Source organism: Stieleria tagensis (assembly GCF_024129865.1).
In the GTDB taxonomy this organism is placed as follows: Bacteria; Planctomycetota; Planctomycetia; order Pirellulales; family Pirellulaceae; genus Stieleria; species Stieleria tagensis.
On sequence record NZ_JAMYFE010000050.1, the window covers coordinates 1 to 50,176 of the forward strand.

A 50,176-nucleotide genomic window follows, 5' to 3' on the forward strand; every position below is an offset into this window, starting at 1 on the left:
CAATGAATCCGGCGGCAATGAGACTGGAGAGTCCTCGGAAGGTTCAAGTGATGCGGGGGACCCAATGGGTTCGCCGCGTGACGCTTCGTCACCTCAATCCTCCCATTCAGCTGCCAAACCGAATGCATCTCCCCAGTCCTCGGCAGCTGGCGATGGCGAGGGCGGCGAGATGGGACAATCGCAATCCGACGCGGCGGCTGAAACACCTCCGCCACCTGACTTGGAATACGCCAAGAAAGCCACCGATATGGTGTTGGACTATTTAGACGAGACGCGCGATCAGGTGGATCAAGATCTACTAGACGATTTGAACTGGACCGCTGCGGACTTGCAACGGTTTCGTGAGCGTTGGCAAAAGGTCCGGCAAATCGATCCGGGCACGCCAGACGCTGCTGCGGCAAACGAGATGGAAGACGCGCTGCGCAGCCTGGGTTTGCAAGCGAATCCAACGCCACGTCAAAGCACGCGCCGCGACGCCGATTCGCTGCGCAATCTGCGTGACTCCGGCAACCGCCGCCAGGCCCCCCCGGCAATCCGCGACGCCTTCGACGCCTTCCGCCGACGCCAGTAGGCCAGGTGAAACCTGGCGTCTGTTGCCAACCGAAGGACCCGCCAGGTTGCACCTGGCCTACCGCATCACGACTTCGCTGACAGTGAATCCAACAAAGACGCCGACGCCAGTAGGCCAGGTGAAACCTGGCGTCCGCTGCCAACGAAGGACTTGCCAGGTTGCACCTGGCCTACCGCATGCCGGCTTCGCTGACAGTGAATCCAACAAAGACGCCGACGCCAGTAGGCCAGGTGAAACCTGGCGTCCGCTGCCAACGAAGGACCTGCCAAGTTGCACCTGGCCTACTGCATGCCGGCTTCGCTGACAGTGAATCCAACAAAGACGCCGACGCCAGTAGGCCAGGTGAAACCTGGCGTCTGCTGCCAACCGAAGGACCCGCCAGGTTGCACCTGGCCTACTGCATCACGACTTCGCTGATAGTGGATTCAACAAAGACGCCCACACCAGTAGGCCAGGTGAAACCTGGCGTCCGCTGCCAACGAAGGACCTGCCAGGTTGCACCTGGCCTACTGCATGCCGGCTTCGGTGAGAGTGAATTCGGCAAAGACGGGAAGGTGGCTGCTGATCGCTTCGGCTTGACTGAGATTCAGATTGTCGATCCGCAAGAAGTCGTGTGGCCCACCGCGACCGAGGTACTCGCTGGTGTGGTTTCGGTCGACCAATACGTTGCAGGTTTGATGTCGGTTGAAGATGTCGGTCGTTGCGCTGCTGACCGCGGCCACTACCTCCGCACCCATGATGCGAGGAATCAAGTAAGAATCGTCGGCTTGAAACAGTCCGGCCATCACCACGTCATCTTCACCTCGACCGTCCTGTCGCACCGATGCAAACACATTGGGCAACACCGCGACTTCGGCGGCTGCCCGCGCCAAATGGATGCGTACGTTGACCACCGAGAACGTCCAGGCCTGGTTCGTCGGCGGCTGGGCGGCGCGGAACCAAGCCACCATTGGGTCGTAAGTCATACGGTTGTGAGGATCGGCGACCGTGTACGTCTGTGTTCGATCCACGTTCACACGATCGATGTTGAACAGGATAGCCAGTTGCTCTGATCGATCACTCGGACCGGTCGGCTGTCCCAGCACAAAATCGAAATGGCGACCGCCCTCATTGATCGCATCGACCAGTCGGGGCACCAAGTCGCGCTCCGCCGCAGTGATTTGTTGCAATGCGATGACATCAAACTTGCGAATGATCCGAACCAAATGGATCCGAGCATGGTCACTCGCCAATTTACTTGGCCCGAACCCACTGAGCGCCCAGGAACCGATTCGCAATGGCTGACCCCGACCGGCTGGCTGGGGCGCTGCACCGGCCGGCGGAGCGATGCCGTCGTCGACTCCTGTCGGTCGTGCGGCAAACGGTGATGGGGTTGCGAACTCGCTGCCCAAGAACGGATTGTCGCCGGAAAAACCGGGCTCCGTTGTAATAAAACTCAGTTGATCCGATGCCGCACTCGGATCGGCCAACGCGCTGGTCTTGGGATGGATCGACAGACCGTCCAGCCCTTTCACTTTGAAATTTTTGGCGAAATAGACAGCTCCGCCGATCATCGCGCAAATCACGATCAACTTAAAAATCGGAATCGATCGTCTTGAATCGTCCATCGTATGAAAAGGATACGCTCAAAGGCTCGGCCGCCGTGGCGCCCCGCATCGGCAGGATCACGCATCAAGAGGCGGAAAAAAACGTCTGTCTCGGGCGGGCGCAGCGCCACGTTTCATTCATCGGCCCAGCACCTGCCCGGGTTCCAGCCCAAGCCGATTGCCGCCCCGTAGAAGGCGAGGGGCCATCCGGACGACTGACAGAAAGCTCACAACGCGAATCTTTGTCTTGTGGCGGCCGGTCGAATACGATGGCGATTCCCACTGCACGCCCTCCCGCCCCCGTTGGTCGACAATGAATTGTTTCCGGTTCCTGATCGTAGTCGCATTTTCATCGCTTGGTACGGTCGTCACAGCTGCCAATCGCCCCAACATCCTATGGCTGTTTGCCGAAGACACCTCGCCCTGGATGGGCTGCTACGGTGACCCGATCAATCAAGGCCACACACCGAACATCGATTCATTGGCCCAGCGGGGAGTTCGCTTTTCCCGTGCCTATGTCCCCGCCCCCGTTTGCTCGGCCTGCCGTTCGGCATTGATGGGTGGCATGAATCAAATTCGATTCGGCGCCCACGAACACCGCTCCAGTCGCGGCCCGGCAAAACTGCATCTGCCGCCCTGGTTCAAACTGTTGCCGCAACTGGTCAAAGACAGTGGCTATTTCACGTTCAACTATGGCAAAGACGATTACAATTTTGTGTGGAACCCTACGGCGAATTATTCTCAACAGAAAAAGAATCGTGCAGCGATTGAATGGAGCGAATTAAAATCCAATCAACCATTCTTTGGACAGATTCAAACAGCCGGCGGGAAAAACAACACCAACAATTTTCCGCAGTCACGCAAGGTCGATCCCAGCACGGTTACCGTGCCGCCAGACTATCCGCAAAACGACCTCTACCGCGAAACCGTCGCCCAGCACTACGACGCCATTCGCAAGGATGACGATTTCATCGGTGAGGTGCTCAGCGGTTTAGAAGCATCGGGAATGGCGGACAACACGATCGTCGTGTACTTCGGCGACCATGGCGCCAACAACCTGGTCCGTCACAAACAAATGCCTACCGAAGGCGGATTGCACGTGCCGTTCATCATCGCCGGACCGGTCGACTATGTGCCCTCACCATCGGTGCGAGACGACTTGGTCAATCTACTCGATCTATCCGCCACCACGCTGGCCTGGGCCGGTGTCGATCAACCCCAGTGGTACGAAGGCCAACGACTATTTGACCCGAACGTCAAACCGCGCAGCTTTGTCGCAGCAGCCAAAGACCGATTGGACCATACCATCGATCGCGTCCGTACGATTCGGACGGATCGTTTTCGTTACACGCGGAACTACAAAACCGACCGTATCTTTCTACAACCACAGTACCGCGACGGACGACCGTTCCTACAAAACTTGCACGATCTGTATCAGTCCGGTGAACTGTCACCGAAGTTGATCGAGATCTATTTCGGCGAGCGGCCGGCCGAAGAGTTTTATGATGTGCAAACGGATCCCAGTCAGATCAACAACCTGATCGATGATCCACAGTATGCCGACCAGATCCAGCAACATCGTGAGTTGCTAGACGCCTGGCTGGCCAAACGCGATGCCGGCATCGGCGAAGAATCCGACGCAGAAATGACCTACCAAGCTAATGGTCAAAAGTGGGGCGAAGGTGTCAATCCGGAGTACGAATCCGTTCGCACTGACAGTGACGGGGACGGGTTATCCGACGATTGGGAACGCATCAATGGTCGCGATCCCAACGACGGCCGACTGATGTTTTCGTTTGATTGCGGCGGTTGGCAAACCGAAGGCTGGCAAGCCACCGATGACGCGGTCGGCAACATCGCCGGCCGACTCGGCTTCCTCGATTTCAAACTCGCCGGCGGCCAGGCGGTTCTGGTTCGCGACGGGTTAAAACTTGACCCCAAAAAAAACCAAGGCGATCTCGTGATCCGTATGTCATCAACCGACGACACAACGGTGTCACTGTCCGCAGCGAACAACCAAACGCCTGTCGGTGAAACAGAATCACAGACGGTTGCTGGGGCGGGCCAACAAATCGCGAGGTTCCCGATTCAGTGGGACCAACCGGTGACAATGTTGCGATTGCAATTTTCCGGCGCCCCTTCGACCATCGTCGAAATCGACTCGATCGAGCTGAAGTGACGGCCACGAATCACTTGTCGCCCGGGTCAATCCACGTCAAATCGTCCCAGTACCCCGTGTCGTTGGACTGCGGCTGGCCCGGGGTCGTTCGCCCGCGCTGCACGATCTGAGTGATTTGGCGTTCTAAGTCCGCAGCCCGCTGTGGATGCTGGTCCAAAACGTCGGATTGCTCGCCGGGGTCCGCGGCCAAATCATATAGCTCGCGGCCTGCTTTCCCGTGCGGCATCACCAGTTTCCAATTCCCGTCGGTGATTGCAAACCGGCCTTTGACACCATGATTGATCAACGGCAGACGCGTGTGGTCGCTGGTTGAATCCTGCAACACCGCGGCAAAACTTTGGCTATCAACTCCGGCATCGGCGGACAATTTCGCACCGACAATTTCGGCGAATGTGGCCAGCAAATCGATTTGCCCGATCGGCCGATCCCAAACGCGCCCGGGGCGGTCGATCCCGGCCGGCCAGCGAACAAAAAATGGCACCCGGTGTCCGCCTTCGTAAACCGAGCGTTTACCTTCGCGAAAAACATAATTGCTGTGGTGACCAAATTTCTTTGCACGTGCCGCCCACGAATTCTCGGGACCGTTGTCACTGGTGAAAACGATCAACGTGTTGTCGCTGAGTTTTGCGTTGTCCAAAAATTTCAGCAAGCGGCCGACGTGGTGATCGGTTTCAATCACGAACTCACCATAACCGCCGCATTCGCCTTGACCATAAAACTCCGGTAGCGGACAAACGGGATAGTGCGGCGACGTCAGCGGCAGGTACATCAAGAACGGTTGTTGACGCCGCTCGCCGCTGGCATGGTCATCGATCCAATCGATCGCACGGTCGGTGAATCGGGTCAGACATTGGTTGTCGATGAAGTCCGGCGCAACCTCCATCCCGATTTTGCCGATCGCTTGCCGCGTCGCCTGAGGCGAATCTTGGTAGGGCGGCATGATGCGGTAATCGGAGTGGCGCTGGTTGGCCTTCTTAGCGGTGAATACTGTCGGCGGGACCGCGGCATAACGGCCTTCGAACCAGGCCAGCACGCCGTAGTTCATCGATGCGGGGATGCCGAAAAATTCGTCGAACCCTTTGTCCAGCGGCATGTCCTGTGTCGGCTTGCTCCAGTCACGATCCTTGTAGTTGGTGCCCGGAAAGTCCATTCCCAAATGCCATTTGCCTACCATCGCCGTTCGATACCCGGCGTCTCTCAAAACGGAAGCGATCGTCGCTTGTGAGTCACTGATCAAACATTCGCCCTCGGCTCCCATCACGCCTTGCTTCAGACGGGTTCGCCAGGCATACCGACCAGTCAACAATCCATAGCGTGACGGCGTGCACACCGAATCCGATGAATGGGCATTGGTGAACGAGACACCCTCTGCGGCCAGTCGATCCAGATGGGGTGTTTTGAACTTGGCGTCCGGGTTCAAGCAACTCGCGTCACCGAATCCCTGGTCGTCGGTATAGATCACAATGATGTTGGGCGGCTGAGCCGGTGCAGAAACCGACCATCCAATCAAACCCCACAGAAAACACTGGCGAATCATGGCGATGATGCCCACGTCAGAAGGAAAGGGAGAAAAGCAGTCAGGAATCCGTACTGCCGCAATCATTGCAGTGACCGCGCAATAGAATCTCCGTGACTTCACCGATTTTGGAACTGCGTCGCAAACTGCCGGCGGTCAGTTTGACGTCGTCCAAGCAGGATACCGTACCACAGTCGACACACAAAAAGTGCGGGTGCCCGCTGTCATCGTCGCGGCCTTGGCTGGTCGCTTCAAATCGCCAAACGTGGTCGCCCAGTTCGGTCCGGCGCAGCAATCCGGCATCAGTCAAATCATTCAGGTTGCGGAACACAGTCGCCTTGTCAATTCCACTTTCGGTAAGCAGGTCGGCAACGGCGGCATGAGTCATCGGCGCAGCGGACCGCCGCAACAACATCAACGTCGCGGTTCGCGCCGGTGTCGCCCGCATTCCGGTTGCTCGGATTTCGGTTTGAACTGCACCGAGTGATGCGTCCATCCATTCGCCTTGAGTGCTTGGTCGGTGGAATGATCTTTGCAACAATCTATCTTGTTGCAATTCAGTTGCAAGTGCAGTGCTGTTACCCATAGCCAGCTCGATCCGACTGGCGTACCATTGCTGCCTGCCGCCGTTGGTCGCGACCAACCAAGCCGGCCAACGGGAGCGTGATTGCGTGTCATTCCCGAGCGAACCGCGCGTGCCTGGGTACCGCGGCTGATTTCACCGCAAGACTTTTGCCGCTTTGCTTATGTCACCTGCTGCCCTGCTATTTGTCTACTGCGTCTTCATCTTCGCCGCGTCCAACGCCGGCGGACGGCTGTCTGATTTGATTCAGATGACGCACCTGCGGACGCAACTGCTAATGAGTGGTGTCGGCGGTTTGATGCTGGGGATCGCGATGCTGCACTTGCTGCCGCACGCAGGCGAACTGCTGCAGTCCTCGTCGAAAACAGGAATGGGGGCACTGATCGGCGTGGTGTCGATGTTCCTGCTGATCCGGCTGTTCCACACACATGACCATGGCGGTCCGATCTCGCGATCCAGGGCGGCTGAGGCAGCGCCACAGCACGTCCATGATCATGATCATGGACATGATTGCGACGGGCATTCGCACGCCGCCCAGCAACCGTCGAAGCGATTTGGTTGGGCAGGCGTCTTTTTTGGTCTTGCGCTGCACACACTGATCGATGGCGTCGCCCTGGCCAGCAGCGTGATCGCGGATGCTTCGCATGGATCTTGGTACGGGCTGGCCGGCATCGGCACCTTCCTCGTGATCGCGCTACACATCCCCTTGGACTCGTTCGCGATCACATCGGTGATGAGCAAACAGGGCTGGTCCGCCGGGGCACAACGACTGGCCAGCATGCTGTTCTCACTGGCCTGTCCGCTGGGTGCCTTCCTGATGTACCTCGGTGCGACCACCGTCCTGGACGGCTCTGACGTCCTCGGCTGGGGCCTGGCTGTTTCGGCAGGCTTCTTTATCTGCATCGCCTTGGCCGATCTGCTGCCCGAGGTCGCGTTCCACGATCACGACCGAGTCAAGCTGACCGTCGCGCTGCTCCTAGGCGTCGTGATCGCAATCGGTATCGAAAACCTACCTGGCCACGATCACTCGCACGGCCCCGACGACCAACCCGGCCACAACCACCACTTCTAAGATCCGTCGAAACAAGAAGTGCCACAGCCCTGCCCGCGAGAATTCACCGAACTCCAAAGACTCGGGTGCGCTCCGGTCTGGCGGTGAGATGATGCCGTCGTTTTGAAGATGCGTTCTTATCGCAACCCGACGCGCCAGTTTAGAAGTTGCGTTTTTTTGGTAGCCCGACGCGTGAGCGAGGGATTTTGGGTATCAGCGGGATCCCTCGCTCACGCTTTTTGAGGCCAGCGTTTTCCTAAGCCCAGCGGGCGACACAATGACCCGCGGAAAAGCAAAACTTCAAAGCCCTTATGGCGAAGATCGCGAGCCAAGTCTCGCTTACGGTTCGCTGCCCGGGCTCTTCTTTTGCCTTAACCGGCGGGCTGGGAAAAAATCTTTCATGAACGATTGACTCGCTTGCCGACACACCGTACTATCTAGATAGCACACTCAATCACTGGCCCCCCTTTGATGGTCCAGCCATGTTTTTCTCGATCGATGTTCACAGCGACGTCGCCATCTATTTGCAACTCGTCCGCCAGGTCAAGTTTGCGATAGCGGCCGGGACGATTCGCCCAGGTCAGCTATTGCCCAGCGTCCGCTCGCTTAGCAATCAAGTCGCGCTCAACCCCAACACGGTGGCTCGCGCGTTCAACCAGCTGCAGGCCGATGGAGTGATTGAAACGCTCCGTGGTCGCGGCATGGTGGTTCGCGACGATGCCGTCCAACTGTGTCGCAGCGAACGCGAATCGGTGCTCAACGAACGCATCGGTGCGGTCTTGGCCGAGGCCTGGCATGCAGGCTTGGCCAAGAAGCAAATCAAAACCTTTGTTGACGCGCACCTGGGTCAACTGTGTGAAACCGAGCCGGCCGTCCTGGCCACCGCGCCGGTCGACGACGACGACCCTTGAGCCTGCTGACGCAGCCGCCTGCCGGTTCGTCCCACACCGCCCGAAACTGCTTTTCTACTCGATCTTTCCTCAATCACAATCAAGCCGCCATGGACCCCGTCATCACCACCGATGCACTGACCATGCATTTTCGACGATGCGACGCGCTGGTGGGCGTCGATTTGGAAATCCAGCCGGGAACGGTTTTTGCCCTCCTGGGCGAAAACGGCGCCGGCAAGACAACGATGATTCGAATCTTGACCGGATTCCAAAAACCGACCAGCGGATCCTGTACCGTTTGCGGCATCAACCCGCTGGTCGATCCTCAAGGCGTCCGGCAACGCATCGGCTACGTCTCCGACGCACCGGCCTTGTACGACTGGATGTCTGTGGCCCAGATCGGAGGGTTCACGGCATCGTTTTATGACGCGACGTTTTTACCCAGCTACGAAGCTGCGATCCGTCGCTACGAGATTCGGCCGGACCAGAAAATTCGCCACCTGTCCAAAGGCCAACGGGCCAAGGTCGCGCTGTCGCTGGCACTCGCCCATGATCCATCGCTGTTGATCATGGATGAACCGACCAGCGGGTTAGACCCCAAAGTCCGTCGCAGTTTTCTGGAGTCGATGATCGATCGGGCTGCGACCGGGCGAACCGTGTTCCTATCGAGCCACCAAATCAGCGAGGTCGAACGGGTCGCCGATACGATCGCGATCTTGCACCACGGCAAGATCCGCCTGCACGGCCCGCTGCACGAGCTACGTGAGTCAATTCACGAATTGGTCATCGACACCGACGATCCATTGCGGGCGATCGCATCGCCACCGGAACCGGCGGAGATCCTCTCGGAAGAATCGTCGGGGCGTTCGCGGCAACTGTACGTTCGCGGGTTGGAACCGGGCATGGTCCAAGCCATCCGCGACACCCCTGGCGTGACGGAGGTGCGATCGAGAGTCGCGACATTGGAAGAGATCTTTGTCGCCTGCACGACCGATCCCCAACTGGTTTAAGTCGCACCGCTACACCAACCTATCTGCTACTCATGACCATCGACGCAACCCTGCAAACAACCGCTACCACGCGTCACGAGGCATCCTCGACCGCTTGGTTCTGGTGGAAAGAGACTCGGCAACTGGCGCCCCTGGTGCTGCTGCTGATTATTGTCGCTTTGATGATTGTTTTGTTGAACATCATCACCGAAGCCCTGATTCGATCGGCGGGCATACGACTGCCAAACGAAGTCGTGATGTTGGTCTTTCCTGGTTTGTTCGCCACCGGGGCTGGGCCATTGTTGGTCGGTCAAGAAAGGATGCAGCGAACGCTACAGTGGCTCTCATTGTTGCCAATCACTGCCAAGCGACTGCTGATGACCAAGTTCCTGGTGGCCCTGGCAGGGCTGACGGCGATGTGGTGCTTTGCCGGCCTCGTGATCGTCGGTTTCGGCTTGGGCAGTCCAACGGAATCACCGTGGCAGATCGGCGGCCGCACCAGTTATTCAACCAATCCCTTCAGCTACCCGGTTTGGATCGTCCACTCCCTGTACATTTTGCTGGCCGGCTTCTACGTGGCCTGGCGGATCAAGAACCAGTTTTACTCGTTGGTCGCGCTGATCCCACTGGCATTTGCACCGATCATCATGACATCAATCACCGGTGGCATCCTGGACCGACCGCTGATGCACAGCGAACTCGATTGGATGAATCTAGGCTTTACACTGCTGGGCATTGCGGTGATTGCCCCGCTCACCTACTGGACCGCACTGCATGCACTGGGCGCCGACGCAGCCCCTGCGTTATCGAAACTGGGAAGTTCGGCACTTTCGCCGGCCCAAATCCTTGCCGATGGAACTGCCCCCAAGTTTGGCACTCGAATCGCGCCGATCATTTGGCAATCCATCCATTCGGCCAGCGGCTCACTGGCTATTTTGGCCGGCATGATCTTGATCAGTTTATTCGCAGCGATGCGATTGGCATCGATCAGGTACCTCAATGGAATTGACAATTTACTTCCGCCGCTATTGTTGGCGGCACCACTGGCGATCTGCTGGCTGGGCGTCGGGGTGTTCAAACATGACGGTTCAGCCGAACGCGTGCGTTTCCTGGCCGATCGGGGCGTGTCACCGCGACTGACCTACTTGGCCTTGCACGCGGTTCCACTCGCAATCCTGGCGGCGGCGATGATTCTGTATGGCCTATGGAATTTGGCGATACCACACAACGATGATCATTCCGCTTTTGCCGAAACGCTACCCACGCTGATCACCTTGCTGGTGTTTGCCGCGGTACTGTATTCGGTTTCCCAGTGGACCAGTCAGTTTGTACGCACGTTGATTCTATCGGTCATCCTGGCCCCGATCTTGGCGGCGATCATCGCGGGCTGGCTGTTCTTCTCCTTCACCCAACTCGGTTTTTCGCTGGGCGGTTTGGTGATCTGTGCCCTGGCCCCGGTCGCAGCAACCTTTTTCATGATGCGTCGCTATATGGATTCCCGCGACCGCCCGCTAACGTTTGTGGTCGGCGGATTGGTTGTCGCGTTGATCTTTATGCTGCCCATTGCATCCGCAGCCTGGCGGATTGGGTCGATTCCAAACATGGCGGCCAACCAACGCGCCGAATTGCTGGACGAAGCCAGAATCATCCAGCGAACCACTCGCAAACCGATCGGCGTGTCGATCCGTGGCATTGAACCATCGAACGAACGGCCGTTTGATTTTGAACGCGACCCGATCAAGGACATCGCCTATTCGCTCAACGGCTACTCGGTCGATCCGACGGAAATCATTCGACCGATTGATGCGGACCAACTGCGATCGGTACCGCCGGCGACCGTCGATTACTGGGGGCTCGATGTCTGGTATGGAAACTTTCATCGCGCTCAAATGCGATGGCAACAAGCCGACCAGGCAGATGCATTTGACACCTTCAAACCTTGGCTGACCGCTACGGCAAAATTGTTGGTTGGGCTTCGCCAAAGCACCCAACTAAGCGACCAAGAGGCTGCCGATCGAATGGAAGTTTTGCTAATCGACACGTTGGCACAGGACCAGATGAAACCGCATTCCGATGATGCGGCCGTGCGTCTGGTAAACGCCGCACTGGGAACCCCCGCTAGCCGATCTCAAGCACGCCGACGTGCCGTTTTAGCCCAGTGGTATGGGAAACTAACCAGCGAGAATGAACGAACCAATTGGCGTGCCGACTACTTGCAGCATGAACCACGCGGCCTGATCGCCTGGATCGAACCACGGCGGTATGAACAATACATCATGGCGTTGCTGGACGGCGCCACTCAATCGCAACACCGTTCTGGCGACGACCGCTGGCTACACATCGTTCATGACTTCAATCAATCCGGCGGCATCTTTTCATCCAGCCGTTATGGACAACGGATGCGGGCGATGCCAGCCATCGAAACGATGACCCTCGGACAACTGACCGGTTACGCACAGCTTTGGGGTCGAGACTGGGAATTTGCCAACCCCGATAACAGCCCCACATCCAACGACGCCGAGTGATCTGAACCATGAATGCCACTACCACCACCTCTCGCGACCGAACGCTGATCGGACTGATCGCGTTGCCCCTGTTGCTGCTCGGCATCTTGCTGATTTGCAGTATTGTTTCCTGGCAACGTCACGCAGCCCAAATCAAACCGATGCTGCTGGATTCCTTTGGTGCCGACATCATCAACACGGCCTGCCCGCTAGAAACACACTATCGATCCACGACATCCACACAGCAAACCGCCACCCTGCGTAGCATTCTGTACGCGGTCGATGCGCTCGACACGAAATATCGCAGCGTGTCGAGTTTGATTCGGACGGATGACGAAGACCCGGCGAAGGAATCTTGGTACGAGACCCGAAACGAACAACCGGTGGATCAATACGTCACGCAGTACCTGGACGAAGCGCGACCGATTGTCGATGCACTCGCCACACTTGATTTAACCGGTCCGGCGATCTGGCTGCCGAGCGATTTTGGCTATAGAAACGATTGGACCAACGATGTCTATCGGATTGAACAACTCATCGGATTGCTGCGAATTAATTTCCACGCGGCGCTCAAATCCGCTGCCAATTCAGCGGAACCAGACACCCAACCGGCCCTCTCTGCACTGCGTCTGTACGACCAATTTGTTGCTCTGCCGATCAGTACCTCGCGCGTCGGCTGGGAACAGCGCAGGCTGTCACAGGAATTTTCATTCCTACGTGCGGTTGAAATTTCGCTGCAGCACGACTTGTGGAATGAAACTGATTTGCAAACGATCAGCGACTCGGTGGGCAAGCAAATCAATGACCAATCGCGATGGCAACAAACCATCGAATCCGAACAACTGGCGCGCGCGCCCTGGCTGGACGATGCCAAGCTGGAACAAGAATACGACTCGACAACCTATGTCGAAACCATTGCGCCCAGCCGCCGCGTCGAGTGGTTGACCCAATACAATCGACTGGAGCAGATGGGTGGCATCGGAACGCCACGGGCGATCAATACAGCCCTCAAAATACAAACCGAATACTGGGACGAAAGAGGGCGAGGAATCGACGCGGCCCTCCAGTTCCCGCTTTACAGCAACGAGGTCAGCATGAGCCGGATGGATGGCTCCAAAGCTTGGCTGGCCAAGTTGTTCGCCAAAGTTGCCAATGAGCGGCGACACGCGCGCACCGCCGTTGCCATCGCGTTGTACAAATCCAAATTTGGCTCCTTCCCCGATACGCTCGACGAACTCTCCAAAGTCGGATTGGCGGTCGATGATCGCCAGGACCTAAATCACAACACCTTCGAATACGTCGTTGACGACGACGCAGCACGACTGGGAAACGCCGCTCATGAATTTCCGTTACAAATTCACACCAACATTGAAATCTACGACACCCCAGCACATACACTGACGTCCATCTTGGAACAGTACCGCATGACCACCATTCGTTAGCCGCCGCTTGGAAATGGAATCGGACCTCAATCCCTATCAACCGATTCCGACTGCCGCCGCCCGACCGCTCGAATCCGGTGAACTGTCGTTTGCGGGTCAAATCAGCGAGACCGACTACATCGCGTTGCTACCGCAGCAGCGGTTACTCAGGGGGCTGGTCATGATCCTGCTGGTGTTGCTGGCGCCGGTCACGTTGATGACCGCTGGGGTATGCGTCTATATGGTCGCGACATTGCAAAGCGGCCACGAAACCGTCATTGCGTTTGCGATGTTGCTGTTTCTGCTAACCCTGTCCTACGTTGCGATTCGCATTTTAGGACCAGGCTATCGTGCCCGTCGACAACTGAAACGTCATCCGGATTTGCTGGGTCCTGCACAAGGCCGATTCGCTAGCGACGGATTGGTGTTCGATGACGGCGATTGCACCCATTGGTTTGCCGCAAACTGGCACCTCGGGATTTTGGTTCACAATTCCGGCATCCGTGTCCCGATCGACACCAATCCGTATCGCTACCTGGCTCTGTCCGAGCGACTGTTTGATCACTTTGATGCCCCTGCCGCACGTCGTCAAATCGAAGCATGGAAAACTCAAGCCGACACGACCAACGGCTGGTCGCAGTGGCCGCTCACCGGGGACGACGCGTCGGATCAAGTTCGATTTGCTGGCAGCATTAGCACTCGCCAGTCGCTGCAAACCGCCGACCTAAAAAGCAAAGCGGTAATGGAAACGCTTGCCGTCGCGGCCGGCGTCGCAGGTACCGCGTTGGCCTGGCACTCCGACCACACGGAAATCATGATTCTGTGCGCCGCATACACGCTGTTCACGATCGTGTCTTCGATTCGAATTTGGCGGATGTACTTCGTCGGACATCACGATATCACGTGGGACCAGTCGGGCTGGATCAGCGATACCGAATTGGCGTGGCGAACGGAATTCCAAGGCGCGAAAATCCCGCTGCGGGAATTCGAGCGTACCGAAATCAGCGAGCAGGCTCTGGTGATGACATCCCGGCGTGGTGTTACCTTCCTGATTTTGCGCGAGCACGTCGAAAGCGATGACCAATGGCAACGTATTTCACAGCAGTTTGCCACGGAAAGACTGCCGTAGTGACATCATGCTGATTGGCCTATCATGATCGGTTGGAAGACACCGACACCCCGTGGCCGGATCACAATCGCGCGTGAAGAATCGAATCCTTCGCTATTACCGTGGATTTTCCTTTGTCGGGTTAGCCGTCGCCGCCTTGTTGTTTGCTGCGTCGGTCACACCCTCTCTGCTGCCGCGACACTATGTAACCCAGGGTCTGCTGTCCGGATTTGCACTGGCCGTTGGCTATGGTCTGGGTGTGGTGATGGTTTGGTGTTACCAGTTCTTTGAACTGCCCTCGCCGAGTCGCGGCGTGGAATATTTCTCGAAACGTATCACAACGGTACTGGTCGCGGCCACGTTCCTGGTCTGTTTGCGGAACATGACGTTTTGGCAAAACTCGATCCGCAAATTGATGGAGATGCCCGACCTGGAAACAGCCTATCCGTTTCGGGCGGCTCTGATTGCGATCGTGTTCGGTGCGGTATTGATCGCAGCGGCGCGCACCCTGATCGCTTGTGGCATGTTCCTTTTTCGACGCATCAACCGCTACGTGCCGCCCCGTGTCGCCGTGGCAACCAGTGGGCTTTTGGTCGGATTCATAACGCTGTTCTTGGTCAATGGTGTCGTGGCCCGGGGCCTGTTGGCACTGGCCGATTCGGTCTCGTTGCGGGCCGATGAACTGATCGAAGAAGGCATGGAAATGCCCACCGACCCCTTGGCCTGTGGCAGTGAGGAATCGTTGGTCCAGTGGGATTCGATCGGCCGTCAGGGAAAAAAATTTCTAACCGACGGTCCCACCTCACAGTCCATCGCAGAATTATGGGGTGCAATAAAAACCAGCCAACCACCCGAGCAACAACCGATTCGTGTTTATGTCGGCATGCGTTCACGCGACAGCGAACAGGAGCGTGCCGAATTGGCGCTGCAGGAACTCAAACGCGTGGGTGCCTTTGACCGGTCCGTTCTGATCGTTGCCACCCCAACAGGAACCGGTTGGTTGGATCCCAGTGCGGTCGACACATTGGAATACTTGCATGCCGGCGACACGGCAATTGTGGCCACCCAATATTCCTACTTGCCCAGTTGGATCACGATCCTGGTCGACCCGCAGCGCTCGATTCGATCGGCGCGTCATCTGTTCCGCGAGGTCTACGATCATTGGACGACACTTCCCAAAGACTCCCGACCACGACTGTATTTGTTCGGACTCAGTCTGGGGGCACTCGGATCAGAGCAATCCGCTGACATTTACACGATTCTAGAAGACCCGATACAGGGCGCCGTTTGGAGCGGGCCGCCGTTTCCAAGTTCGCAGTGGGCGAACATGACAGAATCGCGGCAGGCGGGGTCACCGGCTTGGTTGCCCAAATTCCAAGACGGGCGGTTGCTGCGTTTCACAGGCCGATTGAATTCATTGGATGTCGATCGGCCGTGGGGCAAAATTCGCAATGTTTATCTGCAACATGCCAGCGACCCGATGGTTTTCTTTCGATCCGATCTGTGGCGGCGTCAACCGGAATGGTTGACCGATCGGCGCGGCCCGGATGTGTCACCCTATCTGGTCTGGTACCCGATCGTGACGGCCTTGCAAATTGCATTTGATTTGCCGATGGCAACCACTGTCCCGCTAGGCTACGGCCACAATTACTCGCCACAAGGCTATCTGAACGCCTGGATCGCAGTCACGGATCCTGATGCATGGGACAGCGCGGACAACCAGCAACTGATCGACACGGTGATGAAACGATTCGCCGAGAGTGACGACTAGCACCGTCGATAGATGGTTCGAAATGCTGCTGCTACACTGACAGGTGCCACTTTCAACGCACGCTCTACGCATGGCCAATTCACGACTTTGATGCCGGACCAATCACGACCAGCACGGATTGATTTTCACCAGGGGACCGTTCGTCTGTTCGGGATGAGTGATGAATTTGTGCAGCGTGTCCTCACTGACCTGGAATTGGTATGGGACCCCCGCGAAGCCTGTTTTCGCTGCGACGCAATGTTCGCCGGTGCAATCCGGCAACGCTTGAACGATTCACTCGCTGGCACATTGGAATGGCAAGTTGGACGCGACGCAGGGCAAACGCAGACGTCACTGACAATCAACGACCATCGTCGCATCAAACTTCGGCGTGACCAGATCGATGCGGTCGAGGCCTTTGAACAGGGCGGCGGTAATGGATTGCTGGTGATGCCCACTGGAACAGGCAAGACGGTGGTTGCGATTGAATTGATGATCCGCAATCGATGCAGCACTCTGATCGTCGTCCCGGTCCGCGACCTGATGTACCAGTGGCACAGTAAGATCCTGGAGGCCACCGGAATTGATGCCGGCCTGATCGGCGACGGAGTGCATCGTGTCAGTCCGATCAGTGTGACAACCTACGACAGTGCCGCGATCCACATGCCGCGGATCGGCGACCGCTTCCAGATGATCATCTTTGATGAAGTCCACCATCTTGCCGGCCCCTGGCGCAGTGATGCCGCCAGAATGTCGATCGCCGACCGCCGACTAGGATTGACCGCCACCCTGCCCAGCGACGACCAACGTCTGGCGGTCTTGCAACAGCTGGTCGGACCGACGCTCTATCGACAATCGATCAGTGAAGCGTCGGGGAAATCGCTGGCCGATTACAGCGTGCAGCGGATCGCAGTTCAGTTGAGCGAGCAGGAACGTCAGCGATATCGTGAACTCTCACAACAAATCCAAAAGTTCGTCTTCGATCAAAAGGAGATCGACCCGCGTTTCAAATGGGACGACACCTACAAGTTATCGGGCATGGTGCGTGAAGATTCCCAGCGAGCCACCGATGCGACCCGAGCGATGCGAGCCTTCCAGGCCAAACGTCGCGTCGAAGAACAAGCCGAATCCAAACTGCGAATCCTGGAAGACCTGTTCCGGCTACACACCGGCCAAAGTGTGATCGTGTTTACCGGTTCCAATGTGATGGCCAGAAAAATCTCGACACGATTTTTGGTCCCGTGTTTGCTATCGCATTGCGGCAAACGCGAACGCCAGGAATGGCTACAGGGCTTTGCCGAAGGGCGTTATCCGGTCTTGGTTGCCAATCGAGTGCTGGACGAAGGTGTTGATTTGCCGGAGGTCAAAACGGCGATCGTGCTGGGCGGATTATCCAGCCAGCGGCAAGCCATTCAGCGTCTCGGCCGGGTGCTGCGAAAGGGCAGCGGCGGCCAACGCGCCACGCTTTATGAAGTGGTTGTCGATGACACCAACGAAGTCCAACGCAGTCGTGATCGGCGCCGCAACGCTGCCTACCAAATCAAGCGATGATCCGCAGCGAACACAGCATCGTGGAATACGACTTTCGTAGCGGAACGGTGATCGCAGATCGCTTGCTGCGCGGACGCGACAGCTGCTACATCGACGTCGCACGCCGCCTACTGCAGGTCTATGGCCACAGCCTGGGCGAAATCCGCCAAACGGTGCATGCGAGAGCCGAGGCCTGTTTTTCCGGATTGCCGGGCTGTCCCCCACGCCGTGTCGCTGCGTTTTGCAAATTGCTGGATGACCAAGCGACCTACGACAGCGATCCCAAAGCCGCCGTGGCGCTCCGCCGACGGGTCTTTGAATTGGCCGCTCCATTGCATCCGATCGTGCAGACGCCCGAGGGCATTTTTGACAACGAACTGCATGCAGCCAGGACCCGCATCGCAGCCCAAATCGGCATCCCATGGGCTCAGATTGAATCCACATTGTTCAATGATGTGATCGAACTGCAGCCGTTAACCGCGTTTGAGTCTGAACTGACACCCCCGTCGCTACTCTCGCTATACAACGTCGCTCAAACCCAAGCCGCGCTCTATCGTGCGACCTCTGTTTGCATCGATGCCACGTCCGACTTCAAAACCATTTTGAAACACGCAAAACTCGCTGGACTGATGCATCGCATCACCCGGCTGAAACGACCGGCGGACGGGTTCCGATTCGAACTCGACGGCGCCCAGTCATCGCTGCGTGAAACAAGCCGCTATGGCGTGCGATTTGCCGCCCTGCTGCCCAAGCTTTTGGCCTGCGAGGGATGGAGAATGAAAGCCCAAATCATCGGACCCAACCGCCGCATGATGCGCATGGAACTCTCACCCAGCGACGGATTACACAGTGTATTGGATCCCCCTGATGCATTTGATTCCGGCCTGGAACACGATGTCGATGCGGCCTGGAAATCAGCACCGGTCGATGGTTGGAAATGGGGACATGAAGCGGAATTGTTATACCAAGGCCAAACCGTGATGACGCCCGACTTCTCGTTGCGCAACGATACCCGCAACATTCTGGTTTATGTCGAAGTCGTCGGCTTCTGGACCCCCGAATACCTGGCCGAAAAATGTTTGCGTCTCAAGCAATTCACACAACAATCCACAGCCTCGTCCGACCATCAGATGCAAACCAAATGGTTGCTGATCATTCCCAAAAAGCTACCGACCAGTGGACAGACACAGCTAGCCGATCTGGGAATCCCGATCATCCGATTTGACAAAAAAAGTCGAGGCGCGGATTGGATCCAAGCCGTCCTGTAGCCGCACCACGATCACTGTCCCGCGAATCGCAGCAGCACCCATGGCTCGGCTGGCAACCAAGTTGCCGGCGTCAGGGTTTCGATCACCACCGCATCGCTCGGTTGCTCGCCAGCCAACGCCAATTGATAACGACCGGTCGATCGGCCGCGCAGTAGTTCGCGGCGCTGCCTGATCGAAAGCTGACCGAGCGTTTTATTTTCCTTGCGTAATAGACTCGCCAATTCGGGTCGATACTGGTACGTCCCACGAAACGGCATCCCAATGTCAATTTCTGACACATCCACGCCAGAACCACGCAGCCTTTGGGCGACATCCCAAACCGCTTCAAATCGAGCTCGGGTGTCGTGCGTTGTGACCAGTGAATAAGTCGCCATCAAAAGCAATCCAACAGCAAACGTGGGAACATGAATCCCCCACTGATGCTGATTCGCCCCTGTAACTCGCACAGCAACCTGTGTGGCCAGAACGACCAAACAGAGCGACATCAGCGGTGCCAGATAGCGTCCAAATAAGTTCCAAATCAGCAACAACAGCAGCAACTGTCCCATCGCTGCGACAAACCCAACGGCGCAGATCGTTGGAGTTCCGCCGCTGAAACAAAGACTCACTGGTTGACGCAATTCGTCGCGTGACACCAGCGCCCAATTCAGCAGGCAGATCGTTGACAGCGATGCCAACGGGATGACCACAAGATCAAACAGATTGCTCTGCAATGGTCCCCAATCAATCGTCACCGGCAACAACGATTGGCGCAGTCCCATCACCTGGGGAAAATCACCCACCAATTCATCGACGGCGCTGATCCCCCAATACAGTCGCGCCGTTGCCAATGGTGGCAGCAACAATAACGCCGCAGCAAGCCCCACTGCGGACAACAACACCGGCGCACAAGCCCGCCAGGACGCTTGTTCTGAACGCTGCACGCGACCGACCCACCACGCCAACGCCAGTGGCGACAGATAGAACGCAATCGTCAACGCAATACGAATCACTTTCATCAACACGATCTTGGGATGCGTCAACTGACCCAAACCCAACATCTGTTTTTCGAATCCCAACGGGACACCATGCCATTGTGTGATCCAGATCCAAAAACAAATGACCGGGACGGCAAACGCAAACAACACGACCGATCCGCGCCGCCAACTCAATCGCCCCTTCAGCATCAGGGGCACAAACAGGACCAGACAGGCCAACGCCGGAATCACAGCGGTCTGCCGCACCAGATAACAGCCGGCTGTGAAAACCCCCATTGCAATCAGTTGCCCAATCACTGCACCACCGCGGGGCGATTGCAAATCCACACCCTCAACATCCTGCCGGATCAACAACGGCAACCGCGGAACGACCGTCGCCAGAAACAACAACATCACCGAACAACCAATGATGTCTGTCAAAAAAGTATAGCTGCACCACAAAATCATTGGATTCAACAGATAGAGCGTTGCAATGCCAGTGGCAATGGTGGGCGTCGCATCAGCGATTCGAGCGATACGGTACAGTGACAACGCACCAACCCATGCCATCACCATGGTTGAAATCCGCAGCACGACGTGATGGTTTCCAAACAGAATTGCAAACAATTTGCCCCACGTCAGATGCCCGATCAATGTCATCGAGGGAAAATCTGAAATCGTCAGCCGACCGTCTTGGCCCCAATCAAACACCGAAATCGAATAGTCCCAATCATCACTCAGCAGTGCGTCACCGCTCGGTGGCATCACCCACAGCATGACCGCGGTGTACAAAGTCATGACGGCAATCAATCGCAGCGACAGGTAGGACCGAACACCTTTCATACCGGTCACCAGCCCACTAGATCGAACGAACCCGACGGACTTCACCGCTACGAAACGATCGACGCTGACCATCGATGAACAATTCCAACGAACCGTCGTCGCTGATCCCGCAGCATACGCCGTGAATGAGCTGATCATTCTGTTTCAACGATAGACTCTTTCCACTCAGCACACAGCGCGACCGATACTCCGCCAAGACCTCATGGGGACGCTGCGAAAGACTGGTGATCGATTCGACCAGCGACTCGATCACGGCGACCAACACATCGGCCGGCTGTACCGCGCGCGATGTCAATTCGACTAACGAGATGGGATGGGCTGATTGATCCGTACCATCCAACTGTGGCGTCTGACTGAGATTCAGACCGATCCCGATCACGGTCCGCTCCGGGATCGCTGCGGCGGTTTCGATCAAGATGCCGCCTAATTTCCGCGGCACCCATTCAGAACCACCAGGCGACATCACCAGCGCACAGATATCGTTCGGCCATTTCAACCCGACTCGGCAAGGTGCGCAAACGTATTCAATGGCTCGGGCCACGGCGACACCGACACCCGGCGACAGAAATGCCCAACCCGGTAGCGTCATTTCCGTTGTCGTGACCAATGACATCGTCAGCGAATCACCGACACTTTTCCAAACATTGCCCTGACGACCACGACCGGCGGTTTGGCGATCGGTCAAGTACAATCGCGGCAATTGGTCATCAGGGATGTGACCGGACTGTAGATCCTGTAGGGCGTCACTGTTGGTCGACCCGGTCGTTTCGCTGTAGTGCGCCGAACCGAGCAGGCCGGATTCGATCAGCTCACTAAGCGATTGGCGTTGAAGCGGTGAAACATCACCCACGCAATTTAAAACGGCGTCCAAAATCCGGCTGACATCCAAGCAAAAATGAGAAACAAGGCAACCAAACCCATCGCCACGATTTGCCAGTGCAACGGTACCGAACGCGAACGCAGCGGTTGGCCAAATTCCCGATCGACGAAGTCATCGTAATCAAAATCGTCGTCTTCGTCGTCATAGGACATTGAATCTAAAGGATCCCAAGGGGTGACCCGGTGGCGCCCGTCGCATAGAAATTTCGGATATTCGGAAGGATCGTCTCCAGATCTTGATTGTTACCGACACCAAACCAAAGCGAAAGCTCAGCGGCCAGTTCATCGACCGAGGTGGTAGGAATCAAGCGTCCACGCCCCAGGTTCAGCGGATTTGCAGCGGTGAGTTCGGCCGGAAAATCACCGTAGATTTGGCCGCCGGAAACAGCGCCCCCCATCACAATCTGGTTTCCGCCCCAGGCATGATCACTGCCTTGGCCGTTGGATCCCAGTGTCCGCGCGAAATCGGAAGCGGTGAACAAGGTCACGTCGTTTTCAACGCCCAGTTCAACCGTCGCATCATAGAACGACTTCAGGGCGCGACTGACCCGCGGCAGATTGGTTTCGTGAGCCGTCAATAGATCGGTATGATTGTCCCAACCGCCAAGGTTCACGAAAAAGATCTGCCGGGTCTGATTCAATTGCGTTCTGGCACCGATCACTTTGGCAATCATTTCCAGGTGGCGACTGGGGCTTTCATCGGCAAAGGCGGTGGTCAATGCAATGGTTTCGGTGGCATCGTTGAATGACAGCGCGGCATCGGTCGAGTTCCGCGTCGATTCGGCAAATGACTTGGCCAACAGGTCGCTGTAGGTTTGGTCCAGAATATTATCCATCGCCCGCGTGTACATTCGGTCTTGACGACTGCTGGTCGACAAATCCGCCGAGTACCCCTGAACGACCGTCGCACCACCACTGCCGATGGCATAGGGCACGACATCGCTGCCGGTTTGAAATAAATTCATTCCCCCCAGCGAGATGTTCATCGACACCGACGGATTCTGGTTCGTGCTGAGCAACAGGTCAGCCATCCGACCACCCCAACCGGTGATCTGACTGCGCGATTGCGGGAATCCGGTTTGCCAGTGCCGTTGCAGGTCGGCGTGTGAGAACAAACCGATCGGCAAACCCGTTCGTGCGTTGTAGGTTTCGCGGGTGGTTCGTTCGACCAAGGAGCCGATGTTGGCGACAAATCCCAGTTTACCGTCGTTGTACAAACCGGCGATTCCAGTGGTGGATGGATCGGCCATCGGGTCAGCGCCTTCTTGGGCCGCCAGTCCGGGATGCAGCCCAAAGTTGCGGGAATCCGGTCCGGCAATCGGTAGCAGTGCGCTCTGCTGGATTGCCAATCCACCATCATTGTTGACCCCATCATCAAAGCCACCACGAATGGTGTGGTAATGGCCGTATTCGCCGCTGGTCGCATCCCCTTCATTCGGGATCAGCATGTTATACGAATCATTTCCACCGGACAGAAAGAGACAGACGATCGCTTTGTAGCCGGTCGGGTTTGTCTCGGCGGCCATCATCGATTTCGTCGCTTGCAAATTCAGCAGCGTCGCCATCAACGAGGTGTTGGTCATCATGCCACAACTACCGGCGGCTTTGAGTAGCGCGCGTCGTGAAGTCAAGAACGAATCGTTGGAGTTACGGCGCATGACAGGAACATCCGAAAAAGCAGAAGAACAGAGGAGTAGTAAAACCGGCCGATTGTTTCGACAACGTTATTGTTCGATGGCACAATCTGGTGACACCAAAACGGCGTTGAGCATGATTTCCAGGCGGTCAACATAGGCATAGTCGCGGCCTTCGGTTTCCGCGATCACCGCATTCTTGATGCTGGTCTTGGTTTCTTCACTAAGCGTGCCGTTGCACAGCCACAGGTCGAAACGCTGTAAGATTTCGTCCATGTTGTCCAGGTCTTGCGCCAGTTCAATTTCCGGTTCCAGATGGAATGTGATTCGGCAACTGCCTTTCCGCATCCCGTGTTGGGTGTAGCGGTTCCGGCAATAGGTGCGAAGCCGGTTGAGCATCCGGTTGGCGGTGACGGCATTGAGAATCTGGAATTCGGGTGCGAACAGTGAATCGTAGGGGTTGCGACGGGACGGTTGATAACCAATCAGGTCGCCGGGTGGTTGATAATCGGGCAGGTAATAATTGAACACGCTGGGCGATCGAAACGGCATTTGGCCGAGATCGTCGGTGATCGAACTGCTTAGCATCATGTAGCCGCCGGCATAGTCAGATGTCGGCCGTACCGCTCGAATCAATGACGTCACACGATTGATCGGCTCACGCAGCCGACTGTACTCGGTCCCACGCGTGACAACCTCTAATCGCAATGGTCCGGTGCGACGGACCAAACGCTGGCTTCGATAGAGTTCGGGGTCGGTCAAAATCGCGGTGACCACTGCCCGCAGATCGCCACGCTGGCCTTGGCCATTGTCGTTGAACACGCGCGTGACTCGACTCATATAAGCCCGTGAAGGATTGGATTTCACCAATCGCTGAATCAACAACCGGCAAATGAACGGCGCGACGTTGGGATGATTGGCGATTGCGTCCAATCCGGCACCGATTTCATCTCGTACGGCTTGTTCGGTCAGCGGACTGGGCAACGGCGGCAACACGGTCCCGAACACGGTCTTACTGTTGGGGGCACCGGCTTCTTCGGAATAGTCGAAATTGTTGTCGTGCTCTTGGATATGAATTGCCATCGGGTCGCCATAGTTGCGTCCCGCGTAGAAACTGGTTGATGTGTTGTGACTGTATTTAAATCCGGTGAACAACCGCCCCAGTTCTTTGATCTGGGTGTTGTCATAGGTGGGAATCAATTCACCATCGTCATTCGTTTTCAGACGGCCGTCGGGATGCATTTCATACAGCCCGACCGAAAACAACTGCATGATTTCGCGGGCATAGTTTTCGTCGGGAAATCGCCCCGCGGCAACGTTTGCCTTGCGATTGCGCAGCGAGCTCAACCAAACACCCATACAGGGGTTGTAGGTGACGTCCTCCAACAGATCCCGATAGTTGCCGCTGGCGCCTTGAGCGAGCATGTCGTAGTAGCGTGACATCCCGACCCAATCGACGATGGTTTCTTCACCGTTGCCCTTGCTGCGTTTGTCGTCGTTGTTAAACGCCTCTCCAGAATCACCGATCACAAAAATCTGCGACAGCGCCCATGCGACACGCTGGCGTAACTGATCTTCGCCGGTCAACGCGATGTGCCACCAAGCTTGATAGCGATACTGCGAGGGCGCCCCGGACTGCATGTCGGGTTCATTGCCATCAACGCGGATGATGTCCAGCGCGGTGTCTTCATGTGAGCTCATCGGCAGATCAAACTGCTGGTCGATCCACTCGGTCGTCGCTCGCTTGTAACCGACCTGGTTGATCCGCTCGGCCAACTCATCGATCGATTCTTCGGTGCAGCCGAATGTCGCCTTGGATAGAAACTGTGCCGCTTGGACCTTGGCCTTCACCAACCGCAGGTGACGCGGGTTGTCGGCGGGGAACTCACCGGCCGAAACCGTTGTGAACACGGGGCCAACAAAACCGAAAGCCGCAAGCCCAACAGCCAGCATGGCAAAACGGAGTGTCGGTCCCGACCGAAGCTGATCGCGGTGCATTCGCATGATCTCCACCTAGAACGGTATTAGAAAAGCATGGGTTAAAGAAAAGCGTGCCTACCCAAGACAACTTTGGCGGGGCGTCGATCCATCGGATCCCACCCTTCCAGTGGTTTCGAAAGTAACGCGAACCCTATCCAGATGCAAAGCATAATGTGGTGCAAACAGTCCTTAAGCGTCTAATAATCCGCATCTATCCCCCCTCCAGTGCGGTTTTTGCCCTGATCCCTTTCTTTTTCCCAATCGGATTGTTCCCCATCCATTGGCCTTGGACAGCCGCCCGGTCACTGCGGTGGAGTCGATTGGTTTGGCGATAGGGTTGCGTTGCCAGTGCACATGCCACGATTGTCGGTATCCTAGATGGGGACGCCTCCGCCCGGCGTTCATTTGCCCGCCTGCCATCGTTAGTTGCACGTGTCTTTAGAATCACCCCTGATCGATCGCTTCGGACGGCGGCACACCAGTCTTCGCCTGAGTGTGACCGACCGCTGCAATCTGCGCTGCTTTTACTGCATGCCGGAACATGGGGCGCAATTCGCGCCGCGAGAATCGCTGTTAACGTTCGAAGAAATCACTCGCATAGTCAGTCTGCTCGCGTCCCGCTGCGGGATCCGCGATCTGCGATTGACCGGTGGTGAACCGCTGGTTCGTCGTGATTTGCCCGAATTGGTGCGGATGATTTCCAAGATCGATGGAATCAAGGACCTGTCACTGACCACCAATGGATTGCTGTTGCCTGAATTTGCCCGCCCGCTGCGGGATGCCGGCATGAAACGATTGAACATCAGCATCGACACCCTAGACGAACAGACGTTTCAAAAGATCTCGCGACGCCAGGGAATTGACAAAGTGATCGCCGGGATCGATGCAGCCATCGCCTGTGGTTTCGAAGTCATTAAATTGAACACAACCGCGGTCAGAGGAATCGCCGAATCGGAAATCGTTTCGTTGGTTCGATTTGCAGTCGACCGCGGGGTCCAAATTCGCTTCATCGAATTCATGCCACTCGACACCGACCGCTCCTGGCGCACCACCGATGTGCTGAGCGGGGACGCCATTCGCGACATCATCGAACGTGAATTGGGGCCGTTGGTAGCGGTCGCACCACCGAACCCTTCGCAGCCGGCATCGGAATTCGAATTTGTCGGCGCGTCTACCGAGACAGGCGCCGCGGGTCAGCGGATCGGGCTGATCCAATCGGTCAGCAAACCGTTTTGTGAATCATGCGACCGAATTCGTGTCACTGCGGACGGATCGATTCGAAATTGTTTGTTTTCGCAGCAAGAATTTTCGCTGCGTGATTTGCTGCGTAGCGGCGCCGATGACGACCAGTTGGTCAATCGATTTCGCACGGCTGTCGACGCCAAAGCCGCGGGTCACGGAATCACCGAAGGCACGTTTTCACCGCCCGATCGACCGATGTATTCGATCGGCGGCTGATCCCTGTTAGCGGGGCGACGAAGCGAGTAGATTATTGCTCATGAATAATCTCTTTCAACTAAATGACGACGTGGCTGCCGTTATCGGCGGCACAGGCGAACTGGGCGGCATCATGGCCGAGGCGCTTGGGGCATACGGTGCAAAAATTGCCGTGATCGGCCGCAACGCCGAACGAGGCGAGGCGCGGGCCAAGAAAATCAATGACGCCGGTGGTACCGCAAAATTCTTTGCCGCCGACGGCTTAAGTGCCCCGTCGCTTGACGCGGCGCGGGAATCGATTCGCCAGTGGGCCGGTGCTCCGACGTCCGTTTTGGTCAACGCGGCCGGCGGCAATCGCCCCGAAGCCACCATTCCGCCCGGTGGTGATTTCTGTCAATTGCCGATCGACGCTTGGAAAGATGTGTTCGATCTGAACCTGGTCGGCGGCGCACTGCTGCCCAGCCAAGTGTTCGGCCAAGACATGATCGACGCCGGTGTCGGCAGCATCATCAATATCGCTTCGATGAGCGGCATGATCCCGCTCTCACGCGTGGTGGCCTACTCGGCGGCCAAGGCCGCGGTCATCAATTTGACGCTGTGGTTGGCCCGCGAATGGGCCACGACCGGTGTACGCGTCAACGCGATCAGCCCCGGTTTCTTCCCCGCCGAACAGAACCGCAAGCTGCTGTTCAACGACGACGGCAGCTACACCGAGCGTGGCGGCCAGATCATCGGCCATACACCGATGGGCCGATTCGGCACCGCCGAAGAACTTGCCGGGGCAACCGTTTGGTTGGCCAGTCGCAAGGCCGCTTCCTTTGTGACAGGACAGAATATCGCGATCGATGGCGGATTTGCTTCGGTCACCATTTAGTCATCCGAAACTCCTTTCTTTCAACACCCCCCAAACCCAAACCCAGACAACGACTCATGAGTGGACTGAAGATTCGCACCGGCGACAACGAACTTGATTTTTTGGCACTCGGCGCGATGGTTCATCGCTTGGATCCCGGTGTCATCCCCTTCCGCACCGCCAACTCGTTTGACATTCATGTCTCCGGCGGTGAATACAACTGTGCCGCCAACCTGTCCTCATGCTTCGGATTGAACACCGGTGTTGCCACAGCGATGGTCGACAACGGAATCGGTGAACTGATCCAGCGTCAGGTACGGGCGATGGGCGTTCGTCCCTTCTACAAACAGTTCAAGCACGACGGCGTTCGTGGCCCGAACATGGCAACCGTCTACAGTGACCGTGGCCAAGGCGTTCGCGCCCCGGTCGTGTTCTACAACCGTGCCAACGAAGCCGGTGCGATGCTGAAACCCGGCGATTTTGATTGGGCAAAGATATTTGCCGGTGGCTGCCGCTGGGTGCACAGCGGTGGAATCTTCGCGGCACTTTCGGAAACAACCGCCGAAGTCGTGATCGAGATGTTCAAAGCCGCCGGTGAAGCCGGCGCGGTCCGCTCGTTCGACCTGAACTATCGCGCCAAACTGTGGGACACCATTGGCGGATTGAAAAAGGGCCAGGAAATGATTGCCCGCATCGTGGAACACGTCGATGTCCTGATCGGCAACGAAGAAGACCTGCAAAAAGGACTGGGCGTCAAAGGACCCGATGTCGAAGAATCATCCGACAGTAAACTGGATCCCAAGAACTTCTTTGCGATGATCGGCAACGTCACCGAGAAATTCCCGCACGTCAAAGCCGTCGCCACGACTCTCCGCGAAGTCCACTCGACCAACCGCCACTCATGGAGCGCCGTGCTGCACTACGACGGCCAAAACTACACCGCACCAACGGCCGAACTGGACGTGTTGGATCGCATCGGTGGCGGTGACGGTTTCGCCAGCGGATTGATCTACAGCTTGCTCGACGGACGTGCCCCCGAAGAAGCACTCAAGCTCGGTTGGGCACACGGTGCATTGCTGACGACCTTCCCCGGTGACGTCAGCCGCGCCACGTTGGCAGAAGTCGAAGCCTTTGCCGAAGGCGGCAGCGCTCGCGTGCAACGCTAAAAGCGAGTGACTCGCCGCGCCGGACAACCGGTCTCGCGGATAGTCAAAAGGATCACTCGCGTTTGTATCCTGGAAAAACAATCCGGCTAGCCGGATTGCCATTGCAAAATGGCATCGAGCGGATAGATCAACATGATCACGTTCAATAACAAACTGTCGCGGATCGTTGCCAACAACACCAATTCCACGACAATCATGATCGCTAGCGTCTGGTACCAACGCAGACGCGAGGCGATCAAGTAGCCCAGCAACATTGACAACACGTCACACAGGCTGTTGGCAATTGAATCACCGTAGTAGTCCAGCGAGATCGTGGCCGCTCGGTAGCGTTCAATAATGAACGGCGAATTCTCGACGACCTCCCAGGCCGCTTCGACCACCAACGCCGCCAGCAATCGCAATCGCGGCGAGTATCTCTCTCGCAACAGCCACAACAGCGCAAAGAAAACGAAGCCGTGCAGGAGATGCGTGAACGAGTAGGCATCAATCAGGTGCTGGGAATTGTGCTCCGATTTCACCTGCCAGGACCAGGGGGAAAACCCGCCGCACTTGCACCACCACGTCCGCCCCATCAATCGCAGCACGATCGCCAGCGACACCAGCACCAACAACAAATCACGCCAATTGGGTGCGATTGCGCCGGACACGATTGCACTGGCATTGCGATTGGACGGAACGTCCGAATTGACTGACATTGGGTTCTGCCTCTAATGATTCGTCGAATCGATCGACGATCCTGCGTTGACTGATTTCTGACTCTCTGTCAGATCATACACCCGCAGCGTTTCGAACCCGTCCTTGCCCCCGCCGGCGACCAAGATTTTGGATTCTTTCGAGTAGTCGATCGAGCGAATCGGCGGCGATTGCTCTGGCGGCAGCGGCTGGAATCGCTGTTGCTCGGAACCGGTCTCGACATCCATCATCACAACACTCCCTTTGAAGGTCCCAATCATCAACTTTCGCTCGTCGAGGAAATGCATCGCGTGCATGCCACCAATCCCGCTGGCCCCGAAACGTCGAAGGGATTCCAAGTTCTGGTCAAAAATTTCGATGATGCCGCTGGCCCCTGACTCGACAGCGACACGACTTCCCTGCGGACTGACCGTGAAGCTAGAGTGAATGTTCGGCGTCAACACTCCGGCCCGAATCAATTGACCAGATGTCGCAGACCATTGCGACAGGACAACGCCCTGTTCACCCGATGCGATTTTGTCGCCGAGGGTGTAGATCGAGCGTTCATCATCGGCCCAGCGAACCATGCGAAACAGATTCTGCGGGTCGGCAGATTCCAACAACACGTCCCCAGTCGCGATATCAACGATCTTGATCCATCCGGGCAAGCCGCGGCCGACAATGGCCAGACGGTTGCTATGCGGGGCAAACGCGATTGATTCGGCGCCCTGTTCGAGTGCCAGTTGGCGATCCGCTCCCTCGGCGCCCGTGCGATAGATGGTCACCGTCCGATCGGCAGCGATCACGGCGGAGTACATTCCGTCGTGGGAAATCCCTGCCTTGGTTTCGTGTTTGGCGGTGGCGTCGATCGGCCGGCCGCTGGTCACGGCGCCCGTGGTCATGTCGACCCACTGAACCGTGCTGGCCATTGGCAGCACCGCCAATCGTTTCCCATCGTCGACCAGGCGGACGGCCAGTACCGCGCGAGCGTTCCAGGTTTCCGGAAAACGGTCCGCGACGATGACCGGTTTTGTGTCTCGCGCCTGCAATAAAAATGTGGCGGGAGAATTCCCACCGACGGCCAAAAATCGATCGTCGGCCGACAGACTCATGGCGTAGATTCGCTGCAGTCCTACATCGCGGTCGTTCAGCGGCTCGCCATGCCGCGCGTTCCAAATGCGAAATCGACTGCGAAGCGAAGATGAAATCAGCGTCTCGCCGGTGCTGGAAAACACCAAACTGGTGACCGGTGACGCGTGCCGATTCCAGGCATGCAGCAATTGGCCGGTTTGGGCATCGCGAATTCGGACAATCCCTTTGCTCAGCCCCGTGGCGAAAAGAACCCCTTGGTGATCGATCGCTGACGCTGTGATCTGGCCTTGGGGGATCGAGGCCTGGACACGTTTTTGCAGATCGGGAAGCTGACGGATCTGCCAATGCTGTGGTCCGCAAAGCAGCAGTCGCTTTCCCTCACTAGCAATCGAGATCGAAGCAAAGGGGAATTCGAGTTGCAGCGATTGGTCGGTCGCCGAATCGAACTGGTCCAACTGATCCAAGTCACACCACTTCAGCATTTGATTTCGATAGAGCACAAATAACTGACTGCCGTCCGTCGCAAACGAGACGACTCCGCCGGCGATTCGCAACGGTTCGGTCGCAACTGGGTTGGCAAGGTTTAGGCCGATGATCGTCAGTTGACCGGAGGCATCCAAGACCACCATCTGCTGGACGTCCGGCAAGTAGGCCAACTTGATGATCGCCGCCGAGGATTGGTCCAATCGTTTTGGTGCCGAGGATGATCCATCGACGTGCACTAAATTGACTTCGCCCAAAACGTTTCCAACGACAATCCAAGACGGGTCTGGCAAGATCGCCACCGCGGTGACTTCCGTCGTCGCTGCTTGCTGGTAGCTAGCCAGTCCGGCGCCGATCGACTGCACCTCGCGTAAAAACTCGACCGGCTCGTCGCCCGAGCAGACCCCGGCTTCAATCGAGATCAACAACAGACCGGCAAGAACTGGCAGGCATGCGGTCCATCCAGATCGCAGCCGACACGCTGTTGCGACGCGCAACCGATTCAGTGCGGCCGCCAAATCGAAACCGTTGGAAGGTGCCATGTTGAATCCGCTAACGATGAGAGGCTTTCGGGTTGAAAGACAGTGACGAGAGTTCTAATATAGACATTGCGTCTTTTTCATCAAGTTCGCTTGCGTCCGATTCTCGTTTGGATTCTGTCATGTTTCGAATTCCCCCCTGCTTACCGGCTCTGGCATGCTTGCTGACCCTGGCGTCGGCTCAGTTGCAGGCGCAAGATTCGAGTGACGCGATGGCAACGCTGCGACAAACCTTTTTGGACGCCGCGAAACAGATCCGTTTTTCCACGGCAGAGGCGGCGACGAATTTCCGGTTGATCGATGATCCGTTGCTGAACTGGTCCAACCCTGTCCGGACGACACCCGGCGGCGCTTTGTTTTTGTGGGTCCAGGATAAACGTCCCGTCGTCGCGATGTGCAAGTTCAGCAATGGGATCAACGTGATTGCATCGGAATTCCAATCGTTGTCAGATCGGCAATTTACCATGCAGATCGACGGGAAGACGCACTGGCGGCCTGCGAAACCGGGTGTCGAAATGCGCCCTGTTCCAATGACCAACACTGGCAACGCAACGATTGCATCGACCGCTTCGGCGCGGCTGCGTCAAATGCGAAGCATCGCCCGGGAGTTCTCAGCCGAACTGGTTCCCTCGAATCGCAATCCGACTCAACTGCGGATGATGTCGTCCCCGGCATATCGCTACGAAAACGCTGGGGGAAGCGGCGAAATCCTCGATGGAGCGTTGTTTCTGTTTTCACTCGGGACCGATCCTGAGGTGATGCTGGTGATCGAAACGCTGCCGGACCCCAGCGGCACCCAGCGCTGGCACTACGGCATCGCCAGGATGAGTGTCGTGCCGTCGCTGGTCCACTACAACGACACAGTGGTTTGGCAGACACAGACCGCTCAAGCGAAAAATCCATCGTCGACCTATTTTCTGATCAACGAGTCGCAGCCGGACGATGCGGTGATCGAAATCTTTGAATAGGATCGCAAAGCCAGCGGAGGGGACACCCACTACCCCGCCACGTCTGGCTGATGTAGCATACCCATTATGACTGGCATGGAAGCTGACGGCATGAGGGGCTTCTGTCGCAAATGAGCCGTCGGTGGGGCAATGCAGGTCATGAAAATTGACAGTCAGGGGTTGCCGCCCAACTGTGACGCGTCCGGAAGCGTTCTCCGGTTGAGTGTCGGGCAAGACAGCGTTCTGACCCACAGCTTCATTGCAGCGAAATCATGCACTGCTTCAAACCACTTGCCGTGTTGATCCTTGTGGTCCCCGTCGTGGGCGGATGCCGCGATGCCGAGCCCACTGTCGTCATGCCCAGCGACTATCAGTTAAGCGATCAAGAACAGTCCAACCGCCAACGTGCCAGGGAGGCACTGGCGGCGCGACAACAGTAGGTTTGCCGGTGGCGCTTGATTCACAGGGGAATCAGCCATGAAACGGTCATTGTCTAAATTCAGTGGGTTCACTTTGGTGGAGCTGCTGGTGGTCATCGCAATCATCGGCATCCTGATCGGACTGCTGTTGCCAGCGGTCCAAGCGGCGCGTGAAGCGGCGCGGCGGATGAGTTGCAGCAACAATTTCAAACAGATCGGTTTGGCCGTGCATAACTATCACGCCGCCTACAAACAACTGCCGGTCCACATGGGCGGCACACGTCGCATCCCGGCGACCGGCAGTTGGTTCAGCAATTATGGCGACGACTGCAACATGATGATGTTAAGCGTGTTTGTTGGGCTGACACCGTACGTCGAACAACAATCGATGTGGGAACAGATCAGTGCTCCCAACGCTGTGGATCTGACCAATCCCTCAGCGCCACGCGTACCGCCGTGGCCAGCGATGGGGCCAACGCCGACTGAAGAAATCAATGCGGTGGCGATCGTCAATCAGCGCAACACGGCCTATCCACCTTGGATGACCGAATTGCCGACACTGCGATGCCCAAGTGACCCCGGCAGCGGCTTGCCGTCGATGGGACGTAGCAACTATGCGGCCTGCCTGGGCGACGGTCTTCACTACACCGACAACGGTCGCTACTGGTACAACCTCCGCGGGTTTCCAAAACTGATGATCCATCACACCAGCAACTTAAACCTGCGCGCGTCCGGACGTGGGATGTTTGTGCCTCGCTCGGAACAACGGTTTCGTGACGTCGCCGATGGATTGTCAAATACAATCATGATGGGCGAGATCGCAACCGACTTGGGCGATCGTGATGTGCGAACATTGCCCCATAGTTTCGCCCCCGGCACATTCAGTGGTCTGCGAAACAACCCCAGCGCTTGCAGCGGCGACGTCGATCCCGAGCGACCTAGGTTTTGGGACCCGTCGCTGACCGATGTGTTGGCGGGCAATCAAGGCCGCGGGTTTCGCTGGGCCAGCGGGATGCAGCCTTACACGGTGGTCAATACGATCCTGCCACCGAATCGAGAGACATGCATGTCACTGGAGGACACCACACCCGGCGTGCTGTCGACCAGCAGCCGTCACTCCGGCGGTGCCCATGTCTTGATGGGTGACGGTGCAGTGGTGTTTCTGACCGATTCGATCGAAGCCGGTCATCCGACCCAGCCGACCGTGATCCATGGCGGCACCGGACAGCGGCGACCGGGTTCGCAAAGCCCCTATGGGTTGTGGGGTGCACTCGGCACACGGGCCAGCGGAGAAATCACCCAACACAATTGAAGCAATGATTGTGTTCTCTGCCCCGAAACCACAACTGGTGCAGACCCCAGCAGCGCGTCCGAAATACGACCAACTGTTGGCGGCTTTTACACCAGCAAAATCCGCACGGGAACCTAGCGACCACACAGCCTAGATCCGGCGCGTTTCGAACCGCTTTCCCAATCGCTGGCACTCTGTTTGCAGCGATCTCCAGATGGACCGTCGAGTTTGGCGGAAATGCCTATCACTCAGAGGTATGTCCGATTCGTTCCAGGGAGACAATCCCGATGAAAACCGATCCATCCGAGCCAATCACGGAGCCTGTGCAGGCACTGCGTTGCGGGGATTTGTACGACGATTGCCAAGACACTCCACAAACGATCCAAACTCATATCTCACACCTGTTTCTGACCGACAGCCACGTTTACAAACTAAAAAAACCAGTCGACTTCGGGTTTCTGGATTATTCCACCCTCGAAAAACGTCGGTCCGCCTGTCACTCGGAATTGGAAATCAATCGACGTTTAGCACCGGATGTTTATCTAGACGTCACTCATGTCGGCCGCGATGCAATCGGGAACTGGAAAATCGGCGGTGATGCCGAACCGGAAGACTGGTTGGTCAAGATGAAACGGTTGCCGGATCATCGCTGTTTGGCAGAGATCATCGAAGCAAAACGGTGGGGCGAATCAGATGCCCAACAAATCATCACAACATTGGCTTCGTTCTACCAATCACTCGATCCGGTCCAATGTTCAACGTATTACGACGACTGTTTGAAACATGTCCGTGAGAACCAATCAGAACTAAAAAACCCTGATCATGACCTGCCCGCCGAACTGGTCCAACGGATCCATGCCGCACAGCGCCAGTTTCATTTCCTCCACCGTGACCTGTTCGAAGATCGCGTTGCCGGTGGTCACGTCGTCGAAGGTCACGGTGACTTGCGAGCCGAACATATCTATATGACCGAACCCCCGGTCGTGATCGACGGGATCGAATTTAGCCGTCAGCTTCGGACCGTCGATATCGCCGACGAACTGAGCTTCTTTGCAATCACCTGTGAAATCCTAAATGCACCAAAACTAGGTCGCCAAGTGCTGCGGGGCGTTTGTCAAACACTTGGTGACGCGCCCGACATACGATTGCTGGACTTCTATCATTCCTATCGGGCCTGCGTGCGTGCCAAAGTCCAGGCGTTGCGTACCGATCAAGTGGTTGGCAATGCCGAGACGCGTGCCCATCACCGCGCAGAGACGTACCTCGAAATCGCGGATCGCTATGCCAGTCAACTCGCCCCACCGATCGCCGTGATCGTGCGTGGATTGAGCGGCACCGGCAAGACCACGCTGGCGCGAAAGATTGCCAAACGGATGGGGGCGGCGCACCTGTCGACCGATCGCATTCGTCGACAACTTGCCAAGGCTGACGATCGCGGCGACGAGGCGGAAATATCCTACAGCGAACAGGCTCGCCAAGCCATCTACCGAACGATGATCGACCGAGCCATCGATCACCTCGACCAGCGAGCTTCCGTGGTGCTTGATGGCACGTTTCTCACTCGACAACGAATGCTCGATTTCACCGATTCGATTGACGACACTCAAGTCGCCCTCGCGATCATCACCTGCACCTGCCCCGAACAAGTGGCGATCGAAAGAATGATTGCTCGGCAATCCAAGCGGGAATCGGACTCCGATGCTGATCAAACGGTCTATCGTCAACAGTTGGATCAGATTGAAGCGGTGCCCGAATCATTTGCAAATCACGATCTCGCGACCAACCAAGATCAAACCCAGCAAATGGCCGAGATCCAAAATTTCTTAGCAACACTGATGCGACACCGTAAGGAGACAACCTGATGCCGAAATCGACATTGACCCACCAACTATTGTCCAGTCACTTAGTATCGGGCAAGCTGGTGGCGGGTACAGAAATCGGATTGCGAATCGATCAAACATTGACCCAAGATGCCACTGGCACATTGGTCATGCTGGAACTCGAAGCGATGGGACTCGGCCGCGCCCAGACCGATGTATCAGTCCAATACGTCGACCACAATTTGTTGCAGGAAGACAACAAAAACCCTGACGATCACTTGTTCTTGGAAGGTGCCGCGCAGCGGTTCGGGCTTTGGTTTAGCCGCCCCGGTAACGGCGTCAGTCACCCGTTGCATCAAGAGCGATTCGGCAAACCAGGCGCAACCCTGTTGGGTTCGGATTCCCACACCTGTGCCGCCGGGGCGATCGGCATGCTGGCGATCGGCGCCGGGGGACTGGAAGTGGCCATGGCGATCGCCGGCCAACCGTTCTATGTCCGCATGCCCCAGGTCTGGAATGTCCAACTGGAAGGACAACTTCCCGATTGGGTCAGCGCCAAAGACATCATTCTGGAAATGCTGCGACGACATGACGTGAAAGGCGCTGTCGGCTGGGTGCTGGAATACAGCGGTGGCGGACTGCAAAACCTGTCGGCGATGGATCGACACGTGATTGCAAACATGGGCGCCGAACTTGGTGCAACCGCCAGCGTGTTTCCATCGGACGATGAAGTCCAACGCTTTCTTGCCCGTCAAGGTCGGGCATCGGATTGGATCGAAATCAAAGCCGATGCCGGCGCGACTTATGATCGTCACGAACTCATCGAACTGGACAAACTGGAACCGCTCATCGCCAAGCCCTCCAGCCCAGGAAACGTTGTCCCCGTACGCGATGTCGCCGGGCAACCGATCTATCAAGCCTATGTGGGTTCATCAGCAAATCCCGGCTATCGTGATTTTGCCATGGTGGCAGAAATGATCCGTGACCATCGCGTGGCGGACGGGGTCTCGTTGGACATCAATCCGACCTCACGCCAAATCCTACAGAACCTGGCGCGCGACGGACACATACTGACACTGTTGCGATCCGGCGCACGGTTGCACCAGGCCGGCTGCAATGGATGCATTGGAATGGGGCAAGCACCGGCGACCAATCGAATCAGTTTGCGAACCGTTCCACGCAACTTCCCCGGTCGCTCTGGCACTCGCGAAGACAACGTGTATCTGGTCAGCCCGGAAACGGCCACCGCGTCTGCGATCGCCGGCAAAATCACAGACCCGCGTGACACCGACGCGGCCTATCCATCGATTCGTCAACCGGAAAATCCAATCATCGATACCGAACAGTTCAGCGCCCCGCCGACGTATCCGCCAGCGGTCGCTGCGGAATTGATCAAAGGTCCTAATATTCAATCGTTGCCCGAATCACAACCCTTGCCGTCACGCCTAGAAACGATGGTGATGCTGACGGTCGGCAACGATATTTCCACCGATGAAATCATGCCAGCCGGCGCACGCGTCTTGCCGTTTCGTAGTAATGTTTCGCGGATCGCCGAATTTGTTTACATCGATGTTGACCCCTCCTATGTCACCCGGGCGCAACAACACGACGGCGTCCACGCGATCGTGGGCGGAACGAATTACGGGCAAGGTTCCAGCCGTGAACACGCTGCGATCGCGCCCCACTTCCTGGGGCTGCGACTGGTGATCGCCGAAAGCTATGCAAGGATCCATCTGCAGAACCTGGTCAATTTTGGCGTGCTACCGCTGACAGTGGAAAATGCATGCAAGCAATTCCAAGAAGGTGATGTGCTGGTGATCGATCACCCCGGCGATCAGCTTGATGCAGGTCACGAAATCAAGATCGAGAACAAGACTCGCCAGCAGCAGATCATCGGGCAGCATCAGTTGTCTGATCGCCAATCAGAGATTTTGAAGGCAGGCGGGTTAATCCCTTGGATGCGCCAGCGATCTTCAAACCAATCTCCAGAACCGACAGCCGGCAACTTGCTGCAGTGACCCCACAACGATGACAAATCAGCGTAGAATATTGAAACCAAACGGGCTGATCTTTGATCAAAATGGATCCAGATCTGCCCGTTTGCAACAGCGAAATGTGATTGAGCAAATTTACGGAGAGGAAATGATCATGTCCACCGTAGAAGCGAACCAGCCGACGTCCAACGAAGGCACCCCGGATCGGAACACTCGAACTGAACCGAGCGATCATTCCGGCAGCGTTCACTTTGAATCGATCGAGCCAGATGGGCCGCCCCTATCACTCGAAAAGCTCGCTTGGTTTCACCAGGCCATCGAGTCTCAGAACTGTGCTTTGTTCGAAGCGTCGCTCTATCCGATCAAACGTCACTTGCGACGCGCCGTCCAGCATTGGCTTTGTCACAACCATCCCCAGCATCCGGTGTTGTCAGATTCGGTTCAATTGAGCGGCCTGGTCGATGAATTGATCATCGTTGCCTTTGAACACTCCTCCGATTGGCATTCCGAAAATCCCGTCTGCGAAAACTCAGTCATCGATCGGATCATGTCACACACCCACGAAGCATTCCAACGCTTCGAATATATTGACTGGGAAAACCACTAGCAGGCCGTCCGCTGCCGTGGGCGTGAAGGATTAGCAACCACGGGATCGCGCGCAATGACGTTGCGGTTTCATCACAAGCCGACGCGTCAGTTTTGAAGCCAGCGCTTTTGCCAGCCCGGAGGGCGATACACGTAGTGCCGGCGGTGTGAGCCGCCGGAATTCCGGGGGATTATGTTCCTAGCCCGGAGGGCGGCACATGGTCTCACGCAACGCTAAATCATTGTGTCGCCCGCCGGGCTTTGGGGTTCATTTCCTTCATTGTCCGGCGACTGACGCCGCCGGCAGTCGTTTTGTCGCCCGCTTGGCTTAAGAAAGCGTGAGCGAGGGATTTAGGTTGTTAACGGGATCCCTCGCCGTCGAGTCGGGTTGCCGAAAATCAAAGCCTCACGCAAGCGCACAGCTTCCTAAATCTTGAACGGAGTCGATCAACTCCGCGGGCCTGGATGTGCAAACGTTTCACCACTTGGCATGACAGTTGCGTCGGCTAAGTCGGGTTAACTTTGCTCATTCAAAAGCAGGAATCAAGATGTCGTCACAACGACCCGCGGTGATCGTCACCGGCAGCTCCGGGTTGCTCGGTCGATCCGTATGCGTTCGGCTCGCCCAATCAGGCTACCAGGTTTACGGATTTGACCGAGTCGGATTGCCAGAACCGCCTAAAGACCAACTGCATGTTCGTGACATCGAATGTGATGTCACCGATTCAAATTCGGTTCAACGCGCAGTGCAAAAAGTCCGCCAGCTCAGCGGTGACAAACTGGCCAGCGTGGTGCACCTCGCTGCGTACTACGATTTCTCCGGTGCCGACAGTGACCTCTACCGCCAAGTCACGATCAACGGCACCGACCGATTGTTGAACGCCCTGGAAGATTTCCACTTGGACCAGTTTGTGTTTTCCAGCACGATGCTCGTTCATGCGCCCTGCGAAATCGGCCAGTCGATCAGTGAAGCTGATCCGTTGCAGGCCAAATGGCCGTATCCGCAAAGCAAAATAGAAACCGAGCGATTGATCAGCGAAGGCCACCCCGGTGTGCATTCGGTCTTTCTGCGAATCGCGGGCGTCTACACTGATTTCGGGCGACAACCGACGATCGTCCAACAAATCAAACGGATTTACGAAAAAGACTTTCAAAGCCACTTCTTCCCCGGCGACACCGACGCCGGACAGTCAGCCGTCCATTTGGACGACGCCGTCGAAGCGATCATCCGCACGGTTGATCGACGTGATTCGATTGAACCCAAGACCGCGATCTTGATCGGCGAGGCCAACCCGCTTTCCTACCAGACTCTGCAAAACATGATCGGCCAGCGACTCTACGATCAACAGTGGTCGACGATGTACGTTCCCAAACCGCTGGCCAAGGTCGGCGCCGCAGTGACGGACGTTGTCGAAGGCGGCGATGCATTCATCAAACCGTTCATGGTGGAAATGGCCGACGATCACTACGCTCTCGATCTCTCCCGTGCCAAACAGTTGCTCGGATGGGAACCCAAACACCAACTCTCCACCACGCTGCCAAAAATCATTGACGCACTCAAACACGATCCAAAAGCTTGGTACCGAAAGAACGGATTAGAAGAGCAGTGATGCGATGCCCCGCAAGCGTTCTTCCGCCGCTGTCACTCCGTCCCCCACGATCGCATGCCATCATCCAACCTGTCCGACGATGACCGATTGAATCGATCGGTCCCACCCTACCAACACAATCCTTCGGCGTGGAGCCAACGGATACCGATCTGTCTGCTGGCCTTCGTCGCCGCAGCCATTTCCGCGCACCTGTCCCTGTTTCAATGGGGCTTTATCGAGAGTGCCTGGGACCCTGTGTTTGGTGACAGCAGCAACAAGGTCTTGAAATCCAAGACTGCCGAGTCAATGTTCAACCTGCTGGGGATTCACGACGCATCGCTTGGCGTGTTGGCCTATCTGGGTGATGCAGTCCTTGGCTTAGCCGGATCGACACGGCGATGGCAGTACCGACCTTGGCTGGTCGTCCTGTTTGGTATCGATGTCATCCCGCTGGGGATTATCAGTGTGATCCTGGTCCTCTGCCAAGCCTTCGTCGTCGGCCAGTGGTGCTTCCTCTGTTTGGTGACCGCCGCGATCTCGCTGATTTTGGTGTATTGGGCATGGGACGAAGTCCGTGTCTCGCTGGCCTATCTGCGAATCGTTTGGAAAGAACATCACGATCGACGATTATTGTGGGATGCGTTTTGGGGCATTCGCAGTGAACCACTCGACCGTGCTGCCGAACAACTGCTTTCCCGGGAGGTCGCGTGATGTGGGGACGAGTCGTCGAAATCATGACTGCGGTTTGGCTGGCCGCCAGCCCGTTTATTTTCTTTGCCCATTCCAACACGTCATTGATGTGGGCCGATCTATCGATCGCGTTGTTGATCTGCGTCTTGTCAGGACTTTCCTATTGGCACCCGACTCGGCACGCCCACTTATTGATCTTGTTGGTTTCGCTGGGTCTAATCGTATGGGGTCGGTTTGCCGTCACCCCGCCGACTCCCATGCATCAAAACCATATCGTGGTAGGTCTGTTCCTATTGATGATCGCATTGATCCCCAACGACGCCTCGCAGCCACCCAAAGCATGGCAGACTCCGCCAACGACCTAGCGGACCACTCTGGCGATCTTGGCGACTGCGACCGTGCCACCAGGCCTGGCGACCGCGAGCAATCCGACCACGTCCCGGTTGACCAACCACTCGTCGAAATCGGCATCATTGTGGCCGGATCGTTAGACCCGGTGGACGAACCGGCGGTCAAACAAGCAACTCGCCAGTTCATCGAATTCGTTCAGCAAACGTTTCCCGATTTCCGTTGGCATTTGGTCGAATCACGTCGCCCCGAGGCAATCACGGGGCAGATCACAGGACAGCGGATCGCGCCAAGTAGCTTGCTGCAACAGGCGCTCGAGGAACGTGACGAACAACACTGGGATTTCGCCTTTGTGTTGACACCGTCGGAGCTTGAAAGTCACTATTCGACACACTGCTTCGCAGCACTCAGTCGCCCGCTAAATGCTGCCGCGTTTTCGCTGTCCCTGATCGATCCCCGCGCCATTGGACGCACCGGTCACGCCGACCAGCGGATCGCCACGATCGCCAATCGGCTCAGCCGACTCATGCTGCACGCCCTCGGCCACTTGCTAGGGCTTTCACGGGCCGATTTGGCGGACAACTTGCTGTATCATCCCGCCAGCGCCAAACAACTCGATTCGATGCAGCAATTGGACGAATCGCAGATCGCGAAACTGCAAACAGCGCTTTACGAAATTGCAGACCAGCGACTGGAAGAAGCCCCCGGGCGGCGACTCGCGGCGCTACCCTTCATCGCACAATCGGCCTGGATCAACCGCCGAGAAATTGCTCAAGCCATCGTTGCCGCGCGGCCTTGGCAATTCCCACAGCGTCTAAGCGGTTTGACACTGGCGTCGGTTTCCACGCTAGCAGTGTTGCTGATGACCGCCGAATCCTGGGATCTGGCGCTCTCCCAACCGGGCATGAACTTGGTCGCATTGGCGGTGCTCTCGTGGATCATCACCACCGCGTACGTGATCGTCCGGCAACAATTGATCGTTCGCGATCAACCCCTGCGCAGCGAGCAGATCGTCGTCACAACCTTCGCAGCCATCGGCATCGTGTTCACCGGGATGCTGGTTGCCTGGATGTTTCTGATGTTTTTAGCAAGCAGTATCGCCTGGCTAATGTTCCGCGCCGATTTGATCGCCGCCTGGGCCAGCAGCAGCTCGTTTTCAACGGGTCAAATTGGACTCAGCGAGCGTCTGCAAATGGCGACGTTCGCGTCTTCACTGGGCCTGATGATCGGTTCCCTGGGAACCAGTTTCGAAGCGCAACACTATTTCCGCCACGTCATCTTTGTCGATGAAGAAATCTAACCAACCCCTGCGCGCATCGCAGACATCCAGTGGATCCATTGTGCCACTGACTCGAAACGATGCGATTTTTGTTGGTGGCACCAACGGTCTCAGCCATTTCAGCATCGATTGCGTTCTTGGTAGCCGCGTTGCTTTCGGTTTCCATGCGTCGATCAAGACGGAAAAGCTGCGCCGGAAACGTCTATCCCTTGCCAGTCGCTTGGTGCCGTGGCGGCGACGTCGAATCGGTTAGTGAGCGCAGGCGAGTGAAATAGGCGAGCAGGCCGCCAATCATTCCGACAGTTCCCGCGAGGACGAAGGGCAACATTTTGCGTCGCACATAGTCGGTCGGCTGGTTCTCGATGTGCGGCAGGTCGTCAATGGATTGGCCCCGGCTGAACGCTCCCTTTGCCCTGGCTTCGGTGATCGTCATTTGCCCACTGGAGACTCGCTTGCCGGATTGATCGAATTCGTAGTAATAGATCGGATGACGACTGTCACTCCTAAAAAAATAACGCGAATCCGGTTCGCCTTGAAACTCCACCGGCGGCAGTGTGTCGTCGATGAATTCAGTCAACTTGCGAGTGAAGACATCGCTGGTAATCCAGCGAAAACGACTCAACGTATCGAGCATCAAAAACCCGCTGGCGGCAATTGCAAAAGCCAGCCAGAACGATCGAGCCGGTTGTCGCGCTCCGACGGCCAAGCATGCCGCGACCAGGATTGCCACGAACACCACGTTAAGGGTGATGTCACCGACCAGCGGCGATGGATAGAGCATCGCGCCAAACAGCACCGCGAGCGCGGCGATGACAGCCATCAGGGCACGGATCGAAAAACGGAGTGCCATCTGTGAATCCCTCAAACCTACTCGTGCGTTGGCAAAGTCGATGATGACGCGTGTCCCCCTGGCATGGAAAACGCTGGAACGGAAGACGCCGGCCACAACCAGGGTAGTGCATCGAGAAGCGGTGGGCACAAATCCTGTCACAACCATCTATCGGTCGCTCCAGTTTGCCGTCAAGCGATGCGATTCTAATTCCCGGTCTGCGCCTCGGCCTGCGCGAAAAAATGCCGAACCGCCCGTCCGCTGATCGTGGTTTTCTCGATCAGTTCCCGTGCGATCATCTCAACGGCCATCGCATGCCCTTCGTCGCGTAGCAGATGCTCGGTCTTGTCGAGTAACCGGCGCTGCAGTCTCTCCATCTGACCCTCACTGCTGGCACGATTGTGTAGCAATCGCCGAAGAGTACGGAGATCTGCTGTTGCTCCCTGTTGGCAATACTGCCCGGTGAAGCGGGCTTCCGCAACCATCCCTGCCAGCAGGATCAATGCTTCGTCTTCCACTGGATCTTTCGAGGCTTTGGATCGTCCTTTGCGGATTTCACAGGCCCCTAGCCGAGCCACACCGAATTGCGACTTTCCAGGCAAAATCGTCACTTTTTGTATCAGTCGCCCCAACGACAGCGCCACCACAGCGTGCCCCGCCTCGTGGTAGGCCGTCGCCATCAAACGCAGCGAGCTCCGATCCGACGGATCGTCAGCGGCCGTCGATTTAGTGTTCGGGTCATCGTTCATCGCGCCCAAGTATAGAGCGATCGGGCGTATTTAAAACAGCCAACTGCGGTCGCAGGCCGGCGTAAATCTTCGCAGGGAAGGATTGCGAAATCTGCGTCGATACGACATCGTGGTCACAATCGCGACAGACCACTGTTCCGTATGAATTCTCTCATTAGCCGGCTTCTTGCAAGAACCGGTTCGGGGAGGTCTGGGCGATCTCCAATCAGGTATTTTTAGCGATGGCCAAGACGACACTTTCGATCACCGTCACCCCAGAGAACGCGGGGCGTGTGGACCTGATTGCTAGAGAATTGTGTGAATCGTCGCGCAGTCAAATCCGTGGCATGGTCGATTATGGATGCGTCTCGATCAACGGAGTGGTCTGTGGAGACATCGGGAAAACGGTTGTCGCCGGTGACGTTGTATCGGCCTGCTTCGATCCGCATCAGCGCTACAAAGAGAAGAAAAAACCCTGGAACGATCGCACTTTCCGAGTCGTCTTCGAGGACAAATATTTGATCGTCGTCGACAAGGCCGCGGGAACTTTGACCGTGCCGACAGACAATAACGAATCCAATACCCTCGTCGAACGCTTGACGGTCTACTTGACCCATTCGCGAGGAAATCGGGACGCGTTCGTCGTCCATCGGCTCGACCGAGCGGTGAGCGGATTATTAGTTTTTGGCAAGCAAGAGCGAATCGCCAAACAATTGATCGAACAGTTCAAGCAACGAAAGCCACAACGAGTCTACGCAGCGATTGTGGCAGGCGTGATGCCCAACGATGAAGGAACGTTTCGGTCACACTTGGCGACCGGCAAGAATCTTGACCGTTACGTTGCACCGCCGTCCAGCAAGACTGAACTCGCAATCACACACTACCGTGTGCTGCAACGAATGTCGGACACGACGCTGGTCGAAGTGAAGCTGGAGACTGGAAAACGAAATCAAATTCGCATCCACTTTGCCGACGCCGGGCATCCAGTTCTCGCTGACCCACGCTACAAGACGAAGCAGGCAGCGCATCATCATTGGATTCGCGACCGAATCGCGCTGCACGCGACATCACTTGGTTTTGAACATCCGGTGTCCGGTGAAGCCATGGCGTTCGAATCACCACTGCCCTCCGCCATGCAAAAATTTTTGGCAGGCAACCGCTAAAACGGCGACGAAGAGTACGAATGACAAATCAGTCATTGTCGTAGCTGATCCCGCCAGGGTTCAGTCGGTCCGAACCCCGGCGAGCCCCGCGCTCGTATGTTCAAAAAGCTCGCTAATAATGGATTGCGGTTGTTCGTGAGAAGCGATTGCACTTGCGGGAATGACATCACAGCGATCCTTTGCGATAAAATCATTCTGACGCGGATCACTCTCCCGCCAACCCGACCCACGTGATGGTCGACAAAGTTCAACGCCCGATCTATCCGTGCACAAGGTTGAAAACGTAGCGTCGATGATCAATTGTCCTAACTGCAACATCGCTTTCAGTCCGGGATTCGAGACTTGTCCCCGATGCAACGCATTTGCCACGCCACGACGAGATCGAATGGAGTACCTTCGATCAAAGGCACGCGAACTGGCGGATAAGAACTGGTCACGCGACGAAGTGCTTGCCTACCTGACCGAGCAAGGTGTCGTCAACGTTGACGCTGACGATATGGTGGAGGAAGAGTTCCGATCTGTTCGATCCGAAAATCGTAGATCGGGATTTTTTCAGCTGCTATCGGGATTTTCACTACTTGGACTAAGCTTTGTGATATTCGGCGGCGGTATCCTCTGGACAGGATTGATAGTGGCCAGCCTCGGATTGATCGTCGGCGGTTGCATACGTCTACTGACCGGGCAGAGCTAACTGCCGGTATCTCTGGACGTGAATGACCACGCGTGAAAGTACGACGGTGTTGGCATTGGTTCTCTGGCATGTTCGCGCGACGCCACAGAACCTACCGTTCGCCCCGAAGATCAATTACGCCGATAGAATGAGTTTTCGAAACCACGCACTCGATAATTCGGACGAATGATGACACCTCGCAAAATATTGATGATTGGTTTACTCGGACTTGCCGTGTTGCCCATCGCCCTTGCAATTGAAACGGACACCGCGGCGCAAAATCCCGCACCAGTCCCAGAGAATCTCTTTGAGGGCAAGATCGTCACTGTCTACCTGGACGATCCTCTGAAGGGTTCTGGCCAGGTGATGAAAGACGCTCATTTGGAAACGATTGGTGGGCGTTGGGTCTTGCTCGGTACAGGCGTCTCAACTGGCCAGGCCGGGGAGTGGGACGACGGATTGACGGTTGGAATTTCCTGGGATTCTGTCACTGCTTTCTACGTTTTCACGCAAGCACAATTTGACGAAAAAATAAAGGGCGCCCGTTCATAAACCAAAGACGTGGGGTAGCCATGCCGTGCATTCGAAAGAACGGCTTGCGAGGCTGTTGGCCTACGCCGTTCTAACTGTCGCCGGAGCAGTGGCGTCACCCATGTCGCGGTGGATCGATCCCAAATGCGATTGGAATCTGTGTCTGGCAACCGTCTTCCTGGTTGCTCTTTTTGCTCGAATGTTCGGCTGGTCACTCAATTGGCCCCCAAGGGAGTTTTGGGCGGCACGCAGTGGCATTCTCTTTCAGTTCAATTTGCGGCTCAGCGACAATCGTCTGGCTGCAATTCTTCGATCGGACGGGGCAAAGTGAATTGATTTGATTCTTGCCATTCCCCATTTTTATGCGGTCGATGATTGCTTTTTTGTTGCCACGTCCTGTAGTGAAGTCTCCAATGAAGGGAGAATCAGATCCGGGTCCGCTCTCGACACGCCTAGGCAAGGGGACAACCATGTCGATTCCAATTCGCGTCAACCCATGTGCGTTGCTTTTTGCTCTATGCGGACTGACGACCGTTTTATGCTCTGGTGAGGACAGACTTCTTGCGGAGGAGGGACGTCGCGAGTTGATCGACGCTTTGGAGCCTCGCGAAGTGATCGTCGAAAGAGTCGTGACCGAGGCGGTTGCCGGCGAACCGATCGGTGCTGGCCGGATTGAACTGGTCTATGTCGCGGGGCAGGGGCCAGTGATCTATCCCGACCAGCATCTGCTGCTTGAGAGCACCGACCAGCGAGTTCGCTACGTGACGTTCGATGTCGACTACCAGTCAACGGACTCGGATTCCCGCTTTCAGGTGAAACGGATCGAAGGGTTGTTCTTGCTGCACGGCGATGGACCGGTCGACTTCACATTGCTGGGACCCGATGGAGCATTGGTTCAAGAAAGTATCAAGCCGGTCACGAACAACGCGGTCGCAAGAGACCAATTGCGGCGTCAGTGGTGGCAGTCGTTTTCAAAATACCCCGACGACATCAGTGAACCTCATCGACAGCTTCACGAAACGCTACTTGAAATTCTGGCGCGACGACATGGATTTTGGTTCCCCTACCTCTCGGCATCCAAGTCGGATTCGACTACCAGCAAACCGCAGGGTCTCGAGGCACAGTTCGAACGGGCGGTCGGCATGCTGTTCGGAATCGAATCGGTCAAACTGGCGATGCAGAACGACGTCACCCTGCGTGAATCGACTTATCGCGAACCTGCCAACCAACCGGTGCCGAAATCGCCGCGAATGAGAAGCTTACCCGTTCCCGATTATGAACCGGTGCCGATCGAACGAATTGCGACCCGTGTGCCGGAGGAGTGTTTTTATCTTCGCACAGGCAATTTGACCAACTACCTTTACTTTCGAAAATTCTTGACCGGATGGGGCGGAAACCTTGATGACATCGTTTCGCCCAAATCGCTCGACTACGACGTCCGCCGCAAGCTCGAGTTTCAATTAGGATTCGACACAGCGCAATTGAATACGAAAGCGTGGGACAATTCACTTTCCGATCTGGCATTGATTGGATGTGATCCAATGTTCCATGACGGCGCCGCGGTCGGAATCGTGTTGGAATCGACCGATCCTGCAACACTGACGGCGGAGATCAATCAGCAACGTCTTCAAATACGCCAGGATCACGACGATGTGGACGAACGTCGGATTCAAGTGAGCGGTCGCAGTGTTTCGTTGCTTTCGACGCCCGATCACCGCGTCCGATCGTTTTATGCCATCGACGGTCCTTACCACTTCATCACGAATTCGGAATACCTTCTCAATCGCTTTTTTGAAACGGCACAGGACGAACGCTCGCTTGGCCAACTCAATGAATTCGGCTACGCGCGAAGCAAAGCGAACGCGAACGGCAAAACCCTTGCCTTCCTCTATCTGTCAGATCCGTTCTTTCAACATCTTGTCAGTCCGCACTATCGAATTGAAATGACGCGTCGGGCCGCAGTCGCTCGGGAACTGCAGCAGTTGCAATTGGCGCGTCTGGTTGCCAGGACCGAACAGGTCCCAGTGGAGACAGTGAATGATTTGATTCAGGCTAAACTGCTTCCAGGCGGATTCGGCGAGCGTCCCGACGGTTCGCGAGCGACCTACCGCGATGGCCGTTACCAGGACACCTTGCGTGGAGTACGAGGAACATTCCTTCCCATTCCGGACGTCCCATTGCTGAAAGCGACTCGGACCGAAGTTTCTGCCTACAGACAATTCGTCAGCGACTACAACCGTGAATGGGGACGCGTCGATCCAGTGACGGTCGTGTTTTCGAAACAGGATGATGCGAAGCAAGACGGCTTGGATCACGTCGGACTTGAAATCCTGGTTGCCCCGTACGCACGTCGGCGGTATGCGGTACTTGACACACATCTGGCCGACGCAAGTCGGATGCAATTGACGCCGGTCGCAGACAACTTGCTCAGCGTGCAAGCAGCTGTCCGTCTGGGACGCTCTTCACCTACTCATTTGTTGTCACTGGGCCTGCAAGATGACGACGTGGCATTCTCCCTAAAAGATGGCGAGGTGCAGTTGCTTGGCGAGAAAGCGGATGTGACGTTCGCCAAGTCGCGATCGTACGCAGCGATCACACCGCCGAGCAACGATGTGTTGCGCATGCTTGCGTCGGTGTTGCTGGAGGGCGAAACATCGTCTCGCGTGAGTGCAATTCGCACACCACCTCCGACGCCACACAGACGATCGCCCTTGGTACCGCTGCCGCCTTCGGTGCCCGCCCCGGGGCAGGTTCTCTACTACATGGCGTGGGCGATCAGCAACATGCCACCAGGGGCAGCGAGCGCGGCCAAGTACCTACCAATGATTGAAACGCGAGACGGAATCACGGTCGTGTCAGAATCGGATGACGTGCGTGACAACGTTCATGCGCAGATCAAAAAAAGACCTGTACCGGATCCGCATGAAGTCCAACTTAGCATGGGTTCGTTGAATGGCTCTAAAGTCGAACCCTACATTCAAGCGCACACGTACGTTGATGCACGACGCACTTCGGCACAGAACGCATGTTGGCTCGACCAATGGACCGATTGGTTACGACTGCCGCCGGAATACTCACGTCGTACGATCGAAAACCTTCTTGGCGCAAAGGTGTGCTGCCCACTGGGCGGGGATTTCACTCTCGCGACGAAAGAAGACAGAATTCACTGGACAAGCACAGCCTGGACCAAACCGAGCCGTTTTGAGGTCACTGACATTCCGCCAGAATGGAAGTTCCCGTTTCTTAATTGGCTGCAAGGACTGGCGTTGGATTTCGACCTCGGACAAAACACGTTGACAGCACGAATCGATCTTACGACACGAATTAACACCGATCACCAGCAAGAGGACAGACTGGTTGCGTTGAATGAAATCCCGGGCGACCTCGTCGAGCCAGCGAAATTCAATCCTCCAGAATCCAACGAGTGGATTCTGGGCGTTCGTGTGCCGCGAGACGGAAGCACGATGGTCATCTCATTTGTCCATCCCCAAAGCCCCGCTTCACGCGGCGACATCCGGCGTGGCGACGTGATTGAACGCGTCGACGGACAAATCCCAGAGTCGAACGAGGACCTGATTCAATTGATCCAACGATCCGAAAGCAATGGCGCAGTACGGCTCGAACTGAATCGGAACGGTTCGAAGATCCGGCTACGTGTTCCGTTGGCGAATTAACAAGTTAGCCCGAAGCCGCACACAACTCTCCGACGGATACGCGCCTAAACCCGAGCCATCCGTGGTAGCATCGTTCGCCCCAAAAGGGCAATTTTCCAGAGGAACAGTGCAAGAAAAGCAAGTGGGCGATACTGGATTC

The 50,176-nt window shown here is 56.5% G+C and carries 39 protein-coding genes and 1 pseudogene; 28 read left to right on the forward strand and 12 right to left on the reverse strand.

Translation table 11 applies throughout. The features are described 5' to 3' along the window. Window positions 1-571 (forward strand): annotated as a pseudogene (locus NHH03_RS12780) (circumsporozoite protein-membrane associated protein); the annotation flags it as partial. A gap of 506 nt (window positions 572-1,077) precedes the next feature. On the opposite strand, the gene NHH03_RS12785 reads toward NHH03_RS12780, so the two are convergent. After that, on the reverse strand, window positions 1,078-2,178 hold the full coding sequence (locus tag NHH03_RS12785; RefSeq protein ID WP_253156663.1) for a deoxyribonuclease I: 1,101 nt from the start codon (window positions 2,176-2,178) through the stop codon (window positions 1,078-1,080). 292 nt (window positions 2,179-2,470) lie between these two features. On the opposite strand from NHH03_RS12785, the gene NHH03_RS12790 reads away from it, so the two are divergent. Then, window positions 2,471-4,336: a sulfatase family protein gene (locus tag NHH03_RS12790; protein ID WP_253156664.1), complete on the forward strand. Its 1,866-nt coding sequence runs from the start codon at window positions 2,471-2,473 to the stop codon at window positions 4,334-4,336. Window positions 4,337-4,346: 10 nt separating this feature from the next. Here the strand turns inward: NHH03_RS12790 and NHH03_RS12795 are convergent, their stop codons facing one another. Continuing rightward, window positions 4,347-5,873: a sulfatase family protein gene (locus tag NHH03_RS12795; protein WP_253156667.1), complete on the reverse strand. Its 1,527-nt coding sequence runs from the start codon at window positions 5,871-5,873 to the stop codon at window positions 4,347-4,349. 40 nt (window positions 5,874-5,913) lie between these two features. Beyond that, window positions 5,914-6,348 carry a Fur family transcriptional regulator gene (locus tag NHH03_RS12800; RefSeq protein WP_253156669.1) on the reverse strand — a complete coding sequence of 145 codons (435 nt, stop codon included), beginning with the start codon at window positions 6,346-6,348 and terminating at the stop codon, window positions 5,914-5,916. Between the two features lie 244 nt (window positions 6,349-6,592). On the opposite strand from NHH03_RS12800, the gene NHH03_RS12805 reads away from it, so the two are divergent. The 9 genes from NHH03_RS12805 (at window position 6,593) to NHH03_RS12845 (ending at window position 18,946) form a co-directional block, all read left to right on the forward strand. Then, a complete protein-coding gene (locus tag NHH03_RS12805) occupies window positions 6,593-7,507 on the forward strand; it encodes a ZIP family metal transporter (protein WP_261364254.1) in 915 nt (304 codons plus the stop codon). A 461-nt stretch (window positions 7,508-7,968) separates the two neighbouring features. Continuing rightward, window positions 7,969-8,397 carry a GntR family transcriptional regulator gene (locus NHH03_RS12810; RefSeq protein WP_253156672.1) on the forward strand — a complete coding sequence of 143 codons (429 nt, stop codon included), beginning with the start codon at window positions 7,969-7,971 and terminating at the stop codon, window positions 8,395-8,397. Window positions 8,398-8,486: 89 nt separating this feature from the next. After that, window positions 8,487-9,386, forward strand: coding sequence for an ABC transporter ATP-binding protein (locus tag NHH03_RS12815; RefSeq protein WP_253156674.1), 900 nt, complete (start codon window positions 8,487-8,489; stop codon window positions 9,384-9,386). Window positions 9,387-9,418: 32 nt separating this feature from the next. Next, window positions 9,419-11,890, forward strand: coding sequence for a hypothetical protein (locus NHH03_RS12820; RefSeq protein WP_253156676.1), 2,472 nt, complete (start codon window positions 9,419-9,421; stop codon window positions 11,888-11,890). A gap of 8 nt (window positions 11,891-11,898) precedes the next feature. Next, window positions 11,899-13,311 (forward strand): hypothetical protein, encoded by a 1,413-nt coding sequence (locus tag NHH03_RS12825; RefSeq protein ID WP_253156678.1) that lies wholly within the window; start codon window positions 11,899-11,901, stop codon window positions 13,309-13,311. Between the two features lie 13 nt (window positions 13,312-13,324). Beyond that, entirely contained in the window at window positions 13,325-14,419 is a 1,095-nt protein-coding gene (locus NHH03_RS12830; protein ID WP_253156680.1) for a hypothetical protein, read from the forward strand. A gap of 73 nt (window positions 14,420-14,492) precedes the next feature. Continuing rightward, window positions 14,493-16,169 (forward strand): alpha/beta hydrolase, encoded by a 1,677-nt coding sequence (locus NHH03_RS12835; RefSeq protein WP_253156682.1) that lies wholly within the window; start codon window positions 14,493-14,495, stop codon window positions 16,167-16,169. Window positions 16,170-16,259: 90 nt separating this feature from the next. Further along, entirely contained in the window at window positions 16,260-17,699 is a 1,440-nt protein-coding gene (locus NHH03_RS12840; protein WP_253156684.1) for a DEAD/DEAH box helicase, read from the forward strand. After that, the gene (locus NHH03_RS12845; protein ID WP_253156686.1) at window positions 17,696-18,946 is read left to right on the forward strand and encodes a DUF790 family protein; all 1,251 of its coding nucleotides are present in this window, start codon (window positions 17,696-17,698) and stop codon (window positions 18,944-18,946) included. The genes NHH03_RS12840 and NHH03_RS12845 overlap by 4 nt, the downstream gene beginning before the upstream one ends. An 11-nt stretch (window positions 18,947-18,957) precedes the next feature. Here NHH03_RS12845 and NHH03_RS12850 read toward each other — a convergent pair whose 3' ends face one another. The 5 genes from NHH03_RS12850 to NHH03_RS12870 all read right to left on the reverse strand — a co-directional run bounded on the left by NHH03_RS12850 (window position 18,958) and on the right by NHH03_RS12870 (window position 25,262). Next, entirely contained in the window at window positions 18,958-20,700 is a 1,743-nt protein-coding gene (locus NHH03_RS12850; RefSeq protein WP_253156688.1) for a hypothetical protein, read from the reverse strand. 61 nt (window positions 20,701-20,761) lie between these two features. Further along, window positions 20,762-21,595, reverse strand: coding sequence for a biotin--[acetyl-CoA-carboxylase] ligase (locus tag NHH03_RS12855; protein ID WP_253156697.1), 834 nt, complete (start codon window positions 21,593-21,595; stop codon window positions 20,762-20,764). 5 nt (window positions 21,596-21,600) lie between these two features. Then, window positions 21,601-21,777 carry a hypothetical protein gene (locus tag NHH03_RS12860; protein ID WP_253156699.1) on the reverse strand — a complete coding sequence of 59 codons (177 nt, stop codon included), beginning with the start codon at window positions 21,775-21,777 and terminating at the stop codon, window positions 21,601-21,603. A gap of 5 nt (window positions 21,778-21,782) precedes the next feature. Beyond that, complete coding sequence (locus NHH03_RS12865; protein WP_253156701.1) at window positions 21,783-23,255, reverse strand: DUF1501 domain-containing protein; 1,473 nt, start codon at window positions 23,253-23,255, stop codon at window positions 21,783-21,785. Window positions 23,256-23,348: 93 nt separating this feature from the next. After that, window positions 23,349-25,262 carry a DUF1800 domain-containing protein gene (locus tag NHH03_RS12870; protein ID WP_253156703.1) on the reverse strand — a complete coding sequence of 638 codons (1,914 nt, stop codon included), beginning with the start codon at window positions 25,260-25,262 and terminating at the stop codon, window positions 23,349-23,351. Between the two features lie 408 nt (window positions 25,263-25,670). Between NHH03_RS12870 and moaA the strand changes: the two genes are divergently transcribed. The 3 genes from moaA to NHH03_RS12885 are packed head-to-tail and all read left to right on the forward strand — an operon-like array spanning window position 25,671 to window position 28,694. Next, window positions 25,671-26,696 (forward strand): GTP 3',8-cyclase MoaA, encoded by a 1,026-nt coding sequence (gene moaA / locus NHH03_RS12875; RefSeq protein WP_253156704.1) that lies wholly within the window; start codon window positions 25,671-25,673, stop codon window positions 26,694-26,696. A gap of 40 nt (window positions 26,697-26,736) precedes the next feature. Continuing rightward, window positions 26,737-27,549 (forward strand): SDR family oxidoreductase, encoded by an 813-nt coding sequence (locus NHH03_RS12880; RefSeq protein ID WP_253156706.1) that lies wholly within the window; start codon window positions 26,737-26,739, stop codon window positions 27,547-27,549. A 56-nt stretch (window positions 27,550-27,605) separates the two neighbouring features. Further along, window positions 27,606-28,694 (forward strand): sugar kinase, encoded by a 1,089-nt coding sequence (locus NHH03_RS12885; RefSeq protein ID WP_253156707.1) that lies wholly within the window; start codon window positions 27,606-27,608, stop codon window positions 28,692-28,694. An 86-nt stretch (window positions 28,695-28,780) separates the two neighbouring features. On the opposite strand, the gene NHH03_RS12890 is transcribed toward NHH03_RS12885, so the two are convergent. Both NHH03_RS12890 and NHH03_RS12895 read right to left on the reverse strand, forming a co-directional pair. After that, window positions 28,781-29,389, reverse strand: a complete 609-nt coding sequence (locus NHH03_RS12890) for a DUF2585 family protein (RefSeq protein WP_253156708.1) — start codon at window positions 29,387-29,389, stop codon at window positions 28,781-28,783. 12 nt (window positions 29,390-29,401) lie between these two features. Continuing rightward, window positions 29,402-31,483: a WD40 repeat domain-containing protein gene (locus NHH03_RS12895; RefSeq protein ID WP_253156709.1), complete on the reverse strand. Its 2,082-nt coding sequence runs from the start codon at window positions 31,481-31,483 to the stop codon at window positions 29,402-29,404. 119 nt (window positions 31,484-31,602) lie between these two features. Here NHH03_RS12895 and NHH03_RS12900 point away from each other — a divergent pair, with 119 nt between their 5' ends. From NHH03_RS12900 to NHH03_RS12945, 10 genes are all read left to right on the forward strand, one after another. Then, a complete protein-coding gene (locus NHH03_RS12900) occupies window positions 31,603-32,448 on the forward strand; it encodes a hypothetical protein (RefSeq protein ID WP_253156710.1) in 846 nt (281 codons plus the stop codon). A gap of 251 nt (window positions 32,449-32,699) precedes the next feature. Then, window positions 32,700-32,867 (forward strand): hypothetical protein, encoded by a 168-nt coding sequence (locus tag NHH03_RS12905; protein WP_253156711.1) that lies wholly within the window; start codon window positions 32,700-32,702, stop codon window positions 32,865-32,867. Window positions 32,868-32,904: 37 nt separating this feature from the next. Beyond that, window positions 32,905-34,158, forward strand: coding sequence for a DUF1559 domain-containing protein (locus NHH03_RS12910; protein WP_253156712.1), 1,254 nt, complete (start codon window positions 32,905-32,907; stop codon window positions 34,156-34,158). A 266-nt stretch (window positions 34,159-34,424) separates the two neighbouring features. Next, the gene (locus NHH03_RS12915; RefSeq protein WP_253156714.1) at window positions 34,425-35,999 is read left to right on the forward strand and encodes a bifunctional aminoglycoside phosphotransferase/ATP-binding protein; all 1,575 of its coding nucleotides are present in this window, start codon (window positions 34,425-34,427) and stop codon (window positions 35,997-35,999) included. Continuing rightward, window positions 35,999-37,975 (forward strand): aconitate hydratase, encoded by a 1,977-nt coding sequence (locus tag NHH03_RS12920; protein WP_253156716.1) that lies wholly within the window; start codon window positions 35,999-36,001, stop codon window positions 37,973-37,975. Before NHH03_RS12915 ends, NHH03_RS12920 begins: the two co-directional genes overlap by 1 nt. A gap of 130 nt (window positions 37,976-38,105) precedes the next feature. Beyond that, window positions 38,106-38,558 carry a hypothetical protein gene (locus tag NHH03_RS12925; protein WP_253156718.1) on the forward strand — a complete coding sequence of 151 codons (453 nt, stop codon included), beginning with the start codon at window positions 38,106-38,108 and terminating at the stop codon, window positions 38,556-38,558. Window positions 38,559-39,084: 526 nt separating this feature from the next. Beyond that, complete coding sequence (locus tag NHH03_RS12930) at window positions 39,085-40,146, forward strand: NAD-dependent epimerase/dehydratase family protein (RefSeq protein WP_253156719.1); 1,062 nt, start codon at window positions 39,085-39,087, stop codon at window positions 40,144-40,146. 54 nt (window positions 40,147-40,200) lie between these two features. Further along, window positions 40,201-40,836, forward strand: a complete 636-nt coding sequence (locus NHH03_RS12935) for a vitamin K epoxide reductase family protein (protein ID WP_253156721.1) — start codon at window positions 40,201-40,203, stop codon at window positions 40,834-40,836. Then, on the forward strand, window positions 40,836-41,180 hold the full coding sequence (locus tag NHH03_RS12940) for an SPW repeat domain-containing protein (protein ID WP_253156723.1): 345 nt from the start codon (window positions 40,836-40,838) through the stop codon (window positions 41,178-41,180). The genes NHH03_RS12935 and NHH03_RS12940 overlap by 1 nt, the downstream gene beginning before the upstream one ends. After that, entirely contained in the window at window positions 41,156-42,463 is a 1,308-nt protein-coding gene (locus tag NHH03_RS12945; RefSeq protein ID WP_253156724.1) for a hypothetical protein, read from the forward strand. Before NHH03_RS12940 ends, NHH03_RS12945 begins: the two co-directional genes overlap by 25 nt. A 181-nt stretch (window positions 42,464-42,644) precedes the next feature. On the opposite strand, the gene NHH03_RS12950 is transcribed toward NHH03_RS12945, so the two are convergent. Together NHH03_RS12950 and NHH03_RS12955 are read right to left on the reverse strand one after the other, a co-directional pair. Beyond that, the gene (locus NHH03_RS12950) at window positions 42,645-43,292 is read right to left on the reverse strand and encodes a hypothetical protein (protein WP_253156725.1); all 648 of its coding nucleotides are present in this window, start codon (window positions 43,290-43,292) and stop codon (window positions 42,645-42,647) included. A 185-nt stretch (window positions 43,293-43,477) separates the two neighbouring features. Continuing rightward, window positions 43,478-44,020, reverse strand: a complete 543-nt coding sequence (locus NHH03_RS12955) for a cell division protein FtsH (RefSeq protein ID WP_253156727.1) — start codon at window positions 44,018-44,020, stop codon at window positions 43,478-43,480. Window positions 44,021-44,241: 221 nt separating this feature from the next. Between NHH03_RS12955 and NHH03_RS12960 the strand changes: the two genes are divergently transcribed. The 4 genes from NHH03_RS12960 to NHH03_RS12975 all read left to right on the forward strand — a co-directional run bounded on the left by NHH03_RS12960 (window position 44,242) and on the right by NHH03_RS12975 (window position 50,037). Beyond that, window positions 44,242-45,162: an RluA family pseudouridine synthase gene (locus NHH03_RS12960; protein ID WP_253156730.1), complete on the forward strand. Its 921-nt coding sequence runs from the start codon at window positions 44,242-44,244 to the stop codon at window positions 45,160-45,162. 385 nt (window positions 45,163-45,547) lie between these two features. Further along, the gene (locus NHH03_RS12965; RefSeq protein ID WP_253156732.1) at window positions 45,548-45,853 is read left to right on the forward strand and encodes a hypothetical protein; all 306 of its coding nucleotides are present in this window, start codon (window positions 45,548-45,550) and stop codon (window positions 45,851-45,853) included. 165 nt (window positions 45,854-46,018) lie between these two features. Beyond that, complete coding sequence (locus NHH03_RS12970) at window positions 46,019-46,384, forward strand: hypothetical protein (RefSeq protein WP_253156734.1); 366 nt, start codon at window positions 46,019-46,021, stop codon at window positions 46,382-46,384. A 563-nt stretch (window positions 46,385-46,947) separates the two neighbouring features. Beyond that, a complete protein-coding gene (locus NHH03_RS12975; protein WP_253156736.1) occupies window positions 46,948-50,037 on the forward strand; it encodes a PDZ domain-containing protein in 3,090 nt (1,029 codons plus the stop codon). Window positions 50,038-50,176: the final 139 nt, after the last annotated feature.

Coding starts and splice junctions, on each gene's coding strand:
- NHH03_RS12785 (WP_253156663.1), bottom strand. CDS start 2,178: ATGGACGATTCAAGACGATCGATTCCGATTTTTAAGTTGATCGTGATT.
- NHH03_RS12790 (WP_253156664.1), top strand. CDS start 2,471: ATGAATTGTTTCCGGTTCCTGATCGTAGTCGCATTTTCATCGCTTGGT.
- NHH03_RS12795 (WP_253156667.1), bottom strand. CDS start 5,873: ATGATTCGCCAGTGTTTTCTGTGGGGTTTGATTGGATGGTCGGTTTCT.
- NHH03_RS12800 (WP_253156669.1), bottom strand. CDS start 6,348: ATGGACGCATCACTCGGTGCAGTTCAAACCGAAATCCGAGCAACCGGA.
- NHH03_RS12810 (WP_253156672.1), top strand. CDS start 7,969: ATGTTTTTCTCGATCGATGTTCACAGCGACGTCGCCATCTATTTGCAA.
- NHH03_RS12815 (WP_253156674.1), top strand. CDS start 8,487: ATGGACCCCGTCATCACCACCGATGCACTGACCATGCATTTTCGACGA.
- NHH03_RS12820 (WP_253156676.1), top strand. CDS start 9,419: ATGACCATCGACGCAACCCTGCAAACAACCGCTACCACGCGTCACGAG.
- NHH03_RS12825 (WP_253156678.1), top strand. CDS start 11,899: ATGAATGCCACTACCACCACCTCTCGCGACCGAACGCTGATCGGACTG.
- NHH03_RS12830 (WP_253156680.1), top strand. CDS start 13,325: ATGGAATCGGACCTCAATCCCTATCAACCGATTCCGACTGCCGCCGCC.
- NHH03_RS12840 (WP_253156684.1), top strand. CDS start 16,260: ATGCCGGACCAATCACGACCAGCACGGATTGATTTTCACCAGGGGACC.
- NHH03_RS12845 (WP_253156686.1), top strand. CDS start 17,696: ATGATCCGCAGCGAACACAGCATCGTGGAATACGACTTTCGTAGCGGA.
- NHH03_RS12850 (WP_253156688.1), bottom strand. CDS start 20,700: ATGACTTTGTACACCGCGGTCATGCTGTGGGTGATGCCACCGAGCGGT.
- NHH03_RS12860 (WP_253156699.1), bottom strand. CDS start 21,777: ATGTCCTATGACGACGAAGACGACGATTTTGATTACGATGACTTCGTC.
- NHH03_RS12870 (WP_253156703.1), bottom strand. CDS start 25,262: ATGCGAATGCACCGCGATCAGCTTCGGTCGGGACCGACACTCCGTTTT.
- NHH03_RS12880 (WP_253156706.1), top strand. CDS start 26,737: ATGAATAATCTCTTTCAACTAAATGACGACGTGGCTGCCGTTATCGGC.
- NHH03_RS12885 (WP_253156707.1), top strand. CDS start 27,606: ATGAGTGGACTGAAGATTCGCACCGGCGACAACGAACTTGATTTTTTG.
- NHH03_RS12890 (WP_253156708.1), bottom strand. CDS start 29,389: ATGTCAGTCAATTCGGACGTTCCGTCCAATCGCAATGCCAGTGCAATC.
- NHH03_RS12895 (WP_253156709.1), bottom strand. CDS start 31,483: ATGGCACCTTCCAACGGTTTCGATTTGGCGGCCGCACTGAATCGGTTG.
- NHH03_RS12900 (WP_253156710.1), top strand. CDS start 31,603: ATGTTTCGAATTCCCCCCTGCTTACCGGCTCTGGCATGCTTGCTGACC.
- NHH03_RS12905 (WP_253156711.1), top strand. CDS start 32,700: ATGCACTGCTTCAAACCACTTGCCGTGTTGATCCTTGTGGTCCCCGTC.
- NHH03_RS12910 (WP_253156712.1), top strand. CDS start 32,905: ATGAAACGGTCATTGTCTAAATTCAGTGGGTTCACTTTGGTGGAGCTG.
- NHH03_RS12915 (WP_253156714.1), top strand. CDS start 34,425: ATGAAAACCGATCCATCCGAGCCAATCACGGAGCCTGTGCAGGCACTG.
- NHH03_RS12920 (WP_253156716.1), top strand. CDS start 35,999: ATGCCGAAATCGACATTGACCCACCAACTATTGTCCAGTCACTTAGTA.
- NHH03_RS12925 (WP_253156718.1), top strand. CDS start 38,106: ATGTCCACCGTAGAAGCGAACCAGCCGACGTCCAACGAAGGCACCCCG.
- NHH03_RS12930 (WP_253156719.1), top strand. CDS start 39,085: ATGTCGTCACAACGACCCGCGGTGATCGTCACCGGCAGCTCCGGGTTG.
- NHH03_RS12935 (WP_253156721.1), top strand. CDS start 40,201: ATGCCATCATCCAACCTGTCCGACGATGACCGATTGAATCGATCGGTC.
- NHH03_RS12940 (WP_253156723.1), top strand. CDS start 40,836: ATGTGGGGACGAGTCGTCGAAATCATGACTGCGGTTTGGCTGGCCGCC.
- NHH03_RS12945 (WP_253156724.1), top strand. CDS start 41,156: ATGGCAGACTCCGCCAACGACCTAGCGGACCACTCTGGCGATCTTGGC.
- NHH03_RS12950 (WP_253156725.1), bottom strand. CDS start 43,292: ATGGCACTCCGTTTTTCGATCCGTGCCCTGATGGCTGTCATCGCCGCG.
- NHH03_RS12955 (WP_253156727.1), bottom strand. CDS start 44,020: ATGAACGATGACCCGAACACTAAATCGACGGCCGCTGACGATCCGTCG.
- NHH03_RS12960 (WP_253156730.1), top strand. CDS start 44,242: ATGGCCAAGACGACACTTTCGATCACCGTCACCCCAGAGAACGCGGGG.
- NHH03_RS12965 (WP_253156732.1), top strand. CDS start 45,548: ATGGAGTACCTTCGATCAAAGGCACGCGAACTGGCGGATAAGAACTGG.
- NHH03_RS12970 (WP_253156734.1), top strand. CDS start 46,019: ATGATGACACCTCGCAAAATATTGATGATTGGTTTACTCGGACTTGCC.